Raw genomic sequence first — 50,479 nt, 5'->3', positions numbered from 1 at the left:
TGAGACATCAAGGCGGTCTGAACTCCTGTACCTCTTTCTTCGATCAACACTCTGGAATGCACGTTGTCGTCAAGGTTAATCGTTGCTCCCCAACTTCCGGGATTGTTAAATGTGTCATCGCCAACATAAAGGTGGCCATTTCTGAGGTCTAATTTGGCGTTAGGCGCAGTAGTACCAATCCCCACATTGCCATTAACCGTGTTAATCATCATATGATGTGTGAGGCTAGCATTTGTTGTGTTCGCTGGGGCACTTGAAAAACGAATATCGTTACCCCAATTTAAAATCAGCGAACCTCTTAGGGAAGAGTGGAAACTTCTCCACCCTGAAGTGGTATGTTCAATATTCATTCCCCAGTACGGGTAGTTTCCGCCAGAAGTTGAACCGAACATATTCCAAGTTTTAATTCTTAATGCTGCAGAAGCGTCATGATTGATTAGTGTTTATCCAGATGCTGGAAATGTATTTTGGGCAATTGCCAGTGTAGGATAAAGAATAACAAGTAAGAAGAATATCTTTTTCATAGTGCTTATTGTTGGATGGACCAAAAATTTAAGTAATCAATGATATAAATATTAGATAATTTAATCACTATATGTTTTTAAATAATTATGTATGAGACGATGATGAAAACTCAATTAAGTGGTACACCCATTTGCGATATCTAAACTTTTTATTTCCTTTGTCGTCTCAATAGAACAATGCAGTCAAACGCTTCTACATATTCCCAAACCATTAAGCTACCTCTAGTAGCGGTGGAAGCGAGTGCTCTTAGGGCAAGGACTAGGAGGCGCTAAGCCTCGATATCATACCGACTGCCTATGTGGTGGTCATCAATTCCCAATCCGTATTGTATTATTAATTTTTGAGAGTTTATAACTCGTCATTCTGATCCCGATTCATCGGGAGAAAGAATCTCCTGATTAATTTGAGAAATTGTTTCGGTTGCTATGCTTCCTCACAATGACGACCAGAATAAAAATGAAAACACAGTTTATCATAAAAGAAGCCCAAGCAGCAGATGCTAGCTATGCTCAGGAAATCGTAGATGAGATATCAGCTTCTGCTCAGATTCGAGGTACCGGAATCGCAAAGCGAACACCAGAGTACATCCAATCGAAAATCGAAGAAGGCAAAGCTATAATAGCCACCACCAAAAAAGGGGAGTGGGCCGGCTTCTGCTATATAGAAGTATGGAGTCACGGGCAATTTGTTGCGAATTCAGGACTAATTGTTTCACAGAAGTTTCGTGGAGAAGGATTGGCCAAGCGTATTAAAGAAGCCACTTTCAACCTTTCTGGCAAGAAATATCCAGAGGCTAAGATTTTCGGATTGACAACAGGAGCTGCCGTACTTAAAATCAATTCGGAGTTGGGATATAAGCCTGTGGTCTATTCTGAACTTACTCAGGATGAAGAGTTTTGGGGCGGTTGCAAGAGCTGTGTCAACTTTGACATCCTGACGGCAAAGAAGCGACAGAATTGTATTTGCACAGCCATGCTTTACAACCCAGCATGGGAGAAAAATCAGAAACCGAAGCGCACCCAGTGGAAGGGGCGTGAACTGGATAAAGACTTAAAACTCTTTGAACGTTGGTTGAATTTTAAAAAGAACATCCTCCTCAAGCGAGAGGAAAAAAAGAACAAACGAAATGGAAAATAAGAAAGTAGTCCTGGCATACAGCGGAGGGCTCGATACCTCCTATTGTGTAAAGTATCTCACTGAAGAAAAAGGACTTGACGTACATTCAGTACTGGTCAATACGGGAGGGTTCACCAAAGAAGAGTTGGTGGGAGTAGAGGCTCGTGCTTACGAACTTGGCGTTAAAAGCCATACCACAATTGAGGAAACAGCTAACTACTACGATAAAGTAGTCAAGTACCTCATCTTTGGAAATATTCTAAAGAATAGCACTTACCCACTGTCTGTTAGTGCTGAACGTGTCAGTCAGGCACTGGCAATTGCCAAGCATGCGAAGACCCTAGATGCCGCATTTATTGCGCATGGCAGCACAGGGGCAGGTAATGATCAAGTGCGTTTCGACATGATCTTTCAGACCTTTTTGCCAGAAGCTGAAATCATCACACCCATTCGTGATATGAAGTTATCGAGAGAAGAGGAAATTGAATATCTAAAAGCCAAAGGTGTCGAAATGGACTTTGCCAAAGCTGCTTATTCAGTGAACAAAGGCCTTTGGGGCACCTCGGTAGGAGGCAAAGAGACATTGGGTTCGAATGGCTTCTTGCCAGAAGAGGCCTTCCCAACACAAGCGACAATGGATCAGGCTGAAGATTTAGAACTTGGTTTTGAGCATGGCGAATTAAAATCAGTAAATGACAAATCCTTCGACTCGCCTCATGAGGCAATCCAGTATTTGGAAACCATAGCAGGTCCCTTTGGCATCGGTCGTGACATCCATGTTGGTGATACGATCATTGGTATCAAGGGCAGAGTTGGTTTCGAGGCAGCAGCGGCCGTGCTGACTATCAAAGCGCATCAAGCACTAGAGAAGCATGTGCTTACCAAATGGCAAATCTATTGGAAGGATCAAGTGGCGGCATTCTATGGCAACTGGTTGCATGAAGGTCAGTTTATGGATCCAGTCATGCGCGATATGGAAGCTATGATGTCGAACACTCAGCAAAAAGTAACTGGGAAAGTCTTTATCACGCTTTTGCCGTATCGTTTTCAAGTCAATGGTATTGAATCCAATCATGACCTAATGTCCGCGAAGTTTGGCCACTATGGAGAGATGAATAATGCTTGGACAGGCGAAGATGTCAAGGGGTTCTCGAAAATTTTCGGCAATCAAAATGCGATCTATCACCAAGTAAATAACGAATTATGATACGAGCAGGAATTATAGGTGGCGCTGGTTATACGGGAGGCGAATTGATTCGTTTGCTACTCAATCATCCGAAAGTAGAAATTAGCTTCGTTCAAAGCCGAAGTCAAGCCAACGAACCGATCAGCAAGTTGCACCCTGATCTTTTGGGCGAAACTGACTTGAGCTTTGTTCAGGAGGTTATCTTCGATATTGATGTACTATTTCTATGTATGGGACACGGAGCTTCCTCCGAGTTTTTCGATCAGCACAAAGTCCCGGATTCGGTAAAAGTGGTCGACCTGAGTCAGGATTTTCGCTTGGACGATGCCAAGGTCTATGGTTTGCCGGAGCTTAACAGAGATGCGATCAAGACATCGAATTTTATTGCCAACCCAGGTTGTTTTGCCACGGCCATTCAATTGGCGCTTTTGCCTTTGGCACACAACGGAGCTTTGAAAGAAGTACACGCTTCAGGTATTACAGGCTCAACAGGGGCAGGAGTAAAGCCTTCGGATATGACACATTTTAGTTGGCGTGAAGGAAATATGTCTACCTACAAAGCATTCAATCATCAACATATGGCTGAAGTGACCAAGAGTTTGATGCAATACCAATCTTGGTATGATCAACCGATTAATTTTATTCCTTACCGAGGAAATTTCACACGCGGTATTTTGGTAACAGCTTATCAATACATCGAATGGCCCTTGGAAGAGGCGATTAACGTTTACAAAGAATACTACGAAGACCATCCTTTTACTTGGGTAAGTGACCATCCATTGGATGTAAAACAGGTGGTTAATACCAATAAGTGTTATGTCCATTTGAGTTTACATAACGGGTATTTGATGATTCAATCAGTGATTGATAACTTATTAAAAGGAGCCTCTGGTCAGGCTGTCCAAAACATGAATTTGATGTTTGGGCTGGAAGAAACGGAAGGCCTTAAACTAAAAGGGAGCGCATTCTAATGGAGTTATTCGATGTATACCCCCTTTATCCAATAGAGCCCGTCAAGGCACTGGGCTCTAAGTTGTGGGACAAAAATGGTACTGAATACCTAGATCTATATGGTGGGCATGCCGTCATTTCCATTGGCCATAGTCACCCGAAATATGTAGAGAGACTAAGCCATCAATTAGGACGGATAGGCTTCTATTCAAATGCTGTTGAGAACTCATTGCAAAATGAGTTAGCGCTTAAAATGGGGCAGATTTCTGGTTATTATGACTACTCACTTTTCCTGTGTAGTACAGGTGCCGAAGCGAACGAAAATGCTTTGAAGTTGGCCTCATTTCATACGGGCAGAAAGAAAATCATTGCCTTGGAAAAAGCATTTCATGGCCGAACTTCTGGAGCCGTGGCAGCAACACATAACCCTAAGATCATTGCCCCTTTCAATGCCGATCATCAGGTGGAGTTTGTACCCATGAATGATCTGGATGCTTTGGAATTAGCTTTTGATGATGAGGTGGCTGCCTTTATTGTGGAGGGTATCCAAGGAGTCGCTGGGCTTTACACACCCTCCAATAAGTTTTTGAAGAAGGCACAAGCCCTATGTGAGGAGCATGGGTCGGTATTTATCATGGACGAAGTGCAATCTGGTGCTGGGCGAACGGGAAAATTCTTTGCACATCAGCATGCTGATATCAGACCAGATATTATCACGTTGGCAAAAGGCATGGGAAATGGTTTTCCGGTGGCAAGTGTGTTTATCGCACCCAAGTTTGAGCCTTGGCATGGCATGCTGGGAACAACATTTGGAGGGAATCATCTGGCTTGCGCTGCTGCCTTAACGGTACTTGAAGTGATCTCGGAAGAGAAGTTGATGCAAAATGCCAAGGCTCTGGGTGACTACGCGATGGATCGTCTGAGTAAAATGCCTGCAGTCAAAGAGGTGCGTGGAAAAGGCCTGATGATCGGAGCAGAGTTTGACTTTCCGGTTGCCGATTTAAGGAAAAATCTGCTGATGGATCATAAGATATTTACTGGATCTGCAGCAAATAAAAGTACGCTGCGGCTATTGCCTTCATTGGCTGTAACCAAGGAAGAGTTGGACCAGTTTTTTGAAGCGCTGGAGATAGAATTAGAAAAATGACCACCTCGCCCGTTGGGCACTCCTCCTAAAAGGAGGAGACTGATTTGGTTGCTCCCCTGATAAGGGGAGCTGTCCGAAGGACTGAGGGGTAATAATACTTGTCCCCCGCTGGCGGGGGATGGGGGTGGATAAAAAAAGATAATGAAACACTTTACATCAATATCAGACATTAACGACCTAGACGGACTGGTGGAAAAAGCTTTGGCATTCAAAAAGGATGCCTTTCAACCTACTATTGCCTCTGGTAAAAAGGTTGGGCTTATCTTTTTGAACCCGAGCCTACGTACACGCTTAAGTTCTCAGATTGCAGCCCAGAACCTGGGTGCCGAAGCAATTGTCCTTGATATTGGGAAGGATGGCTGGGCTTTAGAGTTTGAGGATGGAGCTGTCATGAATGGCAACAAAGCTGAACATATCCGAGAAGCCGCTGGGGTAATGGGTCGCTATTTTGACGTGCTGGGTATTAGAACTTTTCCCGAACTGAAAGATAAAGATACTGACTATGAGGAGTTGCTTTTGAATGCCTTTTTAAATCATGCAGGAATTCCTGTTGTAAGCCTCGAAAGTGCAACCCGTCATCCACTACAAAGCCTGGCTGATTTAATGACGATGAAAGAGCATTGGTCTGAAACGCGAAAGCCAAAAGTGGTGCTTACCTGGGCTCCTCATGTGAAGGCACTTCCTCAGGCGGTGGCAAACTCTTTCACAGAATGGATGATTGCAGCCGAAATGGATTTAACCATTACCAATCCGGCTGGCTACGATTTGGCACCAGAGTTTAGAAAAGACGTTCACGTGAACCATAATCAAATGGAAGCATTGGCGGATGCTGATTTTGTCTATGTCAAAAACTGGTCATCCTATGAGCAGTATGGCCAAGTATTGTCTCAAGATGATACATGGACTTTTGGCAATGGCCACTTGTCTGTTACTAACAAAGCGAAGGTAATGCATTGCCTACCCGTTAGACGAGGCTTGGTCATAAAGGATGAAGTGCTGGATGGTCCGAATGCTATCCATCTGGATCAGTCCGAAAACCGAGTTTATTCTGCACAAGCTGTTTTAAGTGAATTGTTGAAATGAAATCAGTTGAAGGAATTGTACTGAAAGGATATAAAGGGATTAAAACCCCTCTGTGTCTCCCATTAAAAAAGGGGAGAAGTAAAAAGTAATAGATGAAAAAGCTAAGTGTCATAAAAATTGGAGGTAAGGTCATTGATGATCAAGCGCTGCTTGGCCAATTTCTTCAAGACTTTGCGGAGCTTGAAGGGCCAAAAATCCTTGTTCATGGAGGAGGTAAAATCGCTTCTGACTTTGGAAAGAGACTCGGCATTCAGCCCAAAATGGTTGAGGGACGAAGAATTACCGATTCCGAAACCCTAGAACTGGTTACCATGGTTTATGGTGGTCTTGTTAACAAAAAAATTGTAAGTCACCTACAGGCCTTGGGCGAAGATGCCATTGGTTTGTCTGGGGCGGATGCTAACGTCCTAAAAGCTACAAAACGACCAGTAAAGACTATTGACTATGGCTTCGCAGGTGACATTACAATTGAAGGAGTCAATAAGAGCAGGATATCTCAGTTTTTGGAAAATGGATTAATACCTGTGATTTGTGCCTTGACTCACGATGGAAGTGGGAGCCTGTTGAACACCAATGCAGATACTCTTGCAAGCGTAATCTCGGGAGCGCTTTCGTCTGAATATGAAGTTAGACTGACCTACTGTTTTGAGCATAAAGGTGTTTTGAGTGACTTCGAAAAACAAAAGGTCATTGCGACTATTGATATAAAGGAATACGAGTCTCTGAAGGCAAATGGTATCATTAGCGATGGAATGATTCCTAAATTGGATAATGCCTTTGAAGCACTAAAATCGGGTGCTTCGGCTGTGACTGTTGGTCACTTTTCAGACCTTCAAGCAATGTGTAAAGGCAATTCAGGTACTTTAATTGAGATGAATTGATGTTACGCATATCAAAACCATACCGTCATTCCCGCGGAGGCGGGAATCCCAGAATGTTCACCTATGAAAGTTATATTAAGATTCCGGACATTTTTCTTTGCTTAAAATCTACAAAGAAAAATTCCGGAATGACGTCCACTATTAACTATTCAGTATGGAGTTAAGCGATCAGGCTATATCATTACTTAAAAGACTCATTGAAATACCATCTTTGAGCAAAGAAGAGACTGCTACCGCTGACTTGATTGAGACTTTTTTTGTAGAAAGGAATGTCACGACCGAGCGATCGGGAAATAACGTCTGGGCAAAGAACCTTTACTTTAATGACAGCAAGCCCACAATTCTTCTTAATTCCCATCACGATACCGTAAAGCCGAATGCGGGTTATACGAAAGACCCCTTCAAGGCGATTGAGGAGGGTGGAAAGCTTTATGGTCTAGGGAGTAATGACGCTGGGGGTTGTCTGGTTTCATTGATTGCTACCTTTCTCCACTTTTATGATAATAGAGGGCTTGATTACAACTTAATTCTTGCGGCTACTGCAGAAGAAGAGATTTCAGGAAAGGGTGGCATCGAGGCTTTGCTAAATCAACTACCAAAAATTGATTTTGGGATTGTTGGAGAGCCTACTTTGCTGGACATGGCAATTGCAGAAAAGGGGTTGATGGTTTTGGATTGTGCTGCGAAGGGACAGTCAGGTCATGCAGCCAGAGATGAAGGCGAAAATGCCATTTACAAGGCAATGCAAGACATCGAATGGTTCCGCAGTTTTGAATTTCCAAAGGTGTCTGCAACCCTCGGGCCGGTGAAAATGAATGTCACCATGATAGATGCGGGAACACAGCATAATGTGGTGCCAGATCATTGTCGTTTCGTGGTGGACGTCAGAACCACTGATAGCTATTCTAATCAAGAAACGCTCGATATCATCAAAAGAAATGTAAAAGCGCATGTGACGGCTAGGTCTACTAGACTCAATCCTTCTGGGATTTCAATGGATCATCCAATTGTTAGATCAGGGTTAAGTTTGGGTAGAAAGACCTATGGCTCGCCTACACTATCCGATCAGGCTTTGATGCCATTTCCTACCCTGAAAATGGGGCCAGGAGATTCGGCCAGGTCACACACTGCTGATGAGTTTATCTATCTCCATGAAATTGAGGAAGGGATAGGATTGTATATTAAAGTTTTACAGAAAATCTTAAAAAGATAGAAGCCCGAAGCCAGAGGATGGAAGATTATCTTCCAACTTCTGACTCCAGTCTTCCGACAAATAGTTCATATGAAACTCTGGGAAAAAGAAGTAAAAGTATCAGACATAGTCGAGCGCTACACGGTAGGCCGCGATTTGGAATTCGATATCCAGCTAGCACCTTACGATGTGTTGGGTTCCCTAGCACACACCGAAATGTTGGCGAGTATTGATCTGCTGACGCCTGATGAGAAGGCAGAGATACACCGTGAGCTAAAGGCTATCTTCAAAGCGATCGAGAAAGGAGATTTTCAGTTGCAGGAAGGAGTGGAAGACATCCATTCACAGGTAGAGATACTTTTGACTGAGCGCTTGGGAGATGTTGGCAAGAAGATTCACTCGGGCCGATCGCGGAACGATCAGGTTTTGGTAGACTTGAAGCTTTTCATGCGCCAAGAAGTGAGAGAAATTACAGAAGGAGTTTCAGCGCTTTTCGATCGACTCGTTTCCCTGAGTGATCAGCATAAAGATACCCTCATGCCTGGCTATACACATATGCAAGTTGCTATGCCATCCTCTTTTGGGCTTTGGTTTGGAGCATATGCGGAAGGTCTTGTTGATGATTTGTATATGCTGCATGCCGCTTACAAAGTCATTAATAAGAACCCACTGGGTTCAGGTGCTGGCTTTGGTTCTTCCTTCCCCTTAAATAGAAAATTCACTACCCAGTTATTAGGTTTCGATGACCTGAATTACAATGTTGTTTATGCCATGATGGGTCGTGGAAAGGCAGAAAAATCTATGGCTATGGGTATGTCGGCTATTGCTGCTACACTTAGTAAATTTGCGATGGACGTTTGTCTTTACATGGGGCAAGACTTTGGGTTTATTTCCTTTCCAGATGAATTAACTACCGGATCGAGCATTATGCCGCATAAAAAGAACCCTGATGTCTTTGAGCTTATGCGGGGCAAGTGCAATCGCATACAAGCGTTACCTAACGATATTGCTTTGATGACCGCTAACCTTCCAGTGGGTTACCATCGTGAAATGCAGTTGATCAAAGAAGTGCTTTTCCCAGCAATCCAAGACCTTAAAGATTGCTTATTCATGTGCGATTTTATGCTGAGGAAAGTGGTGATCAACCAAGAGCTCATTCAAAAAGAGAAGTACAAGTATCTCTTTAGTGTAGAGGAAACCAATAAGCTCGTTTTGAGCGGTGTGCCCTTCAGGGATGCTTATAAACAAATTGGTTTGGCCATTGAGGCGGGAGACTTTGACCCTGACAGAACGGTTAGTCATAACCATGAAGGAAGTATAGGGAACTTAGCTCTTGAAGAAATTAGATCACAAATGAAGAGAGCTCTAGGTGACTTTGAGTTTGAAGCTTGGCAGCGGAGCATAAATGCCTTGGTTGAATAGCGGATTTTACATTCATAAAATTGTATTTGAAAGCATATAAGGTTAATTTCAAATACACATAGTATTTCTGAATGATTCGCAAAAGTAGATTACTTAACCCCGTCAGGATATCTTTTATTCTTGGCCTGTTTATCTATACATTTTCCACGGTTTCAGCCCAAAATCTTGAGGACATAAAGGTGATTCATGAGTCTGAAAAAGACGGTGAGTTCGTATTCTATGCGATCAACAGTATCGCCAATGATATCCATATGGTGTTAACTTTTGATGAAGACATGAGTCGCTGGAAGTGTGATCAGGCACTCCCATTTCAGAAGACGATAAAAGCAGGGAAAGTCAGGCTTTTCAAACTAAAAGGAAAAGCAGATTCTACTTATAATTTCCAATATAAGACACACTTCTTTGAAGGTTTTGGCAACCCCACTGTCAGTGATGTAGAATACACCATTCCGGGAGAGGAAGGACAAGAAATTAAATTTAAAGGTATTACTAACCTCAACGAGGATCAAAAGAGTGGAGCTCCACTGGACTCCTATTATGGGGTTAGTTTCTATGTAACCTATATGCGTGCGCTCAGGAGTGGATATGTTGAGTCAGTGAAATCATCGGTAGGTGACCCAATGGAGAGCTTCATCAAAATCACGCATAAGGATGGTACCGTTGGAACATATAGAGGTATCCTGCGTGGAACGATGAAAACCAGTAAGGGTCAATATATTGAGGCAGGTGATAGGTTAGGGGTGGCTGGTCTAACCAATGAAGGCAAAACGTACTTCGATTTTTCGGTTTCTTATATGAAGATGAATGTCGATACCGAAAAAGATCCTCAAGACTGGGTCTCTTACAAGTACATCAAGCCTCTCTTTAGAACAGCCATGAAGAAAAGAGCGGTTTTGAAAGCTGATCAAAGCTATACCGCAACATACCCTGACGATATTTATACTCAGGAAATGACAAGGGCTGAAAAGAAGAAGTTCGTCCGTAGTAGAGATTAATTTCGGCCAAGCAACTCTCAAGTTATCCCGATTATTCTAGTATGTTTATCTGGAAATAAACGCACACTTATGCTTTCACAATCAAAAGCCAGATTTCTCTTGTTCACAACAATCATACTCTGTTGTCTATGGAGTAATTCGGCTCTCGCTCAAGTTATAGGCGATATAAAAGTCAGCTATGAACCAGGTAGAGATGGGGAGTATATCTTTTATGCGTTCAATTCCATTCCCAAGGACACTCACATTGTAGTAGTTTTTAATACTGGATTAAATCAGTGGCGGCCTGATGCTCCATTGCCCTATCAAAAAACCATTTCAACAGGAAAAGTGAGGTTGTTTAAGGTGTCTCCTATAGGAACCAGCCAGCCCCGTTTTGACTATAGATACTATTTCTACAATGGTGTCGGTAATCCTAAAATTAAAGATGTAGAATACGCGATACCTGGTGCAGAAGATGAGGCAGTCCTTGTACGAGGGATAACAGAACCGACAAGTCATCCTGACAAAGAGGGAGGTTATAGTGATTATTATGGCGTGGGCTTCTATTCAAATGATATTCGTTCTACTAGAGATGGACAGATTAGAACCATTAGAGTAGTTCCCGGTGACCCACAAAAGAGTTTCATTCAAGTACGGCATAGAGATGGTACTGTGGGAAACTATTATGGTGCGGTAAATGGAACTTTGACTGTTAATGAAGACCAGTTTGTCAAGGCGGGCGAGGTAATGGCTAAAGCGGGAATGAAGTCGAGAGATGGAACACTCTACTTTAACTTTTCTGTCAGCTACATGAAAGTAGTGGTAAATAAAGATCTTGACTCCCGTGAATGGGCAAGCAATCGCTATCTAATTCCTTTATTCAGAACTGTCAATGAAGAAAAAGTCCGTCTAAAACGGAATGTTGGTTATACCGCATCTTACCCAGACGAGTTGATTACTCAAGAAATGTCAAAAAGAGAAAAGAAGAGGTATTTGAAGGGTAAAGGGTAAATTAAGGTTTAGCGAATAGGTCTATAAGTTTCAATTTGACTCTTTGGGTATTTAAACTGGTTATTTAATCTTTGGAAAAGACGTCTTTTGATAACCAGTTTTTTATTTGACAAGGAAAGCACCTCAATATGCCCCGTCAGAATTCCATCTTCATTTTCGCCAATGTTGCTGTGAAGTTTAATAGAACGCAGATTAAAAAGCCCTAACCAGTTTCCAGAATTAATGAGCTCATTGTCTCGGAGTATATTGTAACTATGGTCTTGTTTAAATTCAAGGACCAACTTCTTTTGCGAGATATCGCTTTGCAATACAACACGGGAGCTGTCGTGTACATAGTCTCTGGGAATGTATTCAATGAAATCATCACCAATCGTCCCTAAGTCAATTAGACCTCTTTTCCTTATTCGTCTTATTTTTTCTGGTTTTACTTTGTCCAACCTCCACTTTATTGCCGTAAGGTTGGACAGGTTACGTGCCTTGATCTCTTCTGAGTTTCTCCTAAGTCTAGTGGTAAACTGGATCTTTCTTCCCTCTTGCCACAGGTAACCTTTGAACATAGTTCTGTTGTAGCTTTCTATGAAAAGGAGAGAAGATGAAATGGCTGAGCGAGTGTCTATTCCAATAGTTTCAACTCTTAACACCATATGGGAGTGATTTTCACTTATACTCCAGATATGTGGATAATCATCAAGTTCTAGGGAACTTGGTAAGTATGCATCATTGGCATACTTAATAAATTGGTTTAGTATCAAAGAGGAGTCTTGTATGCCTTCCCTAAGGTCTACGGGTATTTCAACACTTTTTCTCCATGGTCTAATTTTAAAATCCCAGGTTTTCCCTATTAAAGCTTTCCTGAGTTTCTCAATATCAATGCTGGAATTAGTTTTTTCCAAGGGTACATAAGTCACAGTATTGAATGAGTCAAGAAATAGCTTTAGACGATCTTCAGAATTTTCGACCACGAGTACTCTCTCTGCTTTTTCGCCTAATAATCTGAATTCCAGACTGTCTTTGATCAGACGATATGAAAAAGGTGTTTTGAAGTCGGTGCCACCATATAATGTATTTCCGCTGGAGTCATTCTCAAAGGTTAGTATGGAAAGCATGTAGAAGGAATCCCATGAATTGGATTCTTCATTATAGTCCTGAACATCTATTGGTACCCATGTATTAACAATTCCACTCTTATTTTGGGAAGAGGCTTCAACGTATAGCAGCAAGAGGGCGGCAAAGGCCAATAAGCGCATACTATTTTAACGTGTGGACAAAAGAAGTATCTGGTATTCTGAATCAGAGGAATATCAGCCAGATGACTGGTTTAACTTGTTTGTTTTAAAACAACTCAATCCCAAAGACTAGGAAAGCATAGATGGCAGTAACAAGGGTCATTAACTGGCTCTTCTTTTTTTCCTTTTCTGGAATACCCATAGCTCGAATGATCTTGACATTGAATGACAATGAAAAAAGCACGAAACCCAAGGAGAGTCCAAAGGCCAATTCAGGATTGTTGAAGCTTATCCAACCCTGACTATCACTCAACTCAGTTAGCAGCGATAATAACAGAAGTATCAAGGAGATAAGCTGGAGACTTTTGTTACTCATGGTAGCCAAAAATCAAAGATGATATCATTCATACATTTAAAGTGACCTTTTGGGCACTTATCATACCCAATTTTCGAGCAAGGTCTGCAACTCAGTTTTTTATTCTCAAGTAGGGTGAATTTGGTTTGGTAGGGATACATACCAAACTCAGGAATGGTATTTCCCCAGATAGAAAAAACATTCTTTTTCATAGCCGCAGCTATGTGCATCATGCCAGTGTCGTGAGTGAAAACATAAGAGGCCTTCTTAATAATAGAGGCAGATTGGTTGATGCTAAACTTCCCACAAGCATTGTAGATCTGGGCCTTCTTTCCTAGCGCATCGAGCGACTCTTTCTGATCCGCTGACTCATCGCCACGCATAAAGAAAGCTTCTATCTTCGCGCCATTATCTGCATCCTCTTTGCCTCCTAAGATCACGATCGGTTTATTGATCTTGTCACAAAGCTCAATCATTCTGTCAATAGGAAGCTTCTTAGTTTCGTGTTGGCCACCGATGGCAAAAGCAACAAAATCATTCCGATGTGTTTCTGGAAGCCATTCATCTTCAATCTGATCTTTTTCTGGGATGAAGTAATCGAGTCCTAAGGCATCTTTTTTTATGCCTAAGGGCTTAGCTGCTTCTAGGTACCGATCGACAATGTGGACATTGGGTAGTTTGTCTACTTTGAGATTAACTACCAACCACTTCTCCCAATTTAATTTGGGGAATGCCGCAGAAGGTTTCTTTAGCTTACTTTTTAAGATTCGTGTTCTAAGGTTATTGTGCAAATCAACAACAAAGTCGAACTGTTCTGCTTTGAGCTCTTTGGCCAGAGCGTTGAGGTCATCTTCCAGAAAGTGAAACTTATCAATATATGGATTTGCTTCAAGGACACTGTGGTACTGGCGCTTGGTGCAGTAGTGTACTTCGGTGTCTTCTAATTGGGTTTTGATTACCCGAATAACTGGAGTGGTCAGTACGATATCCCCAATGGAAGAAAAACGAATGATCAGTACTTTTCTAGGCATTCGTTTTTGCTTGTTCCTTTTTCTTTTCGAATTGTGCAGAAATCTCTTCAGCCGAAAGCGCATTATAAGTCATCGCTTTGGTCAGCCCACCTTTGCGACCTGCAAGCAGTCCAAACTTCATGTGATGATAACCTTCCATTTGATGAGCGTCCGGATTAATAGACAGCATAACGCCTTTTTCAATCGCATAGTTTACCCATCGCCAATCCAAATCCAGTCTCCATGGGTTGGCATTAATCTCTATCACTACGTTGTGCTTAGCACAATGATCAATGACCGCCTTATGATCTATAGGATAACCTTCCCTTCTCAATAATAACCTTCCTGTCGGGTGCCCTAGAACTGTGGTGAAGGGGTTTTCGATGGCCGTCAGAAGTCTTTGGGTGGCCTTCTGTTTATTCATTTTAAGTACAGAGTGTACTGAAGCAACTATAAAGTCGAAGCTTGCCAATACATCATCGTCATAATCCAGTTGACCATCGTAAAGGATATCTGACTCTATACCCTTAAATATCTTGAATGGCGCAAGCTTATCATTGAGACGGTCAATTTCCTCATGCTGGTCTTTCACCCGATTTTCTTCAAGTCCATTGGCATAGAAAGCCGATTTACTATGGTCACAAATACCGAGGTATTCATAACCTAATTCCTTGCAATATGTGGCCATTTGCTCCAGCGTATGTTTGCCATCACTGTAAGTGGAGTGGTTGTGGAGGATGCCTTTGAGATCACTCATTTCCACCAACTTTGGTAAGTTGTTGTTTTTGGCAGCCTGTATTTCAAAGGTTCCTTCGCGAAGCTCAGGCTCAATGTAGTCCATGCCAGCTGCCAAATAAAGCTCGGCCTCCGTGGCGAATGAACCCTCATTGGAGAGCATTCTGAGTGTGTTTTTCTCTAATACTGGAATAGACAGGTGCTGTGTACTTCCTGTTCTAAGAAACAAGTCTTTGACAAATGTCTCTGGTTGGGTGAAAGTGAATTCACAAGGAACTAAGTGTTGTTTGAAGGTGCCTCTCCATGTTTTTGGACCACTATTGATAACATCTTGTTCAAAGTCAGAGAGCTCTGTTATTTCGTTTTCAAGCTTGTCAAAGTCAGTACCGGCAATCAATAATTCTATTTTGTCAATCACCTCCAACTTTCTTCTTAAGCCGCCAACGGGGCTTATTTCTTTGATCATGGGGCTAGACGAAAGCGCATCAAGAACCTCGGTAGTCAAAAGCTCGGCCTCCGAATAATGTAGTTTGTTGGCATTGGCTTCTTTGAATTCTAATGCTGCAATGATGGCTTGCTGTGTTTTGTCACCAAAGCCTTTGAGTTTGGCCACAAGACCAGAGTTCGCAGCCTCTTTTAATTCATGGCCACTTTCTATTCCTAGTTCTTTCCAAAGTACTTTGATCTTTTTGGGACCAATACCTTTTATGTCAAGTAATTCAATAATTCCCTCTGGAGTGGTCTCCAGGAATTGCTGCATTGCTTCAGATATACCCTTTGTTGCTATTTCGAAGATAGTGGCTGCAATGCCTTTGCCCACCCCATCTAGTTGCTCCAAACCTTTGAGATCTAAAGCCATGAGATCGACATCGCTTTTGTCCAAATTGAATACCGCATTTTGATAGCCGCGGATTTTAAAACTGTTTTCATCGTGCAGCTCCATAAGTGCAGCCTGCAGTTTCAGTTGTTTAAGTATTGTTGCGCTGTCCAAGTCTTGACGATTTGTGATGAGATGTGAATTTGATAGCTTTTTTTACCCTGCTGCTTTTGTTAAATTCAGGGAATCAAAGTTAAAAATAAGTCTTTATGAACTACTGGCTAATTAAATCTGAACCAAATACATATTCATGGGATGATTTGGTGAAACTGGGAAAGGATCACTGGGATGGCGTAAGGAATTATCAAGCGAGAAATAACTTGAAAGCTATGAAGCCAGGTGATCTTGCTTTGTTTTACCACAGTGTAAACGAAAAGTGTGTGGTGGGAATTGCCGAGTGTGTTAGTGAGCATTACCCAGACCCTACAATCGATGATGATCGTTGGGTAGTTGTTGATTTTGTACCAAAGCAGAAACTTAAATCTGCCATTAGCCTTGAACAGATTAAGGCGACTCCCAGTTTGGAGGAGATGGTTCTGGTCAAAAACTCAAGATTATCAGTACAACCTGTTAAAAGGGAAGAATTTGACACAATAATTGCTATGTCTGAATCATGATAAGAAAGTTCTATCTGCTTTGTTTGTTTGTCGTTTGTTTAACCCCTCTTTGTGGACAGGTAGAATACCTGAATCGCTATGAAATCGAAAATAGTTGGGAGAACCTCAATTATGTAGTCATTTCAAATGAGGAAAGAGGTGCGATGTTCGTAAAGCACATTGCTCAAAGTGCTGGGCGTAGTAAAAGGATAGAATTCAGTCACCTAGACCAAGAACTTAAGGAGGAATGGACAGGTTTTTTTGAAACCTCAAAAAGCGAATTCCTCAAAGGTTATCATTACCATAACAATGTAACATACCTACTTTTCCAGGTTAGTTCAGATAATAGGATTATCAAAATAGTGGCTTTGGATGGACTTAAAAAAGAGGTTCGGACCTTTGAACCTAAACAAATTGTGGACCTTAATATATCGGAATTTGAGGCAATTAAAGGTTCTGCAATAATAGGTGGCTACATCGAAGGTCGACCTGCTGTTTTTGTTTATGACATGGTTGCGGATGCGGTTAGGACATTGCCCAATGTCTATCAGAACAACTCAGAATTAATGGAAGTTAGGGTTAACAGCGATAGCGTAACCTTTAATGTGATTGCCTCGGAGTTGGATGATAAAAAAGACAGAACCATTCTGGTCAATACTTATGACTATGAAGGCAATTTAGTTCGAGGGTATCAATTAGAAACAGATACTGAACATCAATTGCTATCAGGTGTTTCGTCCTCCATCATCGATAAGGCCCAAGTGATTATGGGACTTTACAGTGTGAAAACAGGGACCTACCCTAGTGGATACTATATTAATCATGTCGATAGAACTGGTAGACAAACCATGAAGTACCTGAACTTTGGTGAGTTCGAAAGTTTCCTTGATCATACGGGTAAAAGGCGTGCCTCTAAAATGAAGGCACGTGCCCTGGCAGCTAAAGAGAACCAAAAGGAATGGAGGTATAAGATTGATGTGATTTTTCGAGAAATGATCGAACTGGATGACAAACTGATTATTGCAGGAGAGTTCTATAAACCCTGGACTGTATCTACCAATAACCAAATCCGAAATAGGATAAATTCATCCAGTCTAAGTGGTTTTAATGATGATTTTATTAACCCAATGACTGTAAGAAGAGGGAGAAACTTGAATACGGGTAATGGTATTATCAGGCCGCCAGATTTTTCATTTACGCATGCTTTTGCCCTAGCCGTGGATCTTAAGGGAGAGGTCTTATGGGATGCTAGTTTTGATATTAAAGAAAATCCTGAAAGTGCACTTCAAGACTTTGGTGCATTTCAGTGGCAAGATGACGAAACCTACTACGCCTATTACCACGATAGAGAACTTGTGGTCAAGAATCTCAATGATACTGAGGACAAAAAAGGGTTGAGTAGCCCTTTAGCCCTTCTTAGTGAAGAGGAAGAACTCAGGTATGAGAAGGATGATTTCAGGGGAGTCACACGTTGGTATGGTAATAAGGTGCTTGTATATGGAATACAACATGTAAGATCGCCAGACCGATCCTCTGGGATCCGAAAGGTGTTTTTTATTAATTCTGTGGAATTGGGACCTAAGACTGTTGCAAGCAAATTGGATTAATTCACCCACTGCATTTCTCCGACCATTTCCTTTTCTTATATTTGTTTCCTGAAATGCAAAAAAGGCTTTTACTAGGTCATCCACAATTGGCCATCACCATCGGCCGCCTCTGTCAACAACTGATAGAAAACCATCAAAATTTTAATAATACCGTGCTTCTAGGGCTTCAGCCAAGAGGAATCTTTTTGGCCAGAAAGATCAAGGAACGCCTGTCAGAGCTCATCGATACGGAAGTTTCACTCGGCTATCTGGACGCAACATTTTTCAGGGATGATTTTCGTAGGAGAGACAGCCCAGTAAGGGCTAATGAAACTAAGATCGATTTTCTTATTGAAGGAAAGAAGGTGATTCTGGTCGATGATGTTTTCTATACTGGACGATCAGTTAGAGCGGCACTTGACGCTATGAATGCTTTCGGAAGGCCTGAAAAGGTCGAACTCTTATCATTGGTTGTGAGAAAGTATGCCAAGCATGTACCCATCTTTCCCGATTACGTGGGCAAGGAGGTTAATACACTGGACAGTCAAAAAGTTCTGGTGGAATGGAAAGGGGAAAATGATGCTCCGGAGGATACTGTTTGGCTAATTAATAAGGAAGAAGCATAGATGGAGCAGTTGAGTACTAAACACCTTCTGGGAATCAAGGGCCTTACCGCTGAGGACATTGACTTGATCTTCCGTACCGCTGATGAATTTAAAGATGTTATCAATCGTCCAATCAAAAAGGTACCATCACTAAGAGATATTACCATAGCAAATGTCTTCTTTGAGAACTCCACAAGAACAAAATTGAGCTTTGAATTGGCAGAGAAAAGATTATCTGCTGATGTGATTAATTTTTCAAGCAGTAGTAGCTCGGTCAAAAAAGGAGAGACTCTCCTTGATACGGTCAACAACATCCTTTCTATGAAGGTGGATATGATTGTAATGAGACATTCCAGTCCGGGAGCTCCACACTTCTTATCAAAACATATCGATGCCAATATTGTGAATGCTGGTGACGGTACTCATGAACACCCAACTCAGGCATTGTTAGATACCTATTCAATAAGAGAGAGACTTGGCGATGTTGCTGGTAAGAAAGTAGCGGTCATAGGAGATATTCTACATTCTAGGGTTGCGCTCAGTAACATTTTTGCACTGCAAAAGCTCGGTGCTGAAGTCATGGTATGTGGCCCGAATACACTGCTGCCAAAATTCATAGGCTCCTTAGGGGTTAAGGTTGAACTGGACGTCAAGAAGGCACTTGAATGGTGCGATGTAGCCAATGTGTTAAGAATTCAATTAGAGCGACAACACATCAAGTACTTCCCTTCGTTAAGAGAATATTCCCTGTACTACGGGATCAATAAGGCTCTTCTAGATACAATTGACAAAGAGATTGTCATAATGCATCCGGGTCCAATCAATAGAGGGGTAGAACTGAACAGTGATGTGGCAGATTCAGAAAATGCTATAATTCTCGATCAGGTTGAAAATGGAGTGGCTGTGAGAATGGCTGTCTTGTATTTGTTGGCTTCCGTTTCTAAATAAAAAATCATGAAGAAATTTCTCAAAATCCTCGCAGTCATTATAGTACTGTTGGTATTGGCATTCTACTTTTTAGTGGTTCCTAAAACGGTCAGTATGATCACCGATTATGACCGGTATACCTTCGATTTTGTGTTAAATGATACAGCAATGGTAGCAGACTACGCGATCGGTGATAACCGTAACCCAGCTGACTACGGTTTCCCTGATTATGATGAGATAGAGTTTGAGACTTTAACAGATGGGCTTAAGCTGAATGGTTGGTATATCCCATCATCAGCCCCAGAGGTTTCGAAGACTTTGATGATTAACCATGGAAGAACTTCAAATAGACTGAAGACCTTGAAGTACTTAGAGCTGGTCAAAGACAAAGGCCTCGATTCACTCTACAATATTTTTATCCCAGACCTAAGAAACTCGGGAAAATCCGATGAAGCAAAAACTGCACTCGGTTATGAATTTGCTGAAGACATCACGGGCTCCATGAAAATGCTGAAGGATCGCTATGCTCAAGAAGAATTTGTGCTTTGGGGCTTTTCTATGGGAGCAATGGCAAGTGCAACGGCAGTTAATAGACCTGACTTAGTGGAGTATCAGAATAAGGAAGGGCTCAAAGTGACGAAACTAATACTCGGAAGTCCGTTGAGTAATATTCGAGAAACCACCAGACTAGCCGGTGCCGAAATGGGCATCCCTAATTTTATCTTCAATGAGTCTTGGAAGAAGTTCGACAAAGTAGTTGATGGCTGGAGTGACAATATGAAGTTCTCTTATCTTTTGTCAAATGCTAAACTCCCAACGCTTGTACTGTACAGCGATGGAGACGCTACAACACCATCAGAAGTATTGGAGGCTGAGATTGAGGGACTCTACAACGTATATCCTGTCTTGTTCAAAGATGCAGATCATGTTCAGTTATACACAAGGCCCGAATACAAAGACCGCTACGCCAGTAAGGTAAGTGACTTTCTTAGAATGAACTAAGGTTAGCTTATTGTAAAGAATACTTGTTTGAGCTATTGTCATTTCGCAATCGATTGAGAAAGCAGTAGCTTTGTGAAAACTATATAGAAAAAGGAAAATGCATTATTACAATTCAATCATCGAAACTATCGGGGATACACCATTGGTGAAGTTAAATTCGGTCAATAAGGGTGTTCCAGGTACAATTCTTGTCAAAGTTGAATACTTCAACCCAGGCAATTCTATGAAAGACAGAATGGCGCTGAAGATGATTGAGGATGCCGAAAAAAGAGGTGATCTAAAGCCTGGAGGAACGATCATAGAAGGAACTTCTGGAAATACAGGTATGGGCCTAGCATTGGGCGCCATTGCCAAAGGTTATAAATGCATTTTCACTCTAGCAGATAAGCAGTCGCAAGAGAAAATTGATATACTGAAAGCTGTAGGGGCTGAAGTGATCGTATGTCCAACTAACGTTGAGCCAGATGATCCAAGATCATATTATTCAGTGGCTTCTAAGCTGAACAAAGACATTGAAAATTCATACTACCCAAATCAGTATGATAACACATCCAATGCTCAGGCACATTACGAAACTACAGGCCCGGAGATATGGAGAGATACAGAAGGCAAAATCACACATTGGGCAGCTGGTGTTGGAACAGGCGGTTCTATGTGCGGTACCTCTAAGTATTTGAAAGAACAGAATCCAGAAGTCGTTTCTGTCGGTATAGACACTTACGGATCAGTATTTAAAAAGTATAAGGAGACGGGTGTCTTTGACGAAAAGGAAATTTACCCATACCTGACGGAAGGAATTGGAGAAGACATTCTTCCTAAGAATGTTGATTTCAGCGTAATCGATCATTTCGTAAAAGTCACTGATAAGGATGGAGCAATTATGACCAGAAGACTCGCTCGTGAGGAGGGAATGTTCTGTGGTTGGTCTTGCGGTTCGGCAGTTGCTGGAGCTTTAGATTGGGCCAAAGAAAACATGTCTGATGACGATGTGATGGTAATTATTTTGCCAGACCATGGTACGAGATACTTAGGTAAAATTTACAATGATGACTGGATGCAGGCACGTGGTTTTGTGGAAGAACGAGAGTTTGAAACTGCAGCTGATATTCTAGCACATCAAAATGGTAATGGTAACCTTACAACAATTGCTCAGACGGCTACTGTGGGAGACGCCATTAGAATGATGACGGCAAATAGCATTTCTCAACTCCCGGTAGTTGATGGTGACAACTTTGTAGGAAGCCTTATTGACTCAAAGCTTTTGGCTCAGATGATAGGCGATGAGACATTGCAGAGTAAGCCTGTTTCAGAAGTAATGGATAAGCCTTTTCAGTTTGTTCCGCTTGACAATACATTAGATGTACTTTCTTCAGTAATTACTAAGGATAATCCTGCTGTAATGGTAAGAGATGAGAATAGAGCTCCTCATATCATTACACAGCATGACATCTTAAAAGCGATGACCTCGAACTAGGTCGTCACACTATTCAGATAGTTCATTTAAAACTTCCTTGAGGCTACGTATTTGTAGCCTCCATACTCTAGTGGACAAATATGTGAGCACTAGCATTGTAAGTACCATGGCACCGAGTAAATACAGTTTATCTGTATCGAAGTCTATATTGATACTTAGGAATAGCAATAAGGTAGAGCCAAGTAGAAGGGCTGTAATTGTTGAAGAAATCGATAGCTTCTTTATATCCTGAATCATTAACTCAGTGATCTTCCGAGTGTTTTCGTCAAGTTTTGGGCTCTTCAGTTTGGCGTGACCCATTACGCGATTGATTACGTAAGATAAACCCGCAATAATTAGCGCAATGTTGGTCCAAAGAGGTTTTTCCTCACTATCCAATCCTGTCATAACAATGGCTATAAGAAGCACTGTCAATATTGTCTCAATAATCATCCTCGATCTTATTCTTTTTATCCTTGGGTTTTTCGCAACGCTGATCATTTGAACTAGTTCAGCATCATCTTTGGTCTCCAAACCGCTTTGCTGCCATGTGTCTTTAAAGTCATCTAATCCCATATCCTTACTTTAATATTTCTTTGAGTTTCTTTTTGATCCGATTGATTTTTACACCAGTGTAGTTTTCGCTTATCCCTATGATTGAACCAATCTCTGAGTAGTTATAACCTTCCAAATACAATGAGACAATAGCCCGTTCAGTTGTACTTAGTTGATGCAGAGCATCGTACAGCATTTCCTCGTTTTCTGAGACTGAGCTTTCATTTGCATGTATTTCAGGCAGCGATTCAGTTGTTTCTATTGAAGGGCTTTTCTTTCTATAAATAGCCATTCCAGTGTTTAAGGCAATTTTATAAATCCACGTGCTAGGCTTTGAATCTCCTCTAAAGTTGGGGTAGGCTCTCCATAGCTGAAACACTATATCTTGAAATAGATCATCACAATCTTCCACACGGTCCCTATACATCCTGGACACTTTGTGAATGATATTCTGATGCTGCGCTATCATTTCTAGGAATTCTTCCTTCACCTCACTGCTTTTTGAATTCGAACTTTCTACCCATTCGTTCTGCTGCTAAACCAACAACTTGATCATTGTCTACTTGAAAGTTAAGAGCAATATCGATCTGTTTTCCAAAAAACTCATTGCCTCCAATGGGAGTAAGTTTAAAAGGAGGGTTGCGCTGTAGTTGTGCATAAAGCTCTCCATCCCTTAGGAATATATTAAGGGTCATTTCACTCGTTTTGGATGCGTAAGCCCCTGCATAATCCTTTATAGGAAGACTAGAGGATCCCTTTTGAATTGACTTGGTCTCTAGTTTAGATTCGCCAATTACTATTGCCTCTAATTGCTCACCAATAACTGTCATAGGAAGTATAGAAACATTGCTCAACACGATAATGCTTAAAGCTTCTTCAGGATAATAGGCATTGTATGATGAGTAGCCCCAGGTTCCACCTCCGTGATAGTACCTTGTATGATTAGTCCTGTCGACATACCAGCCATAGCCATAGGGCTGATTTTCATTCATCATTTCGAACATTTTCAAAAGCTCTTTTTGAGAGGAAAGCGTCCCGTTGAACAATCCATTGTTCCATTTCAGCAGATTCTTGGTTGTAGAGAATAGGTCTCCAGCACCCCTTACCATAGAATAATTCCTATATGGTGCTCTTACTATACTGTCATTCGGTAAAAGGTGGTACCCATTGGTCATGTCTGGTAAGATTTCAAGAGTGTTGGCGCCTCCTGTTGAATTCATTGCAAGACTCTTGAGGATTTTCTCCTCTAAAATTGAATAGAAAGACTTCTTGTAAACCTTTTCGAGAACTTCCGCTAAGAGGAAATAGCCCGGACTTGAATAAGAGAATTTTTCTCCAGGTTTGAAGAGTAGATCTAATTGGATTAGTTCTTTGATCATTTGTTCTGACGTGTAACTCAGTCTTGATTTTTTCTGCCAATATTCTGGAATTGCCTCGTTGTGAGGGAGACCAGAGGTATGGGTAAGAAGCTGGTGTATCGAGATGTCAGAGAATTTATTAGGAAGGCCCTTAATGAATGAGTTTAGTTTATCCTCTTTGTTTAAAAGCCCTTCGGTCATTGCCATTGTCATAAGGGCGCCTGTGAATGTCTTAGTGATAGAAGCAATGTTAAACTTGTTCCCAACTTCCATAGCTACCCCTAACTCTATGGAAGCCATTCCAATGGCTTCGTTGAACAGGATTTCGGAGTTTTTGGCAATCAGTATCTCACCACTGAATCCTTTGGTGTCATGCAGGTGCTTTAAATACTTAGATAGATCGAGTTGTTTGTTTTTTGAGTAGGATTGAGAGTATCCGATTTGCAAATAGGACAAGCACACTAATAGCGCAATGATCCGTGATGTTCTAAGTTTTTCGCAACGCATAGGTCTTTGTTTCCCTATAGGTTGCAGTAATTGATCAAATACTTACACCGGTCTGAAATAAATTCAATTTATTGTACTAGAATTCGTTTGGTGACCGACCGATAACCTTCTGACCAAAGCTTAAGAAGATATATTCCTCGGGGTAATTGAGAAACATCCATACGCAATGTTGACTCAGGAAAACTAAGGCGCTCAAATTCCCTTCCGTCCAGATTGGTCAATGAGATATTGGTTTCACCAGACCAGTTTGCGTTTAGCCTGATATTTAATTCATTTGAGGTTGGATTAGGAAAGGTCTCTACCTCCAGAGAAGGGAGTTCCGGAGTGGAGGTTACAAAATCATCAACATTAAGCTGGGTTTCAAAGATTCCCCTGCCATGAGTGGCAGCAACCATCCAGCCATCGCTCTGGCGAATTTTAATCATATCGACACGGACATTCTCTATGCCAACCTGCTCTTGCTCCCAGATGAGATTATCTCCTTCTGTTCGATCTAGAAACCAAATTCCCAACTCAGTTGCTAAATAGATTTGGCGCTTTTCTAGCGGATTGAAAATACCCCAGCGGATAGGCATATCAGGTAAGTTACCTTCGATCGACTGCCATGTGGTTCCCCCATCATCAGTATACCAAACAGAATTTACGCCATAGTTAGAAAACGTTACAAGCAATTCGTCTTCAGAGCCTCCAACATCGATACTGGAAATATTTGAAGTTGGAAAATCAACACCTGTTATCTCCTGAGTAGAAGGAGTGCCTTGGGCATTAATGACTTTATAAACACGGCCGGATTGCGTTCCTAAAAATAGATTTGACTGACCTGACTGGGCATAAGGCGAGACCTTGATATTCGAAATGGGAGAATTGATCTCGACTCCTATATTGAGTGACTGCTCTTGTACGGTTTGATTAGTGAGCCTGGCCCTTAGAATAGGCGTTGTGCTATTGTTGTTATTATTGACAATGTCAATGCCCACTCTGTTTGTGAAGAGCGTATTTGTTCTCCAGTCGTAATCTGCTGGGTTAATGAACAGCCCACTATTTCGACCAGTTATGTTGGAAGCATTAAGTGGAACATTTCTGTTCCAAACGACTCTGAACCCATTGTATTGAGAAGAATACATGAGAAGGTCCGGCTCGTCCTGATCGATAAAGCAATAAGCTCCATCACCTCCTGAACCAGGGTAAAAGCCCAGGTTTGAGTCTTCAAGTCGAATTGTGCTATTGTCTTGCGTACCTGCAATCAGATACTGATCATTGGCTGCACCAGAAATCGCCAATGTATAGTATTGAATAGTGTTGAAATCTTTGTTTACCTCTATAAAACCCCGTTGGCTGCTCTGGATATTATTGGAGTAAAAAACACCTCCATCTGTAGAAATAAACATGGTATCCGGTTTCATCGGATCATACATGATTGTATGATTATCGGCATGAACGAACTGACTAGAACCAAAAGCATTCCATCGGCTTATGTTGGTCCAGGTTCTTAGCGGAATGGAATTGGTATTTTCCATGATAAAGCCATTCAGAGCACCAATAATGATGGTGTTCGGATCTAAGGGGTTGATAGCAAGATCTGCAGCATGCCATGTAATATTCGACCATGTATCTCCTTGATCGTCCGGTAACTCAAGTCTTGACCATGTGGCTCCTTGGTCGAAAGATTGATAGAGAAAAGATTGAGGTCCCACATCTCTTACCCAGCCTGTTCTAGCTTCCATTCTACCCCCACTAATGATCGCATAAACCCTATTTGGGTCTGTGGGTGCTGATTTGATAATAACGCGCCCAGGGTAGTACTGAGATGCTGGATCGAATTGAGTATTTGCTACCTCGTCATAGACTGTCCAGTCTTGCCCATTGTCTGAGTATAAAACGACCCCGGCTCCTTCTAAATCACTATTTCTCATAGTTCCGACAAAAAGCCTTCCGATAGCGTCTAGTTCTATATCTGATGGAGCATATGGCTTGTCGGTATTGGGAATGTTGGGTAATACTTGCGCCCAGGTACTTCCACCATCTACGGATCTAAAAAGTCCGTCAGAAGGATTGGATAGGAAAGCAGCACCCTTATAGACACCTGAAACTACAGCGGTATAAAGAACACTATTGTCTCCTTCGCTTTTAATAACAATGTCATTGACATACTGGAACCCTGATGTGGAAGTCAATTGGGTCCAGGTTTCACCATGATCCTCAGACTTCCAGATACCGTTGCCCACCGATGATGACTCTCTATAGATATTGACAGCTGTGTAAGATTCACCAGTTCCCACATACATGATGTCGCTATTATTCGGGTCGAAGGCAATGGCGCTGATACTGGCATTTTCTGGCAGTCCTTGTACATTCTCCCAAGATGAAGATGCATCACCAGCATTGTTATTTACCCAGAGGCCTCCAGTAACAGAGCCCGCCCATAGCTTGGTAGGTCCCGTACTGCTTCGGTCAGGGTCAATCGTTATAGGTCTAACCCTACCTGCTAGATTCGATGGAGTATTATTCCAGACGAGATCATTTTGTGCTTCTGCTTTGCTAAACCTTGTAATCCCCGACCTGTCTCCCAGAATGTCGATTTGATTTCGAGCTTCTTCAAGTCTTTTTAATGGAACTCTCTGTAAAGCAGGGTCTAAGGTTTGCAAGTGGTTGAGGAAATAGGCATGATCTGGTTGGTCAGGCCTTTCGCCATCTTCCAAGTCTGAAGTGTCTATTCGGCCTGCAAAAAGTTGGTATTCCTGTTTTAAGAACCTTTCATAAGCCAGTCTCTCATCGATTGGCTTGGGCTTAAAAACATAAAAAACTATGGTAAGGGTGACAAAAAGAAATAATAGAAGTCTAAAGCCTGATTTCATAAAGCTTGAAAAAATTAAGGTCTGATATTGCTCAATTATCTGATTACTTAATAACGCAATTCAATGTCAAAGGCACACCATATGAGTATTAACTCGACTTGAGTTTCATGTCTTTTGTCTTTTGCATGATTGAGAATATAAGAATTGAGATGGATGCTCCCAATGCCACGCCTGCTACCTGCGTAGTAACACCCCATTGCTTGTGTGCTATGGCTGTAAAAGCCCATACACCAACGAGAGCAAAGGTAATCATACCTCTTTTGGCCAAAACGATAAGATAGATGATCGCAGCAATAATGATCATTGCCGATGCCCAATTGATTTCACTCATCAAAAACGACCATTCTATCTTTGCTAGATATGCAGAAATATTAGCTACTGTTGCTACGGTGATCCATCCGAAGTATAACGAAACGGGCCACCATACCCAGCGCTTGATAGCCCCTGGACTGCGATCGCCACTTCTAATGCCAAGTTTTACCACAGCTGTCATCAAGCTAAAGAGTATCACAACCATAATGATCACACTAAGCCCCGTTCTTTCAGTGAGCCAGGCCCAAATCCACAGGGCATTCCCAAGGTTGGCAATCATCAAAAATGGACCAAGGGGCTTGAAAAAAGATGTGTTAATATCTTTGAATGCTGCCCTGACTTGAAAAATGGCATTACTAAATAGAGCAATGTAGATCAAAGCCCAGATAGAGAATGCGTAGCTGGATGGCGTAAAAAGATTGTCATACGCTGCGCTCAAAGAACCCACTGAGTTCTCATTAATACCTTGAGCGTTGGCGTGGTAATTCCAATACACAACCAATGCGAGAACAATGGCATTAGTGACGGCCCATAAGCGATGCGTAGACTTAGTCATATTGTCTTTATGACTATAACTCGATTAGGCCCTAAATTGATTTAAAAAAATAAGCCCCCGCTTTGCGGAGGCTTAAACTAGATTTTTGTCTGACGATAGAACTGGCTGATGTTTCCTTCGACCTGACTATAGACTCGATCGATGAAACTGATGAACAGCGTCTGTGGTCCTGGAGGAGGTAACTCCTTTCGCTTCGACTGGCGAATTTCGTCCTTGTTCAAGGCACGCTCATCACCATTGAAAGAAGCCCATTCATGTCTCCAGACATCCTCACTCGCAATCTTTCGGTTAGTTAGAACTTTGCCAGTGTAAGCATCCCGTATCTCAAAGTTCAAAACTCCCGCAGAAAATAGTGTCTTTTCATTCGAAGTGAATTCTGCTTTTACAGTTCCGTAGACATCATGTTCTACACCGCTATTGTCCTTGTATTGACCCACTACCACACTGTCTCTTTTCAGCTCAACAGTTTTCGATACGATTTTGGCCTGACCTAAAACAAAGTCATCAAAGGCCATGGATAGTATATGATCTGGCTGAACGTCTCTTTGCTGAGACTGTCTGGTAGTAAAAAACTCCACAAATCGATCGCGGCTATATCGGTCTAAGTATTCAAACATCTTGTTTTCGAAATACTCATTCGTTAACTCAAGGTTTCGAGAATGGATTGGAATAGGTTCTATCAAAACTCTGACAGTGGCTACTTGACGGGCCTGAGTCAAAAGAGAATCAATTCCACCAATGTTGTTAGAGTACCTAAGCGCCATTTCAAAATGACTATAGGCCTGTCTTCCCGTTTCAATTGTATTGATGGCTAAAGCATCTTTTCCTAATTCCAACTGCACTTCGGCTGCATTCTGACCCGCTTCTTGCTGCTCAAGAATGTACTCCTTTGGAGAAACCAAAGACATGCATGAAGGGCATCGTTGAATATCTCTATAATAGCGATTCAGTTTAGCATATTCATTGTAAATGCCTTCCCATTTAAAGGTATCGCCACCTTTTTTGTATTGCTGTACACGCTTCAAGTGAAACTCTGATGCTACACTGTAGCCATCAATCAGTACATCCTGTGCCTTTTTATTATTTGGGTTAGCCTGAAGGCGCTTTACTGCGCGATCTAAAGCCGTTTCATAGTCACCCTTGTCAAATGCATTTTTGCCAGTTGCACATGCGGCAACGGAAAGTGCTATGAACCCAAGTAAGATAGTTTTGTAGAAAGTGTTCATAAGCTTTAATGTTTGGTTTCGTATGAGCTATTGAAAAAATGATGCCAAACAAAATTAATGGCTTCCATTGAGCTCCACTATCTTTTCTTTCATCATTTTGAAAACACGATCAGTAAGGGCGGGAATATCATCCTCGGTAAGACCCGTTACTGGTACTTCAGGTAACACATAAGAGTGTACCACTCCAGGCTTTAACAAGAGACTTCCTCGTCTCATTAGCTTTGATGCGTTGTGAATAACTACCGGTATCACTGAGATTTGTGACTCGATGGCAAGTCTAAATGGCCCATGCCTAAATGGGAGCAGGAGCTCATCGGTATTGTTTCTTGTTCCTTCCGGAGCAATCAGCACAGAGGTACCCCCATTCAGTACTTCTTTAAGTTTTCGGCTACCCTCACGTCTACTTTCAGGGCTTGATCTATCTACCCAGACTGCCCATCGGCTGGTGACCCATCCGAAGACTGGTATTTTTGATAATTCCTTTTTCCCAAGCCCAACAAGGCTGGATGGAATAGCAATGGGAATAGCACAAGCATCTAAAAAAGATGTGTGGTTAATAACGAATATGAATGACCTTTTTCGATCAACCGATTTTTTGTGGTGGCCGATAAACCAAATTCCCGTTGTGATGCCGAACATATAAACCCAGCAGCGAATAAAGAAGAATGTGATGCCGTCTAACTTTCTGGAAATCAACAGAGGTATTACCATCAGAGGAGTGAAGATGATCATGGGAATCACGAACATGATTCCGCACCAACCAGTGTAGATATATTGGACCAGATTTTTTAGCACAGACTTTTACCGAAGATTTATCGAAAATAGTTTTTTTAAGTGAATCCACTATTTAGATTTGGACGGAAATTAATGAAAACCGCTTGTGCTGACTCATCCTAGGTACAGGCGTTAAAAAGGATGAACCTAACTCTTTACTTGCAGTCCCAATGTATTCTATACGTTGGGACTTTTTTTATTTCCTTCTACTACTGGATTGGCTACATTAGTTTTACTTAAAAAGAAGCGTTATGAAATTCGGCAGTGTTGATCAGCCAGAGCTAGTAGATTTTAAATTACCCCAAGACCACCCCGATACAGTTCGGGTACTCAAAGGTTCTTCATATCAGGGCAGACCCAAAATATACGTAGGTTGTGCAAAGTGGAATCGAACGGATTTAAAAGGGTTTTATCCCCGTGGGACTAAAGACGAACTTACTTACTACGCTACTCAGTTCAATAGTATCGAGCTCAATGCCACCTTCTATAATTTTTATAGCAAGGAGCAGTTTGAGAATTGGCGCGATAAGACTCCGGATGACTTTAAGTTCTTTCCTAAGATCAACCAGATGATCAGTCACATGAAAAGACTGAATGACGATGTTGGAAGATATACCGAAGAATTTTGCCATAGTCTGGCTGGGCTTGGTGACAAATTGGGTGTGGTTTTCTTACAATTGCATAACAATTTTGCTCCCAAGAATTGGGATAGGCTTGAGCGTTTTCTAGGAGAGTTTCCTGAAGGAATTCCACTCTCATTAGAAGTGAGGCATACCGATTGGCTGAATGACCCTGAGGTGTCAGAAAAATTCTATGCACTTCTTGAAAAATACAAGGTGGCCAACATTATCACCGATACGGCTGGTCGCAGGGATTTATTGCACATGCGCCTGACCACTCCTTCAGCGTTTATTCGCTACGTAGGTGCCAATCACGAAAGTGACTATACGCGTCTAGACGATTGGTTCGATCGGATCAAGTCATGGATAGACATAGGTGGCATTGAGGATATCTACTTTTTTGTACATCAAAATCTTGAGAAAGCTTCGCCATTGCTCTCGGCTCATTTGATCAAGCGCTTGAACGATGAGTTGGGCTACGATTTACCTGTTCCCAACCAGCAGGGTGGTCAGTCTAATCTTTTTTAATGATTAACGGATTGGCCAAAGGTCAATCGAAAGCCATTAGGGTCAGTTAAGTCAAAGTCCCTCATGCCATATTCATGGGTCTCCGGAGCTCTGGTTACGACACCCTTTGCTTTGAATTCTTCAAAGACCTGATCAACATCATAGGTGAAGATATATAATGCCGTATGTACTGCCGAAGGTGTGAAATCATCGTCTCTTTGGCTAAAATGAATTTTGATCTCGTCTCTACTCAACACGGCATAGGTCGCTGGGTCTTCCCATTTAAAATCTATCTGAAAACCAAGATTCGCTTCGTACCAAGCTATGGTCTCCTCAACATTGGGAACCGGAAAAATCGGTGAGCAATGGGAAAAGGTTTTTGAATTTGCCATGATTAAATCTACGCAGTCTTTCGAAAGTGGATATGGTGGATTTTGTTAATTATGGAAACTCAACTATAAGCTGACTTAAAATAGGCCATTATGATATCTCTGATATCATTTTTGATACCATTGAATTCAGTCGGGGCTGTTGACTGATCTTTATAATTTTTAAGAAACTCAAGGTTTTTCTCACCGCCTCCCATTACAAAGTCAGGTAGGGCCAGCTTGTAGGTCTTATTTTTTGAAAGCTTTGCTTCCTTGATATACCAACCATCTGCCTTCTTCTCAGCATTTGCCAGCTGCAGGTAACCACCAATGCCTACATTGGTTACAGTACCGGTCTCCAAGATACGCTCTATGACATCTCCTTTGAGGTCAACCAGTGCTATTCCACCACCAAATGGGAATGACCTTAAAATATCATACTCAGTAACGGTACCAGTGAGTTGATCATCCAGACGAATTGAGCCACTATTGAATACTGCTAAATCAGCCTCCGGAGCTGCATAGAGGAAAGATTCGGCTGTCTCGATTGGGTAGTTAGTAGGTCTGTACCGAATACTGCTCTCTCTGCCGTCAAGGGTATCTTTAGTCACCATTACTACTTCATCAGGAGTGTAGCCCATAGATGCCATGCTCTCGTCCCCAATATTCACCCACTTATCTACCACTGCTTTAACCTCCGGGTCGCTGGGTACAGATTCATCAACAGCTACTAATTCTGAGTTGATAGTGGTCTTGCCCGTGGCTTTGTTATAACTGACTCGGTGAACATAAACAGTTTTAGCATTCGCATCAGCCTTAGTCATGATGGTGTTGCCGAACTGGTATTTCATATTGGTATGGTCGTGACCACCGAGAATCAGGTCGAGCTCAGGAACGAAATAAGTCGCTAGTGAGTCGTCCATGTCTTCTTCCAAATGAGTAATGGCAACCAATACTTCGGCATCACTTTTTACTTTATTGTAGACCGCTTTTACTGACTCATATTTATCAGTATAGCCTACGTAGTCCTTTTTATTGAAAGGAACTGTGGAACCGAAGAAGGCTATATCGATACCCTCAATTGTATGCATGATATGATCTGGGAATGACTGCCCATTTTGCTGCCAAGGTACCAATTGACCGTTGACTTTATGAAAGCAGTTAGTAGTCGTCCATTTGAAATTGGACTCTGCAATGCGTTTTAGATGCTCGCCTTCTTTAATGTCATATTCGTGATTACCGGGGACTACATAGTCCACTCCAAGGGCATTCATCACTTCAACCATGTGGCGTCCGGCAATCTTCTCACCCTCATATTCTAATGTGCCAATGAGGGAAGGACTCACAAAGTCTCCTGATACAGTTGTAATGACGTTTGGATTTTCTGCTAGAAGTTGCTTTCTGATGGTAGCGACTCTGGCCATTCCGGCAGATTCACCCCCTTCAATTGGCGCTATCTCATAAACATCATTGAGTTGAAGAATGATGAAATCGACTTTATCAGGGCTCTCGCAAGAGAATGCGAAAAAGAGAAATAGTATTGCTGTTAGCTTAAGGTTTTTCATATCTGTGTGTTTGTCACCTCAATTTATCACTAATCATTTGCATGAGCAATATCAATAAATAGACAAAGGTGAAAGAAATATTTAGATATATACGCAACCTTTCCAAGTGCTTTCTGTATTTATATAGACAAAGGTGAAACATATTCCAAATGAAAGGTACTTATCTCGGAGAATTTGAAGAACTCGTTTTGTTGACAGTCGGTATCCTAAATGAAGATGCTTATGGCTTGGCAATCAAAGATGAATTAGAAAAGCAAACCAGCCGGAGCCCAATGATTAGCTCGGTACATAAATCACTGGTCCGTCTAGAAGAAAAGGGTTACCTTAAATCGTACTTAGGAGGCGCTACTGCCGAAAGGGGTGGCCGTCAAAAAAGACTCTATGAATTGACAGCATCGGGCAAGAAAGTGCTCAATGCGTCCCGTGACTTGCGCAATAGCATGTGGCAATCTGTACCGAAAGTGGTATGGGAAGGGGGAGGCTCATGAGTATTCATCAACCACCAAAGTGGATGATGACTTTCTTTCGATGGTTTTGCAGAGAAGATCTTTGCGATGCTGTTGAAGGCGATCTTTTGTCCATTTATTCCTTGAAAAGGCAAAAAAGCCGATTTCGAGCCAATTTCTGGTACCTCAGAAATGTGATCACTTTTCTACAACCCTTTGCAATTAAAAGAAGGCCCAATTCGCCCAGACTAAATTCCATTGATATGTTAAGCAGTTATTTCAAAATCGCCTATCGCAACCTTATAAGAAGTAGATCTTATGCGGTAATCAATATTCTAGGGCTCGCCATTGGACTGGCTGCGTTTATCCTAATGTTTGCCTATGTGAAGCATGAACTTTCTTACGATCAGTTTCACAGTAAATCCGAAAGGCTATTTAGAGTCAATTGGCAGTACGAGGCGAGGGGAGCTAGTACAGAAGTTGCCATGTCGGCTTTTCCTCTAAAGTATATGTTCCTTGAGGACTATCCGGAAGTAGAACAGGTTGTTCGCTTCTATAAGAACAATCAGGACGCAACTACACTCAAGTATGAGGAAAACCATTTTACAGAAGAGAATGTCCTCTTTGCAGACCCAGAAGTATTCAAGGTGTTCGACTTTCCATTGGCACAAGGTGATCCAAGTACTGCATTGGCTAAAATGAATAGTATTGTTCTGACCAAGAGGGTTGCGAAAAAATACTTTGGAGAAGAAAACCCGATGGGAAAAATTATCCAGTTCAAAAATGACGACCTCCTAAAAGTAACAGGTGTCTTGGAGGATGTTCCAGCCAATTCTCATCTGACATTTGATATCCTAGTGCCCACAGAACTTCAACGCCAACGATGGATTAGAGGAGATGGAAATGGTGGTTATGATTTCGAAGAAGACTGGAAGTGGTCTGGCACCTGGCAATACGTTTTGCTAAAAAATAAAGATGCCTATACCACCTTCAATCAGAAGCTTTATGAGAATGGGAAGGACTATTTTGGAAGACTTCCGAATGCGGTGGTTGAGTATCATTATTCCGCTATGCCTATTACAGATATCCATTTACAATCGTCAATGTCTGGTGAACTCAAAGTGAATGGCAACCTGCGGCAAGTCAATGGTTTCGGAGTGATTGCTGTTCTAATTTTGATCATTGCCTGTATCAATTTTGTCAACCTGAGTACAGCCAGATCAGCAAAAAGGGCTAAGGAAGTAGGCCTACGTAAGGTAATGGGTGCTCTGAGGTATCATTTGATTTCGCAGTTTATTGCCGAATCGGTTTTGATTGCAGTTATCGCAATGCTCCTTGGCGCATTTTTAGTCGAAGGGATGTTGCCTGTTTTTAACAGGTTTATGGATCAATCCCTCAGTATTCCATATGCTCAGCCTGCGGTAATTCTTTCCATGTTCGTAGGTGCTATTATTATCGGACTAATCGCTGGCATATATCCTGCACTATCCTTGTCAAGATTCCAACCAGTCAAAACGTTGAAGGGCAATACCACGACTGGGACTAGAGGGAATTCCCGTACGCGACAAGTCTTGGTTGCTTCTCAGTTTATCATTTCAAACTTGCTGATTGTAGGCATTCTGATCGTTCAGGGCCAACTCGATTACATCAAAGACAAGGACCTCGGTTTTGAGAAAGAACAAGTGATCGTTCTTAAACATGGCAATAAGCTGGATGAGGATTTTGGTCTCTTCACTGAACGTATAAAAGCTAGCCCCTTTGTACGAAGCGCTAATCAAGGCTATGTAGCAGGAACACGTGATTGGACCCAATCCTTTCGTGTTGAAGGAGAAGCGCTTGAAGAAGCAAAGAGCATTGGTATTAAACATGTTGGCTTTGACTTTTTAGAGATGTTTGACATGAAGCTTGTTGAAGGTCGATTCTTCAAGAAGGAGATGTACAAAGACCGAAGGGAAGCGATTTTGCTGAATGAGACCGCGGTGAAAACCTTTGGGTGGACAAATCAAGAAGCCATCAACAAGACTTTCAGCTATGTAGGCGGTAGTGATAACAGAACGCAGTTTGAATGCAAGGTGATAGGCATTTTTGCAGACGCGCACCTGGAATCACTCTATAGACCCATTCGCCCAAGCGTATTCAAATTTGCCCAATGGGGTGACGTTTCCATTCGATTAGAGGCCAGTAATATTGATGACCTCAGGGCCGGAATATCGGATATAGAAAGCATTTGGAATGAGCTGAGTCCTCAGTGGCCATTCGAGTTTGACTTCCTAGATGACACCATAGCCAAACAGTATCAGCAAGAGGAACGCCTGGGTCAAACTATTCAGTATTTCACCATATTAGCCATCTTCATTGCTTGCCTTGGACTATTTGGTTTGGCGTCCTTCACGGTTCAGGAGCGCACAAAAGAAATAGGAGTCCGTAAGGTTCTAGGAGCGTCTATTTCCTCCATCTTGCTATTGGTTAGTAGTCGTTTTTTCAAACTAGTGGCCATTTCATTTATGATCTCGGTGCCATTGGCATTTTACTTTGGCAATACTTGGCTCAGTGAGTTTGAATATAGAATTGAAATTGGGCCAATGGTCTTTGTATTGGGCGCTCTGCTTTCAATTGGTATTGCAGCCATTGCAGTGGGTGGTCAGTCACTTAGAGCAGCATCTCTTAACCCTGTTAAAACTCTACGTCACGAATAAATCTACTCTCTGTTGTTTTTGCGATGGGCGAATGCCAAAGACATCACAAGTAGCGTGATCAGAAGTATATAAACTGGCACATAGCCCAGTATAACGAAGAAAAGAAAGGCGGTCGCGAAAAACACATATTTGGCATAGTCTTCCTGATTTGGTCTGATGTTTTTGACGACCATATGATGCAATACCGATACGACAGGAAGTATTAGGGCTATTTGAAAAAGGTTTAGAATATCAGAGGTAGACCAGTTATTGCCAAAGAATACAAGGAATTCGGGTAAGGATAAAATCAGATAAGTGACGGAATTTTTTGCAAAGATCTTGATCCTCGAATGGGGTAGGTTTCTATACAATTTCAAAGCTGAGCCTTCGAATTCATAGTAACGAAAACTGAAGTTGGCATTGATTGCCGAACTAATCAAAATACCCAGAGCTAAGTATCTAAAGTCAATACCCTCAACATTAAAGATAGCCGTGGCGCCAAGGATGACAGCGGCTGAGAATAACTTAGTTAGTACTAGCGAGATACTATGTCTGTGAAGTAAGTGGTGAACAAACAGAAAGGGATACTGTCTAGGTATCAATCTAATCCAATTGCTCAATCGCTTTGAGATACTTGGGTCAACAGGTTTGACAAGCTGCAGGAACAGGAAATACCCTGCAATCATCAGCAAAAGTAAATTGGACGTAATCAGTATAATTGCGGAGTTGATTTGACCTAACTGAAAAGCGATCACAGTCATGAAAATACTGTAGCCAAGTATTGGAAAAAGTAGCAAGAACTGGATATAAACAACCAGAGGTTTCAGTCCTTTATTAGGTAACCCTATGACCTCGGTTAAAAACCAGTTTTCGGGCAGTCGTTTTACCCTATAGAAGAAGTTAAGGGTTTTGATAGTGTATAAAACCCAAAGACCCAGTGGAACGAGGTAGTAAATGGGTCTGAATGCCAAGGCAGAGGCGATGTCCATATGCTGTGGTGTTTTTAAGAACCCAAATCCCAATCCCAGCACGACTAAAAAGAAACCAGTATTCTCCTTGTAGAATTCCTTGACAATAACCCTCACTAAGACGCTACTAATCGCTTTCATAGATCTCGAATAATCCCTTGGTCTTTGACCTCATAAGTGTGATCGGCCTCAATCAACTGATTTTCGAAATCTTGATGTGTGGCAAGAATGAAGGAGACTTCTTTTTTGCTTTTATCCGCGATCAAGTTAAGCAGTGCCTCTTGGGCTTCTTTGTCTAAGGTGATTAGGGGCTCGTCAAGAATGATCCATGATGCATTTCCTAAAAATGCTATTACCAAAGAGAGTTTCTTCAGCATACCACTAGAATAATTTCCCACTGGCTGATTGGAAAAACTCTCAATGGAAAGCTGTTGTGAAAGTTCGGTTACCTGTGCTGGAGTCGCACCTTTCAATTGTCCGAAATATGAGATGAGATCATTCCCTGTTAAGAATTCCGGGAATGTTGGCTCTGATTGACTATAGTTTAGGAGTCTTTTGTAAGAAACGGGTTGCTTACTTAGACTATATCCATTCAGCTCGACTTTACCTTCGAAGGGAGAGATACCTGCCAGACAATTGAAAAGAGTGGATTTACCTGATCCGTTTTTTCCTTTGACCCAATGAATACCTTCGGAAAAGCTGAGCGATGGGATTTCCAGAATAAGTTGACTCCCGTAGGCTTTTTTGAAGTTTTGAATGTTCAGCATTTAACACCTAACATACGGAATTGAATGCAAATTGGGTTTCATGCATAAAAAAAGGAGTGCACTGCACTCCTTTTCAAATCCTTTGAATAAAACTTATTGAACCGTTACGCTGAATGTAACTTCAACGTCAGTCTCTCCATCAGCATTGGTTGGATCACCGCTGCTTACACCAGCAGCCGTTTTCACTGGCTCATGGATAAGAGTCACTGTTAGGTTACCTGCACCTGCGCCAGCTGTGGTAAAAGTACCAGCGAGTCCAAGTGGATTACCATTACCATCTTGATCAGTGTAAGCATAGGTGGCATTAAGTCCTGTCCCAATTACAAAGAATACTTGGTGTTCATCGTCTTCTTCTGACACCTCAACCGTAATATCTTCAGCAGGACTTTCTTGCTCGTTAAGGAATTCTACGGCCACTGTATAAGTAGTGTTAGTCATAAGTGTAGGGTTTTCCAATACAGGATCATTCCCACCTGGGCCATCTAAATCTGTGAATGTAGCCGTTACTGTCGGAGCCGCAGCGTTGGTAAATGTCACTCGAACCGTTGTGATTAATTCTTCTTCGTTTACAGGGTCTGGATCGTCAGAACCGCAGGCGGTCATAACTAAGACCATTGCTAGAAGCGAAAGGAACTTGATGCTATTGATTGTCTTCATGAGTATTTTTTCTGAGTTTATAAATGCAACATTAGTGCATTAGCAACATTGTTGCAAATATAAAAACATGAATCTCTTAGAATTTGTTTGAACGGTAGTAGAATCATTTGATTATTATATTATAATTAAATAATGAGGATTTTGTATTTAAAAGAATGTTATTCTTTGTTCAGTGATGAAATTAAAATCAAAATATCTTATAGTTGTTTATTCTGTTAACCCACCGTTATGAAAAAGATAGCCCTAACACTTTTGACCCTTTGCTTAGTCACACTAGCATCTTCACAAACCAATACTTTTCCGACTACTGGAAATGCTGGTATAGGCACAATAAGCCCTTTTAGTAAGCTATCGTTCGGTACCTCAAATTCGAATTTCAACTCAAGAATAGCATTTTACGAACATACCAATGATGGCTCACGATTTCGAGGGATAGGAATGGCTAACCCGGCCTCAGGTATTTATGGTGTGGGTATTTGGGCTGGAGGAGGCACATATATTCCGAATGATACAAACGCTAAGATGTTTATACAAGACAATGGCAATATTGGTATGGGTACCGTAAGTCCTCTTTCAAGGCTGCATATCTCGCCTTCTTCCTCTGGAGGGACTCCTTATGATAATAATGGTATAACCGTAGAAAATACCACTAGGAGTGTTTTACAAATGTTAACCGGTAATACTGGAGATCAGTATTTGTTTTTTGGAGATTCTGACAAAGCAAATAGAGCATGGGTTGGTTTCAATCATAACATTGACCAAATGAACTTCACTTTTCATAACTCACCAGGAAATTTTGCCTTCGTCAATGGAAATGTAGGTATTGGTACAACCTCCCCCACAGAAAAATTAGAAATTTTTAATTCAGTCACTACACCAGGGGTAGTGTCGCTGATGAGCATTAGAAATGACGCTTCGTATGTTGATGTAGGTAGAATAAGTGCTAAACAATCTACAGTTGAGGTTGCACGGATAGGTTTGCCTCGCGCTGGAGGTACCAATACAGGCTTTTTAACTTTCTGGACGAAGGCCCACAACAGCCTGAATCTGACAGAGAAAATGAGATTGGATGAAAGTGGCAATTTGGGTATTGGTACGACTTCACCCACCGAAAAGCTCTCTGTAAATGGAAACATTTTAGCAAAGAAAGTTAGGGTATCTGTGGCAGCTGCTGATTGGCCAGACTATGTGTTTGCTTCGACTTATAAGCTTCGACCTTTGAATGAGCTTGAGGACTATATCAAAAAGAACGAACACCTGCCAGAAGTTCCTTCTGCCCAAGAGGTAGAGACTGATGGACTTGATTTGGGTGATATGGATGCTACACTCTTAAAGAAAGTGGAGGAGCTGACACTCTACTTAATCGAGCAAGATAAAACCTTCAAGACACAAGCTGCTAGCTTGGAGGAAGTAAAAGAGGAGAATCTCGAATTGAGAAAGATGCTTGTCGACATGAGAAAAGAAATTGAACTGCTTAAAAAAGATAAATAAACACAACCATGAAAAAGATAGCCATAACACTCTTGTCCCTTTGCCTAGCTACACTAGCATATTCACAAACCAATACTTTTCCTACAACTGGAAATGCTGGTATAGGGGTAACGAACCCTACAACTAGCCTTCTTGAAGTAAAAAATATAAATACAACTTATCTGCAAGGTTTGAACATCCAACTTACAGGTGTTTCAGGGTTCGTTGTGGATCAGACATATGGAGCTTATGTATTAAATAATATGGGAGGTAGTCAAAACGGGCCTTCTAGGTATGGAGGGTATTTCGAGGCTAAATCCTACGGTTCTAGCAGTAATTTCAACTATGGTCTTGTTGGTGTGGGAAATAAAGTTGGTGGCTATGGTTATCAAGCTATTGGTGTCTTGGGTATTGCTAAGAACACTTATTCTGGTTACAGTACGACCAGTGCTAACTTAATTGGAGTGAAGGGCTTGGTTGAGTTCACGAATGATTCGAATACTTTAACCAATACCACTTTTGGTGCTAGTTTGTATGGGGAAGCCGTAGTTCCCGGTAATAAGACACTTACCACCTATTATGGTTTGTATCTCAAAACTCCTACTGGTACTATCACGAATAAATGGGGCATATACCAGTCCGATTTGAACTCTAAAAACTTTATTGCTGGAAATGTTGGCATAGGTGGTACTGCCTCTCCAAACTACAAGCTTGATGTAGTTGGCCAAATTCATTCCAATGATAGAATATATGGTGATAGATTGTCCGCCTCGGGAGGGGTAATAGATCTAGACGCTGCCACAGGAAGTAATTTTTGGCAATTGTATAACGGGGCTGCCTCTTTATATGTTAGTGGCCAACTTGGGATATCTCAAAAAGCTGACAAGGTAGGAATTGGCACGACAAACCCCACCGAAAAACTCTCAGTCGATGGAACAGTTTTGGCCAAGAAAGTAAGAGTTTCTACGAACGGAGCGGATTGGCCAGATTATGTGTTTGCTTCGACCTATAAGCTTAGGCCTTTGAATGAGCTAGAAGACTATATCCAAAAGAACCAACACCTGCCAGAAGTTCCTTCAGCCACAGAAGTAGAGACCGATGGACTTGATTTAGGTGATATGGATGCTACACTCCTAAAGAAAGTGGAAGAGCTAACCCTATATATGATTGAACTAAACAAAACTGTCAAGGCGCAAGGAGAGAAGATCAAGGCTTTGGAAAAGGAAAACAAGGCGTTAAAAGTAAAGAGTAACTAATGTTTGGAGACTGCTTCGTGCCTCGCAGTGACATAAGGTCTCGTCATTGCGATAGAAGCAATCTCACCATATGATTAGTGGGTCGCTTGGTGCCTCGAAGAGGCCTTCGGAACCCATTTTATAATTACTGCGTATATTTGCACAGCTTGAAAAGAACAGCAACCATATTATTCACAATGATTTACCTAATGACTACCTCTGGTATTCTGGTAGGTCAGCATTTGTGTATGGACAGGGTCAAAGAGACTTCTCTCTTCAAAAAAGTAGAGAGTAAGTGTGGCATGTCTATGGAGATGCATGAAGGTATGGAAGACTGCTGTGATGATGAATGGGCACTGAAGATTGTCGAAGATGATCAACAGGTTACTGTTTCTTCTGATGCACCATCAGCAGTTTATCATCTACTTTTCGAGATTCCTTTTGTTGATTTTGAAGCCTTAATGGTAAGTCAGCAAGATAAAGTTGAGATTAAGAATACAGGCCCGCCTGATATTCCCACACCTGATCTCACCATACTTTATCATTCCCTGAAAATACCCGCTGCTATACAATCCTGAAGTCTTCCGGTTTCGTCAACCTGAATGAAAAGAAGCATCTCCTATTTAGATTGGAGGTATTCCTTTCTACAGTCCATGACAACCTGAATAGACTTCTTTGCTCATTCCTGAGCTATTTCATTTACATAGGATTGTAAAAGCATGATTAATGATCAATACACTTATTAAATTCTTTTTGGACAACCGTTTAGTAACGGTTATTCTTCTGGTACTGCTGGTTGGATGGGGCTTAATTACGGCTCCTTTCCAATGGTCGACTGGTTTGCCGAGCGACCCTGTACCGGTGGATGCCATTCCTGACATTGGAGAGAACCAACAGATTGTTTTCACTGAATGGCCGGGTCGTTCGCCTCAAGATATTGAAGATCAGATTACTTATCCCTTAACGTCTTCTCTATTGGGGCTTCCGGGTGTCAAAACGATTAGGAGCTCCTCCATTTTCGGAGTTTCATCTATCTATGTCATTTTTGAGGAGTCGACAGAATTCTATTGGAGTCGAAGTCGTATTCTGGAAAAACTCAATGCCTTGCCGAAAGGCCTGCTACCTGATGGTGTACAACCAGCCCTTGGACCAGATGCAACCGCTCTGGGACAAATCTACTGGTATACTATTGAAGGTAGAGATGAGGATGGAAATCCAACAGGAGGTTGGGATCCACAGGAAATCAGAACCATTCAGGACTATACCATCAAGTATGCCTTGGCTTCGGCTCAAGGGGTTTCTGAAGTTGCGTCAATTGGCGGTTTTGTCAAGGAATACCAAGTGGATATTGATCCAAAGGCCATGGATAGCTATGGGGTCACCTTGGCCGAAATCACTAAAGCCGTCAAAGAGAGCAATTTGGATGTTGGTGCCAAAACCTTGGAGGTCAATCAAGCAGAGTACTTAGTGCGAGGTTTGGGCTATATCAAAAGCCTTGAAGACTTAGAGCAGGCACCTGTAAAAACTGTCGATAATGTATCTATCCGAATCAAGGATGTGGCACGGGTATCTATTGGACCAGCTTCACGAAGAGGGGCTTTGGATAAGTCTGGTGCAGAGGCTGTTGGTGGAGTGGTAGTTGCACGATACGGAGCCAATCCGATTGAAGTGATCGATAATGTCAAAGCTAAGATTGATGAAATCAGTCAAGGATTGCCGACCAAGTATTTATCCGATGGAACAGCTTCAAAGTTGACAATCATTCCTTTCTATGATCGTACCGAGCTAATTCAAGAGACCATCGGAACGCTTGAGGAAGCATTGACACTCGAAGTGATCATCACGATCATCGTTGTGTTGGTGATGTTGCTTAACCTGAGGGCATCAATCCTTATCTCATCTCTTTTGCCGATCGCGGTGTTAATGTGCTTTATCGCCATGCGCTATTTCGGTGTCGATGCAAATATCGTGGCCCTTTCAGGTATTGCCATAGCGATCGGCACAATGGTGGATGTAGGCATAGTGCTTACTGAAAACATCACACGCCACCTGAAAGAAAATGGAGATAAGAGTTTAGCAACTCTCATTTTTGAGGCCTCTAAGGAAGTGGCTCGGGCTATTATTACTGCTGTAATGACCACGGTAATTAGTTTCATCCCTGTCTTTACCATGGAGGCAGCTGAAGGGAAGCTATTTAGGCCACTGGCTTATACAAAGACTTTTGCACTGTTGGCAGCCATTGTGGTGGCGTTGATCATCATTCCAACCCTTGCCTATTGGTTCTTCGGTTTCAAGCCTAAGACTAAATGGCTTAAGACATTATTGAATATAGGTTTGGTCATTTTCGGTACTTGGGTGCTGATTTTAGGATATAACCTGTCTGGCTTTGTGCTGATAAGCTTAGGGCTGGTCAATCTGTTGAGGACCCATGTTAACTCCATTTCAGCTTATCTGAAGTATGCTGATGTCATCATTATACTCATTGGCGTGGCCGTTCTACTCAGTGATAAGTGGATGCCGTTAGGAGTGGAGGCAAGTGCGTTCATGAATTTCCTCTTTGTCGCCCTGATCATTGGTTTAACCTTAGGAGGCTTCAGCTTATTCATTAGGCTCTATCCTAGAATTCTTGACTGGTGCCTCAGAAACAGATGGAAATTCTTGTTGATTCCTTCTTTTATCGTGCTCATGGGTCTTACGATTTGGTTGGGCTTCGATAGAGTTTTTGGTTTTATCCCAAAGACCTTTGGAGATGGTGTTCGGGTGAACCGAACCTATTCTAGTCTGTCGCATTCCTTTCCTGGAATCGGCAAGGAGTTTATGCCTTCATTGGGTGAGGGTGCTTTCCTTTTGATGCCCACTTCAATGCCGCATGCTGGCGTTGATCAAAACAAAGAGACACTGCGACTATTAGATATGGCTGTGACCGCCATTCCAGAAATTGAATCTGTCGTTGGCAAGTTCGGTCGTACCGAAAGTGCCTTGGACCCAGCACCAATTTCCATGTATGAGAATCTGATTAATTATAAGAGTGAGTATATCACCGATCAGAACGGAAAGCGATTAAGATTCAAAAAAGAGAATGGCGAGTACCTAAGAGATGAGTCGGGCAACTTAATCTTGGATAAAAGAGGCGCTTACTTCAGGCAATGGCGAGATGAAATTAAGTCGCCTGATGATATCTGGAATGAAATTGTCAGAGTGACAAAGTTGCCGGGTGTCACTTCGGCTCCAAAGCTTCAGCCTATAGAAACCAGGCTAGTCATGCTGCAAACGGGGATGAGAGCACCTATGGGTATTAAAGTCAAGGGGCCGGATTTGGCGACTATCGAATCCGTTGGGCTCAAGTTCGAAGCGATCCTTAAAGAGTTGCCTTCGGTAAAAAGAGAGTCTGTGTTTGCCGAACGAATTGTAGGGAAGCCTTACCTGCTTATCGAGTTAAACCGTGAAGCCTTGGCAAGATATGGTGTGAGTGTTTCCAAGGTTCAGGAATATATCCAAGTAGGTGTTGGCGGTATGGAATTATCGAAGACTGTTGAAGGGCGTGAGCGATACAGTATTCGAGTACGCTACCCGCGCGAATTAAGAGACGATCCCGAGTCCTTGAAAGACATACTTATTCCTGTTGCTTCTGGTCAAAACATTCCTTTGGGAGATCTCGCGGAGATTAAGTACCAACAAGGACCACAAATGATCAAGAGCGAAGACACCTTCCTTGTCGGTTATGTCATCTTCGATAAGCTCGTTGGTTTCTCAGAGACTTCGGTTGTTGAAGATGCCAAGAGATTGATTGATCAGCGTATTGCTGAGGGACAGTTGACTTTGCCAGCGGGCGTCTCTTATGAGTTTGCAGGTAACTATCAAAATCAAGTGAGGGCAGAGAAAAGGCTGGGTCTTGTTATCCCATTAGTGCTCGTCATCATACTGCTCATTTTGTACTTCCAGTTTAAGTCCATGGCCGTTTCCTTGATGGTATTTAGCAGTGTGGCAGTTGCCTTTGGCGGTGGTTTTCTCATGCTCTGGTTATATAGTCGTGGTGGTTTTATGGACTTTTCTCTTTTCGGCACTGATATGAGGGGTCTATTTCAAATTGCCCCAGTAAATCTGAGCGTAGCGGTTTGGGTAGGGTTTATAGCCCTCTTCGGTATCGCTACAGATGATGGTGTGCTGATGGCGACTTATCTAAATCAGTCATTTGATAAGAAGGAAGGGTTGGACAAATCAGAGATTAAAAAATTGGTGATAGAAGCTGGAATGCGAAGGGTACGACCTTGTCTAATGACAACTGCTACTACGCTATTAGCGCTGCTCCCGATACTCACTTCAACCGGCCGCGGATCGGATGTAATGATACCAATGGCGATCCCTTCATTCGGAGGTATGCTGATCGCTTTGATCACCCTTTTCGTGGTGCCAGTGCTCTATGCGGTCTACAAAGAGACACAGTTAAAGTTTCATCTTAAAAAGTCAGAAAATTGAAAAAGTCTATACTCATATTATTGACGTTCTGTGTGCTTCAGGCTTGTGAAACTGCTGAGCAAAGTACTTCGGTTGAGCATTTTGGAATCTTAAGAGAAATCATGATGCAGCAGAAACTCGAAGCCAATGCCAACCTGATGGACCTTAATGGAAAGTCAAATACCTATGCACTAGGTGCGTTGGAAGGTCTTTCGGGTGAAATATTGATTTTGGATGGAAAACCACTCAATGGACTAGCCAAACAAGGCCAGTTGAAAATTAATCGAAGCTTCGACTACAAAGCAACGCTATTGGTTATGACTCAGGTTAAGGATTGGCATAAGGTAAGTCTGGAGGGAATGATCGAAAACAATAGTGATCTGCAGGCCCTGGTAGCTCGTGAGGCAGAGAAGCGAGGTATTAATACGGATGAAGCCTTTCCTTTTTTATTGAAGGGAGATTTCGAAGAAATCGAATGGCATGTCATTAATGCTGCGGAAGCTACCGCTCAGAACCATGATGCGTACAAAGCGGCTGGACTCAAGGGAAAAGGGGGCTACTCCGGAGCTAGTATTTTAGGTTTCTATTCTAATCAGCATGAAGGCGTATTTACCCATCATGGCAGCTATTTACATATGCATTTTGTCAATGATGAAGAGACAGAAATGGGGCATGTAGATAACTTAAAAAACGACAGAAAGGTCGAATTGTGGTTAGCTAAAACAGTATCAAAATGAGGCGATTTATATCATTGATCATATTTCTGCTAATCACAAGCGCTGTTCAAGCACAAACAGGGCTGAACGATTATCTGGAGATAGCCGCAAGGGAAAATCCAACTCTCAAGGCTAAGTTCAACCTTTATTTGGCTGCCCTAGAGCGTGTAAACCAACAAGGAGCACTGCCCGATCCAAACCTGAGCTTCGGTTATTTTATTTCTCCGGTGGAAACGCGGGTAGGTCCACAACGCTTTAGGCTTTCCGTATCGCAAATGTTTCCCTGGATGGGGACTTTAAAAGCGAGAGAGAAAGCAGCGGCCAGTTTGGCTAAAGCCAAATTTGAGATGTTTCAGGAGGCTAGAAATCAACTCTTCCTACAAGTGAAGTCCAAGTGGCTGGCACTGTATGAATTACAAAAGGAGATCCAGATCATGGAGGAGAATTTGGATATCCTCAGATCTTATGAGCCGGTGACTAAGACTAAGTATGAGGCAAACCTTGTCTCATTAGCTGATTTAGTGCGGGTACAAATCAGTATCGATCGGGCGAAGACTGAACTGGAGCTTCTCAGGTTAAAGGAGAAGCCTCTCAAACATGATTTCAACACCATGCTTCATCGAGATGGTGAGATGCCCATCGTGATCTCGGATACCCTAAAACAAGAAAAGGTTGATTTCGAATTTGATGCAGTTATGGAGGATCAACCAAGGTTGAGAGCCATCAAGTCAAATCTTTCGGCACTAGAACAAGAAAAAGTATTGGCTGATTTAGGACGTAAACCAAATATCGGTTTGGGTCTTGACTACGGATTAATTGCTAAGCGAGAGGGTGTGAACATTCCCGATAATGGCAAGGATATTCTCGTTCCGCAAGTAAATATTAGCCTACCAATTTTTGGTAAGAAGAATCGATCTGTCCAGAAGGAAGCTGACCTTAAGATGAAAGCAAAAGGCTTTGAGTTGGCAGCTTTAGAAGATGAGTTGAAGAACAGTTGGATCGGTATTGAGTACGAATTAGAGGCAGCTTCTCAGAGCCTGGCTTTGTATTCAGACGAAATGAAAAAGACAGAGGTTTTGCTCAATGTATTGATCAGTGAGTACACCAATAACAACCAAGATTTTGAGAAACTCTTGGAAACACAGCAGAGGCTCTTACAGCTGCAGTTAGCAAACGTTCGAACTGGCGTGCTTTATCAGCAGGCAGTTTTTAAGCAAGAATACTTAACGGGTTCCACCCTAAACGAAATACAAAATGAAATTAAATAGATCAACCCTCCTGACCATTGGTCTTACCCTCGTGATTGGAGTTGCACTAGGTGCGATATTCTTTGGGGGTGGTAGTTCAAAAGAATCTATTGCCGACAATCATCAACATGAGCTTGATGAAAGCGGAAGCTGGACTTGCTCCATGCATCCACAAGTAAGGCAATCAGAACCCGGGGCATGCCCTTTCTGCGGAATGGATCTAATCCCAGTTGCTGATGATGTAGATGATGATCCGACCATTTTAAAAATGTCGAATAATGCCATGCAGTTGGCCAGCATCCAGACCACGATTGTAGGTAGCGAAATGGTAGATGATGTGTTAAGGCTGAACGGAAAAGTAAAGGTGGATGATCGTAGGGTCAATATTCAAACCACTCACTTTGAAGGAAGAGTTGAGGCATTGTATAAGAGCTTTGAAGGTGATGTGGTCAAAAAGGGAGAGAAAATAGCATCCATTTACTCCCCGGAGTTAGTTGCTGCCCAAGAAGAGTTAATAGAGGCAAAAAAGCTTGAGGAGACTAACCCGATTTTGCTCGAAGCAGCCAGAAAAAAGCTTCACCATTGGAAATTGACCATGGAACAGATTCGAACGATCGAAACTTCCAAGGAGCCCATGCGAAACTTCGACCTACTCGCAGACTATGATGGGGTAATCACCAAAAAATTAGTCAATACCGGAAATCATTTGCCAGAAGGAGGAGGGCTTATGGAAATCACGGATTTGTCAAAAGTGTGGGCGGTTTTTGAAGTCTATGAAAAGGATTTAGGGAGAATTCGTCTAGGCGATCGTTTTGATTTTGAGAATAAAGCCACTGGTAAGTTCCATTTGGGTACGATCTCCTTTATCTCACCAGAGGTAAACACAAGAACAAGAATTGTAGAAGTAAGGGCCGACTTGGAAAACAGATCAGGAAGCCTGAAACCTGGGATGTTTATCTCGACAGGAATTTTTGTGAATAAGGATGGAGGTATTTCGGTGCCAAAATCAGCTGTGCTATGGACAGGCAAAAGATCAATTGTCTATGTCAAAGTGCCTAACGAACAGAGTTTTTCACTCAGAGAGGTTGTATTGGGCGATGCCGTAGGTGATAGATATTTTATCAATGAAGGCCTGAGTGCAGGTGAAGAAGTAGTGACAAACGGTGCTTTTACGCTAGATGCCGAAGCGCAGCTGAGAGGTAAAATTAGTATGATGAATACGGCTACCTCTAGTCCTGCAATTCGGGACAATACAAATGAGTTTGTCGAGATCGAGCTGTCTGCAGCGAAAGACTACAGTGAGGATGTGGCTCCGGAATTTCAGCAGCAGCTCACAGACTTATCTAAGGAATACATTGCCTTGAAAGACTTAATGGTTGAAGGCGATGGAGCCAAAATCAGAAAGGCAGGAGTTAAAGTAAAAACTGCACTAGATAATGTCGACATGACTTTAGCAAAAGGAGAAGCACATATGCATTGGATGGATTTATTAAATCCTATGGAAGAAAGTTTGGCTCTGATAACCAACACGGGAGATCGCGATCAGCAACGATTGAATTTCATCAATCTATCGAAGGCCTTGATCAATGCCATTGAATCATTCGGGACATCTTTTGAGAATCCATTATATATACAGTTTTGCCCAATGGCTAATAATGATAAAGGAGCCACTTGGGTTAGCCTTGAAGAAAATATTGTCAATCCATATTTCGGAGATGTGATGCTCACTTGCGGAAATGTAGAATCCATTATTAGTAACCAATAAGAATTAAAGAGAAAAGAAATGACTAATACAAATAGAAAAATGAGAATCAAATATTTATTGACTGTCACAGTTTTTACCCTATTGATAGCTGCTTGTGGAAGCAAAAGCGAAAAGGAACAAGTCAGTGATCAGAAAAATCTGGTCGATAGCTATCTGGCCGTAAAAGACGCACTAGTTGCGACTAACGCTTCAAAAGCCAAGGCCGCTGCAACTAAATTTTTGGAAGTAAATACGAATGACCAGCTCACTCCTGACCTTCAAATGATTGCTAGCAATGATGACGTTGCAGCACAGCGGAAAGCTTTTGAAGGGTTATCCATGAAAATGTATGATATGCTGAGAAGAAGAGGAAGTGACACCGTTTTATACAAACAGTACTGCCCAATGGCTTTCAATAATAAGGGTGCATTCTGGCTGGCGGCTGAGATGGAAGTGAATAATCCGTATTTCGGAGATGTGATGCTGCACTGCGGAAGTGTACAAGAAAAGATAGGAGGCTAGCACAATTAGTTTGTATTGTGTAAGATCAATTTTGTTTGTCCCGATAGGACTCTTTGGACGTCAATTGGATAAGAATTTAGACTTATGAAAAGACATCAATTGTTATTTGTACTTGTTTTGAGTGTAGCCTTCTTCAGTACAAGGGCTCAAACTAATAGCTCATTTTTTGATCAGATAGAAGGAGATTGGGTCGGAAGTGGTAACCTGTTTGGTACCCCTGCCACTTTCACTATGACTTGGGAAAAGGTACTATCGGATCAATTTATCCATTTACAATTCAGTAACTCATTTAAAGACCAGAGTGGTACAACTCGAAGTATGGAATCTAAGGCTTATTATAAGTTGGGTGCCGATAAAAACAATGGCCATTGGTTTGACTCTAGAGGAGTCATGTTTGGCTTGGACTATAGCCTACAAGAGAATGAACTTACCGTGCTATGGGGCGATCCGGAAACGGAAGAAGGTAAGACGTTTTACCGTCTCGTTGGTTCTAGCCAAATAGAGGTGAAGGACT

General features: G+C 42.0%; 45 protein-coding genes and 1 pseudogene (1 of these 46 running past the window's edge). 29 read left to right on the top strand and 17 right to left on the bottom strand.

Going from position 1 to position 50,479, the window contains the following annotated elements:
• Positions 1-392: hypothetical protein (locus J4E76_RS20065; protein WP_208506588.1), on the bottom strand; the 392-nt coding region annotated here is incomplete at its 3' end.
• Positions 393-981: 589 nt separating this feature from the next.
• Here J4E76_RS20065 and J4E76_RS20060 point away from each other — a divergent pair.
• The 10 genes from J4E76_RS20060 to J4E76_RS20015 all read left to right on the top strand — a co-directional run bounded on the left by J4E76_RS20060 (position 982) and on the right by J4E76_RS20015 (position 11,488).
• Positions 982-1,662: a GNAT family N-acetyltransferase gene (locus J4E76_RS20060; RefSeq protein WP_208506587.1), complete on the top strand. Its 681-nt coding sequence runs from the start codon at positions 982-984 to the stop codon at positions 1,660-1,662.
• Complete coding sequence (locus tag J4E76_RS20055) at positions 1,652-2,848, top strand: argininosuccinate synthase (RefSeq protein ID WP_208506586.1); 1,197 nt, start codon at positions 1,652-1,654, stop codon at positions 2,846-2,848. The genes J4E76_RS20060 and J4E76_RS20055 overlap by 11 nt, the downstream gene beginning before the upstream one ends.
• Positions 2,845-3,798: an N-acetyl-gamma-glutamyl-phosphate reductase gene (argC, locus tag J4E76_RS20050; protein WP_208506585.1), complete on the top strand. Its 954-nt coding sequence runs from the start codon at positions 2,845-2,847 to the stop codon at positions 3,796-3,798. Before J4E76_RS20055 ends, argC begins: the two co-directional genes overlap by 4 nt.
• Positions 3,798-4,925, top strand: a complete 1,128-nt coding sequence (locus J4E76_RS20045) for an aspartate aminotransferase family protein (protein ID WP_208506584.1) — start codon at positions 3,798-3,800, stop codon at positions 4,923-4,925. The genes argC and J4E76_RS20045 overlap by 1 nt, the downstream gene beginning before the upstream one ends.
• A gap of 141 nt (positions 4,926-5,066) precedes the next feature.
• A complete protein-coding gene (locus J4E76_RS20040; RefSeq protein WP_208506583.1) occupies positions 5,067-6,008 on the top strand; it encodes an N-acetylornithine carbamoyltransferase in 942 nt (313 codons plus the stop codon).
• Positions 6,009-6,100: 92 nt separating this feature from the next.
• On the top strand, positions 6,101-6,889 hold the full coding sequence (gene argB, locus J4E76_RS20035) for an acetylglutamate kinase (RefSeq protein ID WP_208506582.1): 789 nt from the start codon (positions 6,101-6,103) through the stop codon (positions 6,887-6,889).
• Positions 6,890-7,043: 154 nt separating this feature from the next.
• Positions 7,044-8,102: a M20 family metallo-hydrolase gene (locus tag J4E76_RS20030; RefSeq protein ID WP_208506581.1), complete on the top strand. Its 1,059-nt coding sequence runs from the start codon at positions 7,044-7,046 to the stop codon at positions 8,100-8,102.
• Between the two features lie 69 nt (positions 8,103-8,171).
• Entirely contained in the window at positions 8,172-9,503 is a 1,332-nt protein-coding gene (gene argH / locus J4E76_RS20025; RefSeq protein WP_208506580.1) for an argininosuccinate lyase, read from the top strand.
• Positions 9,504-9,574: 71 nt separating this feature from the next.
• Entirely contained in the window at positions 9,575-10,498 is a 924-nt protein-coding gene (locus J4E76_RS20020; protein WP_208506579.1) for a hypothetical protein, read from the top strand.
• Between the two features lie 69 nt (positions 10,499-10,567).
• Positions 10,568-11,488, top strand: a complete 921-nt coding sequence (locus tag J4E76_RS20015) for a hypothetical protein (RefSeq protein WP_208506578.1) — start codon at positions 10,568-10,570, stop codon at positions 11,486-11,488.
• Positions 11,489-11,496: 8 nt separating this feature from the next.
• Here the strand turns inward: J4E76_RS20015 and J4E76_RS20010 are convergent, their stop codons facing one another.
• The 4 genes from J4E76_RS20010 to polX all read right to left on the bottom strand — a co-directional run bounded on the left by J4E76_RS20010 (position 11,497) and on the right by polX (position 15,805).
• The gene (locus J4E76_RS20010; protein WP_208506577.1) at positions 11,497-12,735 is read right to left on the bottom strand and encodes a hypothetical protein; all 1,239 of its coding nucleotides are present in this window, start codon (positions 12,733-12,735) and stop codon (positions 11,497-11,499) included.
• Positions 12,736-12,820: 85 nt separating this feature from the next.
• Positions 12,821-13,090, bottom strand: a complete 270-nt coding sequence (locus tag J4E76_RS20005) for a hypothetical protein (RefSeq protein WP_208506576.1) — start codon at positions 13,088-13,090, stop codon at positions 12,821-12,823.
• Positions 13,087-14,100, bottom strand: coding sequence for a glycosyltransferase family 9 protein (locus J4E76_RS20000; RefSeq protein WP_208506575.1), 1,014 nt, complete (start codon positions 14,098-14,100; stop codon positions 13,087-13,089). Before J4E76_RS20000 ends, J4E76_RS20005 begins: the two co-directional genes overlap by 4 nt.
• Complete coding sequence (polX, locus tag J4E76_RS19995) at positions 14,093-15,805, bottom strand: DNA polymerase/3'-5' exonuclease PolX (RefSeq protein ID WP_208506574.1); 1,713 nt, start codon at positions 15,803-15,805, stop codon at positions 14,093-14,095. Before polX ends, J4E76_RS20000 begins: the two co-directional genes overlap by 8 nt.
• 95 nt (positions 15,806-15,900) lie before the next feature.
• Between polX and J4E76_RS19990 the strand changes: the two genes are divergently transcribed.
• The 6 genes from J4E76_RS19990 to J4E76_RS19965 all read left to right on the top strand — a co-directional run bounded on the left by J4E76_RS19990 (position 15,901) and on the right by J4E76_RS19965 (position 21,881).
• Positions 15,901-16,308, top strand: coding sequence for an EVE domain-containing protein (locus J4E76_RS19990; RefSeq protein ID WP_208506573.1), 408 nt, complete (start codon positions 15,901-15,903; stop codon positions 16,306-16,308).
• Entirely contained in the window at positions 16,305-17,894 is a 1,590-nt protein-coding gene (locus J4E76_RS19985) for a hypothetical protein (protein WP_208506572.1), read from the top strand. Before J4E76_RS19990 ends, J4E76_RS19985 begins: the two co-directional genes overlap by 4 nt.
• A gap of 53 nt (positions 17,895-17,947) precedes the next feature.
• Positions 17,948-18,499: a bifunctional pyr operon transcriptional regulator/uracil phosphoribosyltransferase PyrR gene (pyrR, locus tag J4E76_RS19980; RefSeq protein WP_208506571.1), complete on the top strand. Its 552-nt coding sequence runs from the start codon at positions 17,948-17,950 to the stop codon at positions 18,497-18,499.
• Positions 18,500-19,426, top strand: a complete 927-nt coding sequence (locus tag J4E76_RS19975) for an aspartate carbamoyltransferase catalytic subunit (protein ID WP_208506570.1) — start codon at positions 18,500-18,502, stop codon at positions 19,424-19,426.
• A gap of 6 nt (positions 19,427-19,432) precedes the next feature.
• On the top strand, positions 19,433-20,407 hold the full coding sequence (locus J4E76_RS19970) for an alpha/beta hydrolase (RefSeq protein ID WP_208506569.1): 975 nt from the start codon (positions 19,433-19,435) through the stop codon (positions 20,405-20,407).
• 97 nt (positions 20,408-20,504) lie between these two features.
• A complete protein-coding gene (locus J4E76_RS19965) occupies positions 20,505-21,881 on the top strand; it encodes a pyridoxal-phosphate dependent enzyme (RefSeq protein WP_208506568.1) in 1,377 nt (458 codons plus the stop codon).
• Positions 21,882-21,890: 9 nt separating this feature from the next.
• Here J4E76_RS19965 and J4E76_RS19960 read toward each other — a convergent pair whose 3' ends face one another.
• From J4E76_RS19960 to J4E76_RS19930, 7 genes are all read right to left on the bottom strand, one after another.
• Complete coding sequence (locus J4E76_RS19960; RefSeq protein WP_208506567.1) at positions 21,891-22,436, bottom strand: hypothetical protein; 546 nt, start codon at positions 22,434-22,436, stop codon at positions 21,891-21,893.
• A 4-nt stretch (positions 22,437-22,440) separates the two neighbouring features.
• The gene (locus tag J4E76_RS19955; RefSeq protein ID WP_208506566.1) at positions 22,441-22,905 is read right to left on the bottom strand and encodes a sigma-70 family RNA polymerase sigma factor; all 465 of its coding nucleotides are present in this window, start codon (positions 22,903-22,905) and stop codon (positions 22,441-22,443) included.
• A gap of 1 nt (position 22,906) precedes the next feature.
• Positions 22,907-24,280, bottom strand: coding sequence for a serine hydrolase (locus tag J4E76_RS19950; protein ID WP_208506565.1), 1,374 nt, complete (start codon positions 24,278-24,280; stop codon positions 22,907-22,909).
• A gap of 68 nt (positions 24,281-24,348) precedes the next feature.
• Positions 24,349-27,135, bottom strand: a complete 2,787-nt coding sequence (locus J4E76_RS19945) for a T9SS type A sorting domain-containing protein (protein ID WP_208506564.1) — start codon at positions 27,133-27,135, stop codon at positions 24,349-24,351.
• A gap of 88 nt (positions 27,136-27,223) precedes the next feature.
• Positions 27,224-28,003: a tryptophan-rich sensory protein gene (locus J4E76_RS19940; protein ID WP_208506563.1), complete on the bottom strand. Its 780-nt coding sequence runs from the start codon at positions 28,001-28,003 to the stop codon at positions 27,224-27,226.
• A gap of 77 nt (positions 28,004-28,080) precedes the next feature.
• Complete coding sequence (locus J4E76_RS19935; RefSeq protein WP_208506562.1) at positions 28,081-29,229, bottom strand: hypothetical protein; 1,149 nt, start codon at positions 29,227-29,229, stop codon at positions 28,081-28,083.
• Between the two features lie 54 nt (positions 29,230-29,283).
• Positions 29,284-30,024: a lysophospholipid acyltransferase family protein gene (locus tag J4E76_RS19930; protein ID WP_208506561.1), complete on the bottom strand. Its 741-nt coding sequence runs from the start codon at positions 30,022-30,024 to the stop codon at positions 29,284-29,286.
• A gap of 230 nt (positions 30,025-30,254) precedes the next feature.
• Between J4E76_RS19930 and J4E76_RS19925 the strand changes: the two genes are divergently transcribed.
• On the top strand, positions 30,255-31,151 hold the full coding sequence (locus J4E76_RS19925) for a DUF72 domain-containing protein (protein ID WP_208506560.1): 897 nt from the start codon (positions 30,255-30,257) through the stop codon (positions 31,149-31,151).
• On the opposite strand, the gene J4E76_RS19920 is transcribed toward J4E76_RS19925, so the two are convergent.
• A complete protein-coding gene (locus tag J4E76_RS19920) occupies positions 31,148-31,522 on the bottom strand; it encodes a VOC family protein (RefSeq protein ID WP_208506559.1) in 375 nt (124 codons plus the stop codon). The two genes, J4E76_RS19925 and J4E76_RS19920, sit on opposite strands and share 4 nt — an antisense overlap.
• Before the next feature lie 59 nt (positions 31,523-31,581).
• Positions 31,582-33,063, bottom strand: a complete 1,482-nt coding sequence (locus tag J4E76_RS19915; protein ID WP_208506558.1) for a bifunctional UDP-sugar hydrolase/5'-nucleotidase — start codon at positions 33,061-33,063, stop codon at positions 31,582-31,584.
• A gap of 149 nt (positions 33,064-33,212) precedes the next feature.
• Here J4E76_RS19915 and J4E76_RS19910 point away from each other — a divergent pair, with 149 nt between their 5' ends.
• From J4E76_RS19910 to J4E76_RS19905, 3 genes and pseudogenes are all read left to right on the top strand, one after another.
• Positions 33,213-33,551, top strand: coding sequence for a PadR family transcriptional regulator (locus J4E76_RS19910; protein ID WP_208506557.1), 339 nt, complete (start codon positions 33,213-33,215; stop codon positions 33,549-33,551).
• Positions 33,530-33,730, top strand: a pseudogene (locus tag J4E76_RS21245) (permease prefix domain 2-containing transporter); the annotation flags it as partial. The gene J4E76_RS19910 and the pseudogene J4E76_RS21245, both read left to right, overlap by 22 nt.
• Before the next feature lie 42 nt (positions 33,731-33,772).
• Positions 33,773-36,205 (top strand): ABC transporter permease, encoded by a 2,433-nt coding sequence (locus J4E76_RS19905; RefSeq protein WP_208506556.1) that lies wholly within the window; start codon positions 33,773-33,775, stop codon positions 36,203-36,205.
• A gap of 2 nt (positions 36,206-36,207) precedes the next feature.
• Here the strand turns inward: J4E76_RS19905 and J4E76_RS19900 are convergent, their stop codons facing one another.
• The 3 genes from J4E76_RS19900 to J4E76_RS19890 all read right to left on the bottom strand — a co-directional run bounded on the left by J4E76_RS19900 (position 36,208) and on the right by J4E76_RS19890 (position 38,576).
• Positions 36,208-37,293: a hypothetical protein gene (locus tag J4E76_RS19900; RefSeq protein WP_208506555.1), complete on the bottom strand. Its 1,086-nt coding sequence runs from the start codon at positions 37,291-37,293 to the stop codon at positions 36,208-36,210.
• On the bottom strand, positions 37,290-37,919 hold the full coding sequence (locus J4E76_RS19895; protein WP_208506554.1) for an ABC transporter ATP-binding protein: 630 nt from the start codon (positions 37,917-37,919) through the stop codon (positions 37,290-37,292). The genes J4E76_RS19900 and J4E76_RS19895 overlap by 4 nt, the downstream gene beginning before the upstream one ends.
• 93 nt (positions 37,920-38,012) lie before the next feature.
• Positions 38,013-38,576 (bottom strand): hypothetical protein, encoded by a 564-nt coding sequence (locus J4E76_RS19890; RefSeq protein ID WP_208506553.1) that lies wholly within the window; start codon positions 38,574-38,576, stop codon positions 38,013-38,015.
• Between the two features lie 228 nt (positions 38,577-38,804).
• Here J4E76_RS19890 and J4E76_RS19885 point away from each other — a divergent pair, with 228 nt between their 5' ends.
• The 9 genes from J4E76_RS19885 to J4E76_RS19845 all read left to right on the top strand — a co-directional run.
• Positions 38,805-40,067, top strand: a complete 1,263-nt coding sequence (locus tag J4E76_RS19885) for a hypothetical protein (protein ID WP_208506552.1) — start codon at positions 38,805-38,807, stop codon at positions 40,065-40,067.
• A gap of 8 nt (positions 40,068-40,075) precedes the next feature.
• Positions 40,076-41,302, top strand: coding sequence for a hypothetical protein (locus J4E76_RS19880; RefSeq protein ID WP_208506551.1), 1,227 nt, complete (start codon positions 40,076-40,078; stop codon positions 41,300-41,302).
• 146 nt (positions 41,303-41,448) lie between these two features.
• A complete protein-coding gene (locus J4E76_RS19875; RefSeq protein WP_208506550.1) occupies positions 41,449-41,859 on the top strand; it encodes a hypothetical protein in 411 nt (136 codons plus the stop codon).
• Positions 41,860-42,007: 148 nt separating this feature from the next.
• Entirely contained in the window at positions 42,008-45,757 is a 3,750-nt protein-coding gene (locus J4E76_RS19870) for an efflux RND transporter permease subunit (RefSeq protein ID WP_208506549.1), read from the top strand.
• Complete coding sequence (locus J4E76_RS19865; protein ID WP_208506548.1) at positions 45,754-46,473, top strand: acetolactate decarboxylase; 720 nt, start codon at positions 45,754-45,756, stop codon at positions 46,471-46,473. The genes J4E76_RS19870 and J4E76_RS19865 overlap by 4 nt, the downstream gene beginning before the upstream one ends.
• The gene (locus tag J4E76_RS19860; protein ID WP_208506547.1) at positions 46,470-47,720 is read left to right on the top strand and encodes a TolC family protein; all 1,251 of its coding nucleotides are present in this window, start codon (positions 46,470-46,472) and stop codon (positions 47,718-47,720) included. The genes J4E76_RS19865 and J4E76_RS19860 overlap by 4 nt, the downstream gene beginning before the upstream one ends.
• Positions 47,707-49,464 (top strand): efflux RND transporter periplasmic adaptor subunit, encoded by a 1,758-nt coding sequence (locus J4E76_RS19855; RefSeq protein ID WP_208506546.1) that lies wholly within the window; start codon positions 47,707-47,709, stop codon positions 49,462-49,464. The genes J4E76_RS19860 and J4E76_RS19855 overlap by 14 nt, the downstream gene beginning before the upstream one ends.
• A gap of 39 nt (positions 49,465-49,503) precedes the next feature.
• Positions 49,504-49,965, top strand: a complete 462-nt coding sequence (locus J4E76_RS19850; RefSeq protein ID WP_208506545.1) for a DUF3347 domain-containing protein — start codon at positions 49,504-49,506, stop codon at positions 49,963-49,965.
• An 84-nt stretch (positions 49,966-50,049) separates the two neighbouring features.
• Positions 50,050-50,479, top strand: the 5' portion of a protein-coding gene (locus J4E76_RS19845) for a hypothetical protein (RefSeq protein ID WP_208506544.1). 59 nt of this gene lie beyond the right edge of the window; 430 of the gene's 489 nt are visible here — the first part of the coding sequence; it begins with the start codon at positions 50,050-50,052; its stop codon lies off the right edge, out of view.

The sequence above is a fragment of the Roseivirga sp. E12 genome, assembly GCF_017592825.1.
Lineage (GTDB): Bacteria > Bacteroidota > Bacteroidia > Cytophagales > Cyclobacteriaceae > Roseivirga.
The sequence above is the reverse complement of the archived record's forward strand: the minus strand, read 5'-3'. Positions and strand labels throughout refer to the sequence as shown.

Coding starts and splice junctions, on each gene's coding strand:
- J4E76_RS20060 (WP_208506587.1), top strand. CDS start 982: ATGAAAACACAGTTTATCATAAAAGAAGCCCAAGCAGCAGATGCTAGC.
- J4E76_RS20055 (WP_208506586.1), top strand. CDS start 1,652: ATGGAAAATAAGAAAGTAGTCCTGGCATACAGCGGAGGGCTCGATACC.
- argC (WP_208506585.1), top strand. CDS start 2,845: ATGATACGAGCAGGAATTATAGGTGGCGCTGGTTATACGGGAGGCGAA.
- J4E76_RS20045 (WP_208506584.1), top strand. CDS start 3,798: ATGGAGTTATTCGATGTATACCCCCTTTATCCAATAGAGCCCGTCAAG.
- J4E76_RS20040 (WP_208506583.1), top strand. CDS start 5,067: ATGAAACACTTTACATCAATATCAGACATTAACGACCTAGACGGACTG.
- argB (WP_208506582.1), top strand. CDS start 6,101: ATGAAAAAGCTAAGTGTCATAAAAATTGGAGGTAAGGTCATTGATGAT.
- J4E76_RS20030 (WP_208506581.1), top strand. CDS start 7,044: ATGGAGTTAAGCGATCAGGCTATATCATTACTTAAAAGACTCATTGAA.
- argH (WP_208506580.1), top strand. CDS start 8,172: ATGAAACTCTGGGAAAAAGAAGTAAAAGTATCAGACATAGTCGAGCGC.
- J4E76_RS20020 (WP_208506579.1), top strand. CDS start 9,575: ATGATTCGCAAAAGTAGATTACTTAACCCCGTCAGGATATCTTTTATT.
- J4E76_RS20015 (WP_208506578.1), top strand. CDS start 10,568: ATGCTTTCACAATCAAAAGCCAGATTTCTCTTGTTCACAACAATCATA.
- J4E76_RS20010 (WP_208506577.1), bottom strand. CDS start 12,735: ATGCGCTTATTGGCCTTTGCCGCCCTCTTGCTGCTATACGTTGAAGCC.
- J4E76_RS20005 (WP_208506576.1), bottom strand. CDS start 13,090: ATGAGTAACAAAAGTCTCCAGCTTATCTCCTTGATACTTCTGTTATTA.
- J4E76_RS20000 (WP_208506575.1), bottom strand. CDS start 14,100: ATGCCTAGAAAAGTACTGATCATTCGTTTTTCTTCCATTGGGGATATC.
- J4E76_RS19990 (WP_208506573.1), top strand. CDS start 15,901: ATGAACTACTGGCTAATTAAATCTGAACCAAATACATATTCATGGGAT.
- J4E76_RS19985 (WP_208506572.1), top strand. CDS start 16,305: ATGATAAGAAAGTTCTATCTGCTTTGTTTGTTTGTCGTTTGTTTAACC.
- pyrR (WP_208506571.1), top strand. CDS start 17,948: ATGCAAAAAAGGCTTTTACTAGGTCATCCACAATTGGCCATCACCATC.
- J4E76_RS19975 (WP_208506570.1), top strand. CDS start 18,500: ATGGAGCAGTTGAGTACTAAACACCTTCTGGGAATCAAGGGCCTTACC.
- J4E76_RS19970 (WP_208506569.1), top strand. CDS start 19,433: ATGAAGAAATTTCTCAAAATCCTCGCAGTCATTATAGTACTGTTGGTA.
- J4E76_RS19965 (WP_208506568.1), top strand. CDS start 20,505: ATGCATTATTACAATTCAATCATCGAAACTATCGGGGATACACCATTG.
- J4E76_RS19960 (WP_208506567.1), bottom strand. CDS start 22,436: ATGGGATTAGATGACTTTAAAGACACATGGCAGCAAAGCGGTTTGGAG.
- J4E76_RS19950 (WP_208506565.1), bottom strand. CDS start 24,280: ATGCGTTGCGAAAAACTTAGAACATCACGGATCATTGCGCTATTAGTG.
- J4E76_RS19945 (WP_208506564.1), bottom strand. CDS start 27,135: ATGAAATCAGGCTTTAGACTTCTATTATTTCTTTTTGTCACCCTTACC.
- J4E76_RS19940 (WP_208506563.1), bottom strand. CDS start 28,003: ATGACTAAGTCTACGCATCGCTTATGGGCCGTCACTAATGCCATTGTT.
- J4E76_RS19935 (WP_208506562.1), bottom strand. CDS start 29,229: ATGAACACTTTCTACAAAACTATCTTACTTGGGTTCATAGCACTTTCC.
- J4E76_RS19925 (WP_208506560.1), top strand. CDS start 30,255: ATGAAATTCGGCAGTGTTGATCAGCCAGAGCTAGTAGATTTTAAATTA.
- J4E76_RS19920 (WP_208506559.1), bottom strand. CDS start 31,522: ATGGCAAATTCAAAAACCTTTTCCCATTGCTCACCGATTTTTCCGGTT.
- J4E76_RS19915 (WP_208506558.1), bottom strand. CDS start 33,063: ATGAAAAACCTTAAGCTAACAGCAATACTATTTCTCTTTTTCGCATTC.
- J4E76_RS19910 (WP_208506557.1), top strand. CDS start 33,213: ATGAAAGGTACTTATCTCGGAGAATTTGAAGAACTCGTTTTGTTGACA.
- J4E76_RS19905 (WP_208506556.1), top strand. CDS start 33,773: ATGTTAAGCAGTTATTTCAAAATCGCCTATCGCAACCTTATAAGAAGT.
- J4E76_RS19900 (WP_208506555.1), bottom strand. CDS start 37,293: ATGAAAGCGATTAGTAGCGTCTTAGTGAGGGTTATTGTCAAGGAATTC.
- J4E76_RS19895 (WP_208506554.1), bottom strand. CDS start 37,919: ATGCTGAACATTCAAAACTTCAAAAAAGCCTACGGGAGTCAACTTATT.
- J4E76_RS19890 (WP_208506553.1), bottom strand. CDS start 38,576: ATGAAGACAATCAATAGCATCAAGTTCCTTTCGCTTCTAGCAATGGTC.
- J4E76_RS19885 (WP_208506552.1), top strand. CDS start 38,805: ATGAAAAAGATAGCCCTAACACTTTTGACCCTTTGCTTAGTCACACTA.
- J4E76_RS19880 (WP_208506551.1), top strand. CDS start 40,076: ATGAAAAAGATAGCCATAACACTCTTGTCCCTTTGCCTAGCTACACTA.
- J4E76_RS19870 (WP_208506549.1), top strand. CDS start 42,008: ATGATCAATACACTTATTAAATTCTTTTTGGACAACCGTTTAGTAACG.
- J4E76_RS19860 (WP_208506547.1), top strand. CDS start 46,470: ATGAGGCGATTTATATCATTGATCATATTTCTGCTAATCACAAGCGCT.
- J4E76_RS19855 (WP_208506546.1), top strand. CDS start 47,707: ATGAAATTAAATAGATCAACCCTCCTGACCATTGGTCTTACCCTCGTG.
- J4E76_RS19850 (WP_208506545.1), top strand. CDS start 49,504: ATGAGAATCAAATATTTATTGACTGTCACAGTTTTTACCCTATTGATA.